This window comes from Acinetobacter sp. P1(2023) (assembly GCF_028367635.1).
Taxonomy (GTDB): Bacteria; Pseudomonadota; Gammaproteobacteria; order Pseudomonadales; family Moraxellaceae; genus Acinetobacter; species Acinetobacter pittii_E.
The window spans coordinates 230685-287596 of record NZ_JAQNDD010000001.1; the positions used below are offsets into that span (position 1 = coordinate 230685).

63 protein-coding genes, 2 tRNA genes and 1 pseudogene (2 of these 66 cut by a window edge) are annotated in these 56912 nt (G+C 37.6%); 25 read left to right on the top strand and 41 right to left on the bottom strand.

Features of this window, described 5'->3' with window-relative positions:
• Positions 1 to 340: the 5' portion of a hypothetical protein gene (locus tag POD11_RS01020; protein WP_239969085.1), read on the bottom strand. The gene continues 119 nt to the left of window position 1, outside the view; only the first 340 of its 459 coding nucleotides appear in the window; its start codon is at positions 338 to 340; its stop codon lies beyond the left edge, outside the window.
• A 724-nt stretch (positions 341 to 1064) separates the two neighbouring features.
• Between POD11_RS01020 and mutS the strand changes: the two genes are divergently transcribed.
• The 5 genes from mutS to POD11_RS01045 all read left to right on the top strand — a co-directional run bounded on the left by mutS (position 1065) and on the right by POD11_RS01045 (position 6624).
• Positions 1065 to 3704 carry a DNA mismatch repair protein MutS gene (gene mutS, locus POD11_RS01025; protein WP_262456018.1) on the top strand — a complete coding sequence of 880 codons (2640 nt, stop codon included), beginning with the start codon at positions 1065 to 1067 and terminating at the stop codon, positions 3702 to 3704.
• Between the two features lie 61 nt (positions 3705 to 3765).
• Positions 3766 to 4296: a GNAT family N-acetyltransferase gene (locus tag POD11_RS01030; RefSeq protein ID WP_262456019.1), complete on the top strand. Its 531-nt coding sequence runs from the start codon at positions 3766 to 3768 to the stop codon at positions 4294 to 4296.
• A gap of 344 nt (positions 4297 to 4640) precedes the next feature.
• Positions 4641 to 4964 carry a ferredoxin FdxA gene (gene fdxA / locus POD11_RS01035; RefSeq protein WP_003650851.1) on the top strand — a complete coding sequence of 108 codons (324 nt, stop codon included), beginning with the start codon at positions 4641 to 4643 and terminating at the stop codon, positions 4962 to 4964.
• Positions 4965 to 5094: 130 nt separating this feature from the next.
• Complete coding sequence (locus tag POD11_RS01040) at positions 5095 to 5817, top strand: D-Ala-D-Ala carboxypeptidase family metallohydrolase (RefSeq protein WP_239969079.1); 723 nt, start codon at positions 5095 to 5097, stop codon at positions 5815 to 5817.
• A 138-nt stretch (positions 5818 to 5955) separates the two neighbouring features.
• Positions 5956 to 6624, top strand: coding sequence for an O-methyltransferase (locus POD11_RS01045; protein ID WP_239969077.1), 669 nt, complete (start codon positions 5956 to 5958; stop codon positions 6622 to 6624).
• A 116-nt stretch (positions 6625 to 6740) separates the two neighbouring features.
• On the opposite strand, the gene POD11_RS01050 is transcribed toward POD11_RS01045, so the two are convergent.
• The 11 genes from POD11_RS01050 to POD11_RS01105 all read right to left on the bottom strand — a co-directional run bounded on the left by POD11_RS01050 (position 6741) and on the right by POD11_RS01105 (position 17484).
• The gene (locus POD11_RS01050; RefSeq protein WP_002115820.1) at positions 6741 to 7583 is read right to left on the bottom strand and encodes a universal stress protein; all 843 of its coding nucleotides are present in this window, start codon (positions 7581 to 7583) and stop codon (positions 6741 to 6743) included.
• A gap of 155 nt (positions 7584 to 7738) precedes the next feature.
• Positions 7739 to 8350 carry a DapH/DapD/GlmU-related protein gene (locus tag POD11_RS01055; protein ID WP_262456020.1) on the bottom strand — a complete coding sequence of 204 codons (612 nt, stop codon included), beginning with the start codon at positions 8348 to 8350 and terminating at the stop codon, positions 7739 to 7741.
• Positions 8343 to 8942, bottom strand: a complete 600-nt coding sequence (locus POD11_RS01060; RefSeq protein ID WP_224992517.1) for an IMPACT family protein — start codon at positions 8940 to 8942, stop codon at positions 8343 to 8345. The genes POD11_RS01055 and POD11_RS01060 overlap by 8 nt, the downstream gene beginning before the upstream one ends.
• A gap of 92 nt (positions 8943 to 9034) precedes the next feature.
• A complete protein-coding gene (locus tag POD11_RS01065; protein WP_016141535.1) occupies positions 9035 to 10225 on the bottom strand; it encodes an HlyD family efflux transporter periplasmic adaptor subunit in 1191 nt (396 codons plus the stop codon).
• Positions 10222 to 12363: a type I secretion system permease/ATPase gene (locus tag POD11_RS01070; protein WP_016141536.1), complete on the bottom strand. Its 2142-nt coding sequence runs from the start codon at positions 12361 to 12363 to the stop codon at positions 10222 to 10224. Before POD11_RS01070 ends, POD11_RS01065 begins: the two co-directional genes overlap by 4 nt.
• Complete coding sequence (locus POD11_RS17620) at positions 12360 to 13826, bottom strand: TolC family protein (RefSeq protein ID WP_016141537.1); 1467 nt, start codon at positions 13824 to 13826, stop codon at positions 12360 to 12362. Before POD11_RS17620 ends, POD11_RS01070 begins: the two co-directional genes overlap by 4 nt.
• A 273-nt stretch (positions 13827 to 14099) precedes the next feature.
• Entirely contained in the window at positions 14100 to 14846 is a 747-nt protein-coding gene (gene lptB, locus POD11_RS01085; protein ID WP_009389082.1) for an LPS export ABC transporter ATP-binding protein, read from the bottom strand.
• The gene (gene lptA, locus POD11_RS01090; RefSeq protein ID WP_262456021.1) at positions 14846 to 15394 is read right to left on the bottom strand and encodes a lipopolysaccharide transport periplasmic protein LptA; all 549 of its coding nucleotides are present in this window, start codon (positions 15392 to 15394) and stop codon (positions 14846 to 14848) included. Before lptA ends, lptB begins: the two co-directional genes overlap by 1 nt.
• The gene (gene lptC, locus POD11_RS01095; RefSeq protein WP_016141539.1) at positions 15378 to 15926 is read right to left on the bottom strand and encodes an LPS export ABC transporter periplasmic protein LptC; all 549 of its coding nucleotides are present in this window, start codon (positions 15924 to 15926) and stop codon (positions 15378 to 15380) included. Before lptC ends, lptA begins: the two co-directional genes overlap by 17 nt.
• A 37-nt stretch (positions 15927 to 15963) precedes the next feature.
• A complete protein-coding gene (locus POD11_RS01100; RefSeq protein WP_016141540.1) occupies positions 15964 to 16503 on the bottom strand; it encodes a KdsC family phosphatase in 540 nt (179 codons plus the stop codon).
• 3 nt (positions 16504 to 16506) lie between these two features.
• Positions 16507 to 17484, bottom strand: a complete 978-nt coding sequence (locus POD11_RS01105; protein ID WP_224992514.1) for a KpsF/GutQ family sugar-phosphate isomerase — start codon at positions 17482 to 17484, stop codon at positions 16507 to 16509.
• A gap of 213 nt (positions 17485 to 17697) precedes the next feature.
• Between POD11_RS01105 and cysS the strand changes: the two genes are divergently transcribed.
• Positions 17698 to 19119, top strand: a complete 1422-nt coding sequence (gene cysS, locus POD11_RS01110; protein ID WP_262456022.1) for a cysteine--tRNA ligase — start codon at positions 17698 to 17700, stop codon at positions 19117 to 19119.
• Positions 19120 to 19182: 63 nt separating this feature from the next.
• Positions 19183 to 19258 (top strand) — tRNA-Gly (locus POD11_RS01115).
• Between the two features lie 91 nt (positions 19259 to 19349).
• Here POD11_RS01115 and POD11_RS01120 read toward each other — a convergent pair.
• The 6 genes from POD11_RS01120 to POD11_RS01145 all read right to left on the bottom strand — a co-directional run bounded on the left by POD11_RS01120 (position 19350) and on the right by POD11_RS01145 (position 23625).
• Complete coding sequence (locus POD11_RS01120) at positions 19350 to 20102, bottom strand: hypothetical protein (protein ID WP_262456024.1); 753 nt, start codon at positions 20100 to 20102, stop codon at positions 19350 to 19352.
• An 87-nt stretch (positions 20103 to 20189) separates the two neighbouring features.
• A complete protein-coding gene (locus tag POD11_RS01125) occupies positions 20190 to 20525 on the bottom strand; it encodes a hypothetical protein (RefSeq protein WP_163119961.1) in 336 nt (111 codons plus the stop codon).
• A 77-nt stretch (positions 20526 to 20602) separates the two neighbouring features.
• On the bottom strand, positions 20603 to 21172 hold the full coding sequence (locus POD11_RS01130; RefSeq protein WP_262456025.1) for a hypothetical protein: 570 nt from the start codon (positions 21170 to 21172) through the stop codon (positions 20603 to 20605).
• A gap of 86 nt (positions 21173 to 21258) precedes the next feature.
• Positions 21259 to 21777, bottom strand: a complete 519-nt coding sequence (locus POD11_RS01135; RefSeq protein WP_163119963.1) for an antA/AntB antirepressor family protein — start codon at positions 21775 to 21777, stop codon at positions 21259 to 21261.
• A gap of 985 nt (positions 21778 to 22762) precedes the next feature.
• Positions 22763 to 23092, bottom strand: a complete 330-nt coding sequence (locus POD11_RS01140; RefSeq protein WP_262456026.1) for an envelope fusion protein — start codon at positions 23090 to 23092, stop codon at positions 22763 to 22765.
• Positions 23093 to 23178: 86 nt separating this feature from the next.
• A complete protein-coding gene (locus POD11_RS01145; RefSeq protein ID WP_262456027.1) occupies positions 23179 to 23625 on the bottom strand; it encodes a winged helix-turn-helix transcriptional regulator in 447 nt (148 codons plus the stop codon).
• 110 nt (positions 23626 to 23735) lie between these two features.
• On the opposite strand from POD11_RS01145, the gene POD11_RS01150 reads away from it, so the two are divergent.
• Positions 23736 to 24986 (top strand): MFS transporter, encoded by a 1251-nt coding sequence (locus tag POD11_RS01150; RefSeq protein ID WP_262456029.1) that lies wholly within the window; start codon positions 23736 to 23738, stop codon positions 24984 to 24986.
• A 149-nt stretch (positions 24987 to 25135) separates the two neighbouring features.
• Positions 25136 to 25540 (top strand): hypothetical protein, encoded by a 405-nt coding sequence (locus POD11_RS01155; RefSeq protein WP_262456030.1) that lies wholly within the window; start codon positions 25136 to 25138, stop codon positions 25538 to 25540.
• Positions 25541 to 25704: 164 nt separating this feature from the next.
• Here the strand turns inward: POD11_RS01155 and POD11_RS01160 are convergent, their stop codons facing one another.
• Positions 25705 to 26952, bottom strand: coding sequence for a mechanosensitive ion channel family protein (locus POD11_RS01160; RefSeq protein ID WP_262456031.1), 1248 nt, complete (start codon positions 26950 to 26952; stop codon positions 25705 to 25707).
• Positions 26953 to 27145: 193 nt separating this feature from the next.
• Here POD11_RS01160 and POD11_RS01165 point away from each other — a divergent pair.
• Positions 27146 to 27232: pseudogene (locus tag POD11_RS01165) on the top strand (DUF3592 domain-containing protein); the annotation flags it as partial.
• 4 nt (positions 27233 to 27236) lie between these two features.
• Here POD11_RS01165 and POD11_RS01170 read toward each other — a convergent pair.
• Genes POD11_RS01170 through POD11_RS01185 form a run of 4 tightly spaced genes read right to left on the bottom strand, consistent with a single transcriptional unit; the run spans position 27237 to position 30247 of the window.
• Entirely contained in the window at positions 27237 to 27881 is a 645-nt protein-coding gene (locus tag POD11_RS01170) for a glycosyltransferase (protein ID WP_262456032.1), read from the bottom strand.
• The gene (locus POD11_RS01175) at positions 27878 to 28477 is read right to left on the bottom strand and encodes a class I SAM-dependent methyltransferase (protein ID WP_262456033.1); all 600 of its coding nucleotides are present in this window, start codon (positions 28475 to 28477) and stop codon (positions 27878 to 27880) included. The genes POD11_RS01170 and POD11_RS01175 overlap by 4 nt, the downstream gene beginning before the upstream one ends.
• Positions 28452 to 29246, bottom strand: coding sequence for a PIG-L deacetylase family protein (locus POD11_RS01180; RefSeq protein ID WP_262456034.1), 795 nt, complete (start codon positions 29244 to 29246; stop codon positions 28452 to 28454). Before POD11_RS01180 ends, POD11_RS01175 begins: the two co-directional genes overlap by 26 nt.
• On the bottom strand, positions 29234 to 30247 hold the full coding sequence (locus tag POD11_RS01185; protein WP_262456035.1) for an acyl-CoA dehydrogenase: 1014 nt from the start codon (positions 30245 to 30247) through the stop codon (positions 29234 to 29236). The genes POD11_RS01180 and POD11_RS01185 overlap by 13 nt, the downstream gene beginning before the upstream one ends.
• 249 nt (positions 30248 to 30496) lie before the next feature.
• On the opposite strand from POD11_RS01185, the gene POD11_RS01190 reads away from it, so the two are divergent.
• Positions 30497 to 30730, top strand: coding sequence for a DUF2171 domain-containing protein (locus POD11_RS01190; RefSeq protein ID WP_016141633.1), 234 nt, complete (start codon positions 30497 to 30499; stop codon positions 30728 to 30730).
• A gap of 296 nt (positions 30731 to 31026) precedes the next feature.
• The gene (locus tag POD11_RS01200; RefSeq protein WP_262456036.1) at positions 31027 to 31968 is read left to right on the top strand and encodes a metal-dependent hydrolase; all 942 of its coding nucleotides are present in this window, start codon (positions 31027 to 31029) and stop codon (positions 31966 to 31968) included.
• Positions 31969 to 32021: 53 nt separating this feature from the next.
• Here POD11_RS01200 and POD11_RS01205 read toward each other — a convergent pair whose 3' ends face one another.
• From POD11_RS01205 to POD11_RS01215, 3 genes are all read right to left on the bottom strand, one after another.
• Entirely contained in the window at positions 32022 to 32576 is a 555-nt protein-coding gene (locus POD11_RS01205; RefSeq protein ID WP_262456037.1) for a TetR/AcrR family transcriptional regulator, read from the bottom strand.
• An 865-nt stretch (positions 32577 to 33441) separates the two neighbouring features.
• Positions 33442 to 33780: a hypothetical protein gene (locus tag POD11_RS01210; RefSeq protein WP_016141636.1), complete on the bottom strand. Its 339-nt coding sequence runs from the start codon at positions 33778 to 33780 to the stop codon at positions 33442 to 33444.
• 284 nt (positions 33781 to 34064) lie between these two features.
• Positions 34065 to 34832, bottom strand: coding sequence for a class I SAM-dependent methyltransferase (locus POD11_RS01215; RefSeq protein WP_262456038.1), 768 nt, complete (start codon positions 34830 to 34832; stop codon positions 34065 to 34067).
• A 363-nt stretch (positions 34833 to 35195) separates the two neighbouring features.
• Here POD11_RS01215 and POD11_RS01220 point away from each other — a divergent pair, with 363 nt between their 5' ends.
• Complete coding sequence (locus POD11_RS01220; protein ID WP_224992494.1) at positions 35196 to 35681, top strand: Lrp/AsnC family transcriptional regulator; 486 nt, start codon at positions 35196 to 35198, stop codon at positions 35679 to 35681.
• Between the two features lie 178 nt (positions 35682 to 35859).
• Positions 35860 to 35976: a hypothetical protein gene (locus POD11_RS01225; RefSeq protein WP_004793556.1), complete on the top strand. Its 117-nt coding sequence runs from the start codon at positions 35860 to 35862 to the stop codon at positions 35974 to 35976.
• A gap of 15 nt (positions 35977 to 35991) precedes the next feature.
• On the opposite strand, the gene POD11_RS01230 is transcribed toward POD11_RS01225, so the two are convergent.
• The 4 genes from POD11_RS01230 to POD11_RS01245 form a co-directional block, all read right to left on the bottom strand.
• A complete protein-coding gene (locus POD11_RS01230) occupies positions 35992 to 36801 on the bottom strand; it encodes a pyrroline-5-carboxylate reductase family protein (RefSeq protein WP_262446443.1) in 810 nt (269 codons plus the stop codon).
• A 345-nt stretch (positions 36802 to 37146) separates the two neighbouring features.
• Positions 37147 to 37371, bottom strand: coding sequence for a hypothetical protein (locus POD11_RS01235; RefSeq protein WP_262456039.1), 225 nt, complete (start codon positions 37369 to 37371; stop codon positions 37147 to 37149).
• 212 nt (positions 37372 to 37583) lie between these two features.
• A complete protein-coding gene (locus tag POD11_RS01240; RefSeq protein WP_016141641.1) occupies positions 37584 to 37799 on the bottom strand; it encodes a cold-shock protein in 216 nt (71 codons plus the stop codon).
• Between the two features lie 240 nt (positions 37800 to 38039).
• Complete coding sequence (locus POD11_RS01245; RefSeq protein WP_262456040.1) at positions 38040 to 38972, bottom strand: LpxL/LpxP family acyltransferase; 933 nt, start codon at positions 38970 to 38972, stop codon at positions 38040 to 38042.
• Positions 38973 to 39187: 215 nt separating this feature from the next.
• On the opposite strand from POD11_RS01245, the gene POD11_RS01250 reads away from it, so the two are divergent.
• A complete protein-coding gene (locus POD11_RS01250; RefSeq protein ID WP_262456041.1) occupies positions 39188 to 39805 on the top strand; it encodes a LysE family translocator in 618 nt (205 codons plus the stop codon).
• Between the two features lie 98 nt (positions 39806 to 39903).
• Here POD11_RS01250 and POD11_RS01255 read toward each other — a convergent pair whose 3' ends face one another.
• The 3 genes from POD11_RS01255 to POD11_RS01265 all read right to left on the bottom strand — a co-directional run bounded on the left by POD11_RS01255 (position 39904) and on the right by POD11_RS01265 (position 41332).
• Positions 39904 to 40449, bottom strand: a complete 546-nt coding sequence (locus tag POD11_RS01255; RefSeq protein WP_262456043.1) for a glycoside hydrolase family 108 protein — start codon at positions 40447 to 40449, stop codon at positions 39904 to 39906.
• 29 nt (positions 40450 to 40478) lie between these two features.
• The gene (locus POD11_RS01260; RefSeq protein WP_016141645.1) at positions 40479 to 40868 is read right to left on the bottom strand and encodes a hypothetical protein; all 390 of its coding nucleotides are present in this window, start codon (positions 40866 to 40868) and stop codon (positions 40479 to 40481) included.
• Positions 40869 to 41077: 209 nt separating this feature from the next.
• Positions 41078 to 41332, bottom strand: coding sequence for a hypothetical protein (locus POD11_RS01265; RefSeq protein WP_016141646.1), 255 nt, complete (start codon positions 41330 to 41332; stop codon positions 41078 to 41080).
• A 672-nt stretch (positions 41333 to 42004) separates the two neighbouring features.
• Between POD11_RS01265 and POD11_RS01270 the strand changes: the two genes are divergently transcribed.
• On the top strand, positions 42005 to 42676 hold the full coding sequence (locus POD11_RS01270) for an XRE family transcriptional regulator (RefSeq protein ID WP_002119885.1): 672 nt from the start codon (positions 42005 to 42007) through the stop codon (positions 42674 to 42676).
• Positions 42677 to 42825: 149 nt separating this feature from the next.
• On the opposite strand, the gene POD11_RS01275 is transcribed toward POD11_RS01270, so the two are convergent.
• Together POD11_RS01275 and POD11_RS01280 are read right to left on the bottom strand one after the other, a co-directional pair.
• A complete protein-coding gene (locus tag POD11_RS01275; protein ID WP_016141647.1) occupies positions 42826 to 43062 on the bottom strand; it encodes a hypothetical protein in 237 nt (78 codons plus the stop codon).
• 174 nt (positions 43063 to 43236) lie between these two features.
• Positions 43237 to 43313: transfer RNA gene (locus POD11_RS01280), tRNA-Met, on the bottom strand.
• 256 nt (positions 43314 to 43569) lie between these two features.
• On the opposite strand from POD11_RS01280, the gene xseA reads away from it, so the two are divergent.
• Positions 43570 to 44835 carry an exodeoxyribonuclease VII large subunit gene (gene xseA / locus POD11_RS01285; protein WP_262456044.1) on the top strand — a complete coding sequence of 422 codons (1266 nt, stop codon included), beginning with the start codon at positions 43570 to 43572 and terminating at the stop codon, positions 44833 to 44835.
• Entirely contained in the window at positions 44825 to 45019 is a 195-nt protein-coding gene (xseB, locus tag POD11_RS01290) for an exodeoxyribonuclease VII small subunit (protein WP_002119890.1), read from the top strand. Before xseA ends, xseB begins: the two co-directional genes overlap by 11 nt.
• Before the next feature lie 263 nt (positions 45020 to 45282).
• Here xseB and POD11_RS01295 read toward each other — a convergent pair whose 3' ends face one another.
• Positions 45283 to 45501 (bottom strand): hypothetical protein, encoded by a 219-nt coding sequence (locus POD11_RS01295; protein ID WP_016141649.1) that lies wholly within the window; start codon positions 45499 to 45501, stop codon positions 45283 to 45285.
• A 47-nt stretch (positions 45502 to 45548) separates the two neighbouring features.
• Positions 45549 to 46142, bottom strand: a complete 594-nt coding sequence (locus POD11_RS01300; protein WP_016141650.1) for a LysE family translocator — start codon at positions 46140 to 46142, stop codon at positions 45549 to 45551.
• A 440-nt stretch (positions 46143 to 46582) separates the two neighbouring features.
• On the opposite strand from POD11_RS01300, the gene POD11_RS01305 reads away from it, so the two are divergent.
• Both POD11_RS01305 and POD11_RS01310 read left to right on the top strand, forming a co-directional pair.
• The gene (locus POD11_RS01305) at positions 46583 to 46912 is read left to right on the top strand and encodes a hypothetical protein (protein WP_239968074.1); all 330 of its coding nucleotides are present in this window, start codon (positions 46583 to 46585) and stop codon (positions 46910 to 46912) included.
• Between the two features lie 475 nt (positions 46913 to 47387).
• Positions 47388 to 47744 (top strand): four-helix bundle copper-binding protein, encoded by a 357-nt coding sequence (locus POD11_RS01310; RefSeq protein WP_262456045.1) that lies wholly within the window; start codon positions 47388 to 47390, stop codon positions 47742 to 47744.
• Between the two features lie 595 nt (positions 47745 to 48339).
• Here the strand turns inward: POD11_RS01310 and POD11_RS01315 are convergent.
• The 3 genes from POD11_RS01315 to POD11_RS01325 all read right to left on the bottom strand — a co-directional run bounded on the left by POD11_RS01315 (position 48340) and on the right by POD11_RS01325 (position 51723).
• Positions 48340 to 48747 carry a GFA family protein gene (locus POD11_RS01315; protein WP_239968072.1) on the bottom strand — a complete coding sequence of 136 codons (408 nt, stop codon included), beginning with the start codon at positions 48745 to 48747 and terminating at the stop codon, positions 48340 to 48342.
• A 27-nt stretch (positions 48748 to 48774) separates the two neighbouring features.
• The gene (gene cueR / locus POD11_RS01320; protein ID WP_005070253.1) at positions 48775 to 49176 is read right to left on the bottom strand and encodes a Cu(I)-responsive transcriptional regulator; all 402 of its coding nucleotides are present in this window, start codon (positions 49174 to 49176) and stop codon (positions 48775 to 48777) included.
• Between the two features lie 78 nt (positions 49177 to 49254).
• Positions 49255 to 51723 (bottom strand): heavy metal translocating P-type ATPase, encoded by a 2469-nt coding sequence (locus tag POD11_RS01325; RefSeq protein WP_262456046.1) that lies wholly within the window; start codon positions 51721 to 51723, stop codon positions 49255 to 49257.
• A gap of 166 nt (positions 51724 to 51889) precedes the next feature.
• Here POD11_RS01325 and POD11_RS01330 point away from each other — a divergent pair, with 166 nt between their 5' ends.
• Positions 51890 to 52090: a heavy-metal-associated domain-containing protein gene (locus POD11_RS01330; protein ID WP_079748319.1), complete on the top strand. Its 201-nt coding sequence runs from the start codon at positions 51890 to 51892 to the stop codon at positions 52088 to 52090.
• 57 nt (positions 52091 to 52147) lie between these two features.
• Here the strand turns inward: POD11_RS01330 and mobR are convergent, their stop codons facing one another.
• The gene (gene mobR / locus POD11_RS01335) at positions 52148 to 53818 is read right to left on the bottom strand and encodes a phenol degradation transcriptional regulator MobR (RefSeq protein WP_262456048.1); all 1671 of its coding nucleotides are present in this window, start codon (positions 53816 to 53818) and stop codon (positions 52148 to 52150) included.
• 369 nt (positions 53819 to 54187) lie between these two features.
• Between mobR and POD11_RS01345 the strand changes: the two genes are divergently transcribed.
• The 4 genes in view from POD11_RS01345 to POD11_RS01360 are tightly spaced (at most 45 nt apart) and all read left to right on the top strand, a layout consistent with a single transcriptional unit that may run on beyond the window.
• Positions 54188 to 54475: a phenol hydroxylase subunit gene (locus tag POD11_RS01345; RefSeq protein WP_000193471.1), complete on the top strand. Its 288-nt coding sequence runs from the start codon at positions 54188 to 54190 to the stop codon at positions 54473 to 54475.
• A 20-nt stretch (positions 54476 to 54495) separates the two neighbouring features.
• Positions 54496 to 55497 carry an aromatic/alkene monooxygenase hydroxylase subunit beta gene (locus POD11_RS01350; RefSeq protein ID WP_262456050.1) on the top strand — a complete coding sequence of 334 codons (1002 nt, stop codon included), beginning with the start codon at positions 54496 to 54498 and terminating at the stop codon, positions 55495 to 55497.
• A gap of 11 nt (positions 55498 to 55508) precedes the next feature.
• Positions 55509 to 55775 (top strand): MmoB/DmpM family protein, encoded by a 267-nt coding sequence (locus POD11_RS01355; RefSeq protein ID WP_000049448.1) that lies wholly within the window; start codon positions 55509 to 55511, stop codon positions 55773 to 55775.
• Positions 55776 to 55820: 45 nt separating this feature from the next.
• A protein-coding gene (locus POD11_RS01360; protein ID WP_239968068.1) for an aromatic/alkene/methane monooxygenase hydroxylase/oxygenase subunit alpha crosses the window boundary here: on the top strand, positions 55821 to 56912 show its 5' portion. The gene runs 435 nt beyond the window's last position; only the first 1092 of its 1527 coding nucleotides appear in the window; its start codon is at positions 55821 to 55823; its stop codon lies beyond the right edge, outside the window.

A 56912-nucleotide genomic window follows, 5' to 3' on the forward strand; every position in this document is an offset into this window, starting at 1 on the left:
TGAAACCTGGCGGCACAAACTGTGAAATAGGGGGTAATTTAGTTTTGCCTCCTTCTGTAATTCGTTCTATAAAACCAGCCAACCAAAGAAGATACTCACCTTCATTTTCAAATCTTGGCATAACGCTTAGATCAAGTTGAACTTTACACTCACTTAACGGCCGGGTTAAAAGCTCATCAAAATCAATATAGTTATATTTGAGCTTAAACTCTGTTCCTTTAATGGCTTTTCTAATTTGGCTGATAAGACAATTAAGGTTCTCGGCAATGTCATTAGTGTATAAGCCATCATTTTTAATCTTCTTATATACTTTCTCTGCTACAGCTAAATACTTTGGCATTACTTATCTCCGTACTATTGTTATAAGGTGCTAAATTATGAATAGTCGTTGTTCTATAAGTATGATTATGGCCCAAGAAATGTATCAAAAAGTAAGTATATAAGAGCAGAATGTAAGTAATTAAAGTTTTAAGTAAGTCTTCAAAAAAAACACATAAAAAAATTATGGTTTTGATAACTAATCCGCAAAATTTATGGATGAATAGAGATAAAATGAAATATTTTTTAACAAGTTAATTTTACTTTTTGGTAAAAATAAAAATTATTTACTTAAATGTTTACTCAAAATTTCCTATAACCCAATAGACCATAAAAAGCCCACCTTCCGATGAGCTTCTTTTTAACTACAAATGTGGTATGTAATATGCATAAAGTAATTTTGGTACTATAGATAATCGAATTATAAATCAAAATACTTGGTCATTACTTTTAAGGAATTATCTATTACATGGGCTGAAAGGTTGCCTTCTTTTTGTTGTTTATTTCCTCATTCAATTTAGGAATCCTTTTTGTCAATCAGTCTCAATTTGTTAAGATGGCAACCGTGAGAGTTTAAGTTAAGCTCTCACACACTGTTGACTCAATTTTGACATAAAAAGATACACGAAAAGGTGTACTTTTTTCTTACATTAGGTCAGTTTTGCACAGAAGTTGTTAGAATTGGTTGGACAGCCAAACTTTCAAAATTAACTTATTTATTATTTAAATTTAAGGATTTAACATACATGAATAGCGCTGAAATCATGGCTGACTTATCTTCTCATACACCTATGATGCAGCAATATCTCAAAGTTAAAACGGACTATCAACATGCGTTGCTGTTCTACCGTATGGGTGACTTTTATGAACTCTTCTTTGAAGACGCTCATTTAGCAGCCAAACTTTTGGGTATCACTTTAACCCATCGTGGTAAAGCCAGTGGTCGACCTATTCCAATGGCAGGTGTTCCCTATCACTCGGCAGAAGGTTATCTTGCTCGTCTTGTCAAAGCTGGGCGCACTGTCGCCATTTGCGAACAAGTTGGAGAAGTGACAGGTAAAGGCCCTGTTGAACGTAAAGTTGTCCGTATTCTGACCCCTGGTACATTAACTGATGACGCATTACTCAGCAGTTATCAATCATCTAATCTCGTTTCCTTATGCATTCATCAAAACCAGATTGGTTTTGCTTTACTCGACTTGAGCGCGGGTATTTTTAAAGTTCAACAACAAGATTACAAGCCAGAACAATTACCTATTGAACTTGCGCGTTTAATGCCAAGTGAAATCTTGATTGATGAAGACTTGGTCGACACCAATATTATCGAACAAATTAAAAAGCACTTAGATTGCCCTGTTACTAAACGCCCAAATGTAGATTTCAATCTAAATAATGCGCAAAAGACTTTATGTGATCAGTTTACGGTATCAACACTTTCAGGTTTTGGTTTAGACCCATTACCTTTAGCTAAAGCTGCTGCCGCTGCACTCATTCACTATGCAAAAGAAACGCAAAAAACTGCATTACCGCATATTCGTTCAATTCAACTTGAACAAAGTACCGATTTTATTGCGCTCGACCCAATCACGCGCCGTAACCTAGAAATTATCGAGCCATTATTTGAACACGGCACCTCATTATTCCAACTGGTAAATGACTGCCAAACTGCAATGGGTGGCCGTCTACTCAGCCGTACACTGATGCAACCTGTACGTGATACTGCATTACTAGATGCGCGTTTAGATGCGATTGAGCAACTCATTCAGGGATATCACGAAAACCCGGTTCGTTTAGTGCTTAAAGAAATTGGTGATATTGAACGTGTACTTAGCCGTGTTGCATTAGGTAGTGCGCGACCACGTGATTTAGTGCAACTTCGTCACGCATGTGCACAAATTCCAGCTTTAAGAACGGCGTTAACTCCAGTCATTCAAGCAAAAAAATCTAAGTTATTAGTTCAACTTGATCAAGATCTTGGAGATTTTAAAGCGCTTCATCAACACTTAATGGCAGCGATTGTTGAAAATCCTCCTGTATTACTTCGTGATGGTAATGTAATTGCAGAAGGATATGATGCTGAGCTCGACGAATTACGTCAAATTCGCGATCATGCAGGCCAATTCTTAATTGACTTAGAAATTAAAGAGCGTGAACGTACTGGCATTAATACCCTTAAAATCGGCTATAACCGTGTAAGTGGTTACTACATCGAATTGACTCGTGCTCAAGCAGAACAAGCCCCTGCTGACTATATTCGTCGCCAGACTTTAAAGAATGCTGAACGCTACATTACCCCTGAGCTAAAGAGTTTTGAAGATAAGGTTCTATCGAGCGAGTCACGTGCACTCTCTCGTGAAAAAGCATTATTCGAAGCTTTACTTGAAAATCTTCGTGAAAATATTGCACATCTACAAATGATGAGTTCAGCAATTGCTCAAATTGATGTAATTGCAAACTTTGCCCATCAAGCACGTTTGAACAATTGGGCACGCCCTGAATTTACACCGGAAACAGGCATTAAAATTCAGGCAGGTCGTCATCCTGTTGTTGAAGCATTAAATAAAGCACCATTTACCCCAAATGATACTTTCCTTGATGCCCAGCACCGTATGGCGATTATTACCGGTCCAAACATGGGCGGTAAATCAACCTTCATGCGTCAAACAGCATTAATCAGTTTACTTGCTTATTGCGGTAGCTATGTTCCGGCTAAGGCAGTCAAACTTGGTCCAATTGACCGAATCTTTACCCGTATTGGTTCAGCCGACGACTTATCTACAGGCAAATCTACTTTTATGGTTGAGATGACCGAAACTTCGCAAATTCTGCACCATGCGACCAATCAATCGCTGGTTTTAATGGATGAGGTGGGCCGCGGAACTAGTACCTATGACGGTTTATCTTTAGCATGGGCATGCGTAGTTGATTTAACTAAACGTGTAAAATGTTTATGTTTATTTGCCACTCATTATTTCGAGTTAACCGAGCTAGGTAGTGAAGCAGGAATCGATAATTATCATGTGACAGCGCAAGAGCTTAACGGCAACCTGATTTTATTGCATAAGGTTCAGCAAGGCCCTGCGAGTCAAAGTCATGGTTTACAAGTCGCAAAATTAGCCGGTATTCCTGCCAATGTTATTAAAGAAGCGCAGAAGCGTTTGCGTATCTTAGAGAAACAGCAGCAGCAACATCTACAAACCAGTTTCCAAAATGATTTGTTTGCTCCACCAGATGCAAACTCTGGTTCACAAATCATAGAGAAAGTTGTCGAGATCGAAGTTTCATCCCCTGCTCTAGATTTACTTAAGCAAATTGAAGTCGATAATTTATCGCCTCGTCAGGCACTTGAACAACTCTATGAGCTGAAAGCTGCCCTCAAATCTTGATAAAGCACTTCCGAATAAGCAGGCTTAGGTCTGCTTATTCATATCGGAGAATAATATTTATATGATCTTAAGATCTCTACAACATTCAGAAATTGATCTTATTTGGCAGCAGATTAGCCGCCGTGAGTTAATTACTCAAATGTATATTCAAAATCAACAGCAGCTAGATTTAGTTGATTGTTTTTTTGATGTTCAATATTGGGATTCATATCATTTAGAAAATGACCCACCTAAGCTCAAACAACTCTTTGCACAAGGTTCAATATTTGTAGGTGCATTTGATGCCCATGAAAAACTCATTGGTGTGAGTGTGGTGTCAAACCAAGTTATAGCAGACTATCCTCATGCTAAATTACTCCACTATTTCTACGTCGATGCAGACCAGCAAGGTCAAGGTATTGGTGCAAAACTAATGCAAGCTGCAAAAGCATCCGCCAAACAACTCGGTGCAAACCAACTGTATATTTCAGCAACTCCAAGTCGGCGCACTGTAGACTTCTATATGAAGCATGGCGCGCAACCGTTAAGTGCTCCAGATCAACAACTTTGGCAGCTCGAACCCGAAGATATCCATTTACTATGTAACGTTTAGCGCTAAAAATTTAAGGGCTATTCAACAAAAAAAGCAGAAAATCAAAATTTATGAAAGAAAAATGAAAAGTTAAGGTATTTATTAAAATAGATGCCTTGACTTAAATGACATCTAAATAATTAAATAAAATATTTTTTAAGTTATTGTTTTATAAAATATATTATTATTTTAATTTTATAGTTTCGCAACTCCTAAGCCTCGAAGATCTGTTTGATTATCAACGTATTAACTTATCTTCATATGCATGAATAAAGAATATCAATAAAAGCAATTGTTTGTTTACCCCTTTTTTGCCTAAAATAAGCTATTCGAAATGAAACCATATTTTTTAGGTAGCTGTCGCCATGACCTTTGTTGTCACTGAAAATTGTATTAAATGTAAATACCAAGATTGCGTAGAAGTTTGTCCTGTTGACTGTTTCTACGAAGGTCCGAATTTCCTAGTGATTAATCCGGATGAATGTATTGACTGTGCATTATGTGAACCAGAGTGCCCAGCAAATGCAATTTTCTCTGAAGATGAGTTACCAGAAGGTCAAGAAGTGTTTATTGAATTAAATGCTGATCTTTCTCAAAAATGGCCTAACATTACTCAAATTGGTGACCAACCAGCTGACCGTGAAGAATGGAACGGCAAACCTGATAAATTACAATATCTTGAAAAGTAATTTCAAAAAAGATCAGCAACCGCTGATCTTTTTTATACCCTATTCAAACATTTCATTGCAAATTCCTCGTAATTTGTGCACTGTTTTGCATTAAAATAGCCGCAATATTTATAAGTGCTTAATTTTTCTTATGCGGAAGTTTTTGCAGAGTTTGGTACCCTTATGCATAATCCCAGCGGTTATGGTAGGTTGTGTCAGCTCTCCCCAACACACAACAACAGGCAAAACCTCTCCAAGTGGTAAACGAATTTTTATTCCACAAGAGCGCGTTATTATCGAGCGCCCAATTCGCCCTAAAGTTGAGCCTGCATCTTATCGAAACTGGTTAAGTTCTGGTGAAAATTACCAGCGTGTTCGTGAGTACGAAAATTTCTTAACCCGAAACAATGTCGCAGGTATTGTGCCAAGCTTTGAGCTATTACGCTCAGCACGTGATTGGCAAAAATGTGGACGTTCAGAATATGCTGTGCCTAACCGCGAACTATGGGGAAATTCTTTATCAACCCTACGCGTATTTAAATATTTAGTGGCAGCAAAAGTTCTCACTGACTTTGAAGTAACTTCGGTTTATCGAGATTTACCTTTAAATGAATGTGCGGGTGGCGCAAGCTCATCTAAACATTTATTTAACTCGGCAATCGATTTCCGTATTGGTCCTGAGTTTCCACAAGCTCAAGATTATGCATTTATCGAAAATACCAAGTTTAAACTTTGTCAATTCTGGGCTCAGCATGGTCAAAGCTTAAATATGGGTATTGGCTTATATAGCTCAGGACAGATTCATATCGATACACAAGGCTATCGTACTTGGGGCCCTGACCTCACCCGAAACAGTTCAATGTGTAATTTCTAATAAAAAAACTCCTTTCAACCGAAAGGAGTTTTTTTATTGTTCATTTCCCAATCAACCAAAATTTCTTGAAACGAAGATTTTTGCACTCTATGCATAAACGTTTAAAATAGCCCGATCAACATATAGGTAAATTTGATTATGCAGCAGATGTGGACAGACATTGACCAATATATCGATTCACATTTAATTCCCGAAGACCCGCGACTCGAATATGCATTAAAGAATACCGACGAACACGGCTTTTCAAATCATCTTGCAGTGGCTCCCAACCAAGGAATGTTCTTGCAGATGCTTATTCAAATGAATAAATGCAAACGAGTCTTAGAAATCGGAACCTTTGCTGCATACAGTACCATCTGGTTAGGCCGTGCATTACCTGAAGATGGTTATTTACTCACAATAGAAGGCCGTGCGACTCATGCAGAAATGGCTCAAAAAAATATCGATCACGCCAATCTTCCGGTAAAAGTCGACCTTCGAGCTGGCCGTGCCGCCGATATCCTCTCTGCAATTGAGCCTGAATCTATCGAACCTTTTGATTTTATTTTCATTGATGCAGATAAACAGGGTTATCCTGAATATTTAGAATTGAGTTTGAAATTCTCGAGATCTGGCACCATTATCGTGCTCGACAATGTAATTCGTGCAGGTGATATTTTAAATCCTGAGAATAAAAAACCGAGTATTGAAGGCATCCGTGAAATGTTTAAAGCCTTAGAAAATCATCCAAAAATTCTGTCTTGTACAGCTCTGCAAACGGTTGGCTCAAAAGGTCATGATGGCTTCGCAATTGCAATTGTGAAATAATGGTTAAAAAATCATCTTTTTTATTTTATTATTTATAATCAATTAATTACTTTTATTACTGTTGCTTTTCCATATAGTTATCCACAAGATTTGCGGATAACTATATGCAAATCTCATCATTTAGCTACAAGTAATGGTACAGTCGCGTTTCGGAATATGGTTGTCGCAATACTTCCCAAGAAGAACTGGTGAATTTTGCTATGGCTAAATGCCCCTAGCACAATGATCTGAATACCGTGCTCTTGTTGATACTCTAGAATATTCTGCGCGACATCACCATAACGATAAACGGTAACTACATCGAGGCCCGCTTGTTTAAGATAATGCTCAGGTTCATTTAATATTTCTGGATGATCACCTACATACACTAAATGACATTGCAGTGTTCGCAATAAATCACTTTGAGCAATACGGCGCATCATTTTTTGGCATGTTGGCGAGTATTCATAAGCAAAGATAAATCGGGTTGGGACTTTAAAGTTTTCACCAATCGTCAAAACTGTACAGTTCGCACCGCGGATGAAGTTCTCGACATTACTACCAATTGGTTTATGTTTTTCGGCGGCTCTTTCCCCGACTCGACCTAAAATGACGATATCATTTTCATGTAAGAGATTAAAACTTTGTTCTAAAAAATCACCTTTTTCTTGGATTTTTGAACTGGTAATTCCGTGTTTTTCTTGAATAAGATCAGAAATGTGACGAAGTAAATTATTGCTATAGTCTAATGCGAGTTCACTCTGTTTTTGCTCTAGCTCAGCTAACTCTTTTAGCAGCATTGCATTGCTTTCAAAGCCGATTACCCCACTAATTTCACCAAGATGATAACTGGCTGGGTAATAGTCCAGAATTTGTAATAATACAAGTTCCCGTCCAGTTGCTTTAGCAACCCATGCTGCTGCATCTGCAATAGCATTAATACACGGTGATGAGTCAATACACGCAATAACACGGTTCATGTTAGCCTCTCTTCTTCAGGTCTATTGCCTTGGAGATTATTATTAAAACTTAGCTTTAACTTAACATAGATAAAAATTGGTATGTTAAGGTTTATGTATAAAAACCAACTTTTTTGTTTAAAGATCAAACATTTTATTACATTCTTAAAACTGCATTATTCTCTTAAGCGAATAAATCTTGCTGGATTCCCACCGATAATATGGTAGGGCTCAACATCTTTGGTCACCATACTATTCATCCCGACCACAGCATGTTTACCGATTTTTATACCGTCTTTGATCCCCACATGTGCACCCAACCAAACGTCCTGCTCAATTTCAATTCCTTTAGAAGTGACAGGCTGTTGGTAAAGCGGGCGGTCTAATTGCATCCCATGATCAAACGCATATAAATGACAATATGCTGCAATTCGAACTTGATCATGCAATTTTATGCCAGCTCGTCCACCATCTAAAATACAATGATGATTAATCGCGACTTCGTTACCGATTTCAAGCGGTCCATGTAATGTGCAATCAGCCGCAATAAAACTATTATCACCAATGATAATTTTGCGCCCCGGCTCAGCAAAAATGTGTGCTAGGGGTGAAATAAAACAATTTTCACCAATCTCAACGGTTTCCATATCCATTAAATAGGCTTGATATTCTTTTTGCCACTCTTCAGCCCAAGCACGATTTTTAGGTTTTAAACTCCAATATAACCAGGGCATATAGTTTAAGCGATGCTTATGTTGCTCACGATATTTCAATAAGGAATCAGTCATCTGTTAATTCCTCTTCTATTTTTAATTCTTCACGACCACGGGTTACATCTCTAAGTTTTAACGCCAGCGGTTCAATTTGATGTATTTGTAACCGTGCCTCAATATCTACACCCGTTGCTGTGTAAGTTTCCTGATATTCAATTTGTTGTTGAGTCAGCTCATATTGGAAGATCGCCCATTCATTAAAATGGCAAGAAAAGTAAATTGTCTTTTTCGCAATGAGTTCAATGCGTTCAGCCAACAGTAAACATTGTCCAGCACAACCCCCATATGCTCTAACAAGGCCGCCTGTTCCTAGTTTTATTCCACCATACCAACGGTTAACCATCACTATAATATTGGTTAAATCATTCCCTTCAATGGTTGCCAAGATTGGACGCCCTGCTGTTCCTGACGGTTCACCGTCATCGTTAAAGCGTACGTTATGCCCAATTTTCCATGCCCAACATTGGTGAGTGGTCGAGATATCTTTGTTGTATTCTAAAAATTCTTTAACTTGCTGTTCATTTTCGACTGGCGCAGCGATGGCCTGAAATCTGCTTTTTTTAATTTCTTCTTCAAATGTAATCTGTGATGCAATCGTAAAAGCCATAAATTAAATAAAGCATAATAAAAATCAAATTATAACGTGAATTTAAAAGAATCAAACCCATAAAAAAGCCCCGAATCTCGGGGCTTTTTTTATTATCTTTCTCGTAATGCTTCTTTGGCTTTATTAAATGGTTTAAGTAAGTAATCCAGTACTGTTTTTTCACCAGTACGAATATCTACTGTTGCCACCATACCCGGTGTAATTCCAAATGCTTTACCTTCTTTATTATAAAGCTTGTCAGAATCAGTGCGGATATAAACACGGTAATAGAATTGGTCTTGTTTAACCTCATCACGAATCGTGTCTGGTGAAATAACCGTAACTTTACCTTTTAAACCACCATAAATTGAGTAATCGTAGGCAGTAATCTTAACCAGAGCTTCTTGTCCCGGACGAATAAAGGCAATGTCACGCGGCAAAATACGCGCTTCAATCAGCAGTTGCTCATCGATTGGTACAATCGTCATCAGTTTACCGTTTTGTGGAATAACACCACCATGCGTAGTCACCGCAATTTCTTTTACAACCCCACGTACCGGCGCTCTAAACACTGCACGATCTAAACTGTCACTACGGCCCAGTACGATTTGTTGCTGTGTTTTACTATCAGTCGTAGCCTTAGATAGCTCTTCACGTGCTTTCACATAATACTGGTTCTGCGCATCATTCATTTTGTTTTGCAGATCATTTGCTTCACGACGTAGACGTAAAACCTCGACCTCACTTGCTGCACCTTTTGCAACTAACGGCTCTGTCATTGCCAGTTCTTGTTGCACCAGTTGTAAAGCCTGTCTTAAACCTGCAAGCGTTTGCTCAAGATCAGCGCGACGAGAGCGGTATAGCGCTGTTTCTTCTTGTACAAGCTTTGGTTCTTTCATCACAATTTCAGGGAAAACCAAGGGTGTACCATTTACTTCCGCACGCAAACGCGCTGCTGTCGCTTGAGCAGAGATCAGTAAAGATCTTGATTCACCGACATTTGACGCAAAACGGGTTGGATCAAGCTGTGCAAGAATTTGTCCTTTTTGAACAATGTCGCCTTCTTGTACATTCAGCTTGGTTAAAATACCACCTTCTAAAGACTGGATGACCTGTTCTTTAGATGATGGAATCACTTTACCCGTACCGGTAGAAACTTCTTCAAGTTTAAATACCCATGCCCAGATAAAGAAAATAACTAAACCGATTCCCACAATCCAGATCACTAAACTGGCACGTGGTAATGGTGGCTCACTATAAGAGACATTCATTGAACGGGTGAGTTCTTGTTGTTGTTCGCTCATGAATTACCCCCTTGGCTCACTTGTTTTTGTTGGGCTGTTGATTGATTAAGGACCTGATCTCTTGGACCATCCATCACGATTTTGCCTTCGTTAACGACAATAATACGGTCCACCAGATCTAAAACAGCTCGGCGGTGGGTCGCAACGACCAAAGTACGATGTGCTAGCCAAACTTTTAAATGATCAATCAGTTGTTTCTCTGCCACATCATCAATCGCTGCTGTCGGTTCATCCAACAGTAAAATATTAGGTTGACGAATCAATAGACGTGCCAGTAACAATGCTTGTTTCTGACCACCAGAGAAACCAACACCACCTTCTAAAATCAGGTGATCTAGCCCTTCTTTTTTCTCTTGAACAAAAGGTAATGCACCCGTCACCACCAAAGCACGAAGAATATCTTCATCTGTTGCAAGTGGCGCACCTAAAGTGAGGTTTTCACGAATCGTACCGTAGAAAAGATGTGCATTTTGGTTGAGTAGGCCCATATCACGGCGTACATCAGATGGGTCAATTAAAGAAAGATCAAGACCATCTAAGTGCACTGCACCTTGAGTTGGAACTTGCATACCAGATAGAAGCTGAAGCAGTGTCGATTTACCTGCACCATTACGGCCTAAGATTGCAATTTTTTCACCCGCACGAATTTTTAAATGGCGAATGGCCAAACTTGGTTTCGGGTCTTCTTCTCCATATTGGAACAAGACATTTTTTAATTCATAATCGCCATTTAAAACAGCTTTATGTACCAGATGCGAACGGTCCGCCTGATCGATCGGGCGTTGCATGAGTTCATCAAGACTTTGTTTTGCAACTTTTGCTTGCTGTAAACGGCCTAACACACCTGTAATTTGTGCAACCGGGCCTAACATACGTGAAGATAAAATTGAACACGCAACTAAAGCACCCGTAGTCATTTCACCGTCCATCACGGCAAAACATCCCACTAACACCACAATTGCATAGGTCAAGCCTTGTAGCATTTGAGTCCATGCCATTAAGGTCCCAACAATTTTACGCTGTCTCATCCCGATATCGGCTGAAACTTCGTTCATGTGGTTCCACTGGTTTTGGAAACGAGACTCAGCACGTAATAGTTTGATATCTTCAATACCTTGCACCGCTTCAACAAGAATCGCGTTACGGATTGAGGATTCTCTCATACCTTCTTGTGCGAGTTGCGCTAGTTTTTTCTGTGCCAGAATACCCGGCAAAAGCATAAGAGGTACAACTAGCAACATCACCCAAAACAGTTTTCCACCAATAATGGCAAAGATGATCAGGAACAGGAAAAAGAATGGGAAATCGGCAATGGCACTAATGGTGGTTGATGTCACCAATTCACGAACCCCTTCGAGTTCACGAATCTGGGAAATAAAACTACCGGTAGATTTTGAGCGGTCTTTATTTTTGATGCGTAAGGCATGACCAAATACACGATCAGAAACACGTAAGTCAGCACGTTTACCAATAATATCGGACAAATACACTCGCGATATACGTAAGGTAAACTCGAAAAGTGCCGCAATGAGTACACCACCTGCCAGTACCCATAAAGTCGGAATAGACTGAGAAGGTACAACGCGGTCATACACTTGCATTGAGAAAATAATGGTTGCCAGTGCCAATACATTGGCGATGAGTGAAGCAAACATAATATCAACGTAGCGTTTCCAGTCTCTTAGAACGATTGACCAGAACCAGCTCGCTTCATATGGCTTGATATATTCATCAATACGCGCATCGGGAATAGAGGTTTCAGGGCGCAGAATATAGACATTCTTAATTGTAGTTTTTAAGACATCTAAGCTTAAATTTTGAGAAAGGCCATGATCTCCACTAAACTGAATACTGACGTTTCCTTGAGTATCAGCTTTATCAATTACACCGACTTGACCGTCATTGAACTCGACCATGACAGGTAAACGCCATGGGTTGAGCAACTCTAAAGAAAATGGCACTTTACGTAAATTGAGTCCAACTTGACGTGTAATGAGCTGTAAAACATCATCAAGATTTTGATTTTGGTTCCAGTCAAGTTGTAAACGAATTCTTTCTTCTGAAGGCTCAATTCTATAATGTTTAGCAATCGTCAAGACTGCCTGTAACCAGGGCTGGTAGTTTATTTTTGTCATCATGGTTGTACTTCGAACCCCTGAATTGAAATATTATTTAAGTCATAAGCTTGGCGAGAACGTCCTGTTGCTGCAATGTACTGAACAATACTGCTGTAAATATCATAACGTGCAGTTTCGAGTTCTGAATTAGCACTATGAATCGCTTGTTCGGCATTTAATAAATCGACCAATGAACGTGTACCGAGTTTGTACTGTTCTTGATAAAGCTCACGTGTACGAACTGTCGTTGCTTGGCGATTTGCTAAAACCTGCATTTGTCGTTGTTTATTTTCAATTTGCTCACGGCTAGTTCTGATCTGGTCGAGAACATCCAGATAAACAGAATTCACTTTAGATTTAGCGGCTTCTTCTGCATAACTCGCCATTTTTACCTGAGAAGAAACTGCTCCACCTTGATAAAACTGGCTGGTTGCTTCAAGCATGACTGAACTATACAGACCATCGTCTTCATCATTATTTGGATTTTTGCCATTAATGGCCTGACTCAAAGAACCTTTGACTGCCAAAGTTGGATAACGTGTTAAACGGGTCTGCTCTTTTTGCGCTTTAGCGACTTCAATACCCGCTTGAGCTGCGATCATTTTTGGAATGGTATTAAACTGAGGCTCACCATATAAATCAGATACTTTCACCAAATCATCTGAAATAATCCATCCCGTTCGAGAAACATCGCCACCCAATAATGTTCTTAAATGCTGCTGATATTGACGTAACAATGATTGCTGAGCAATCAGACCAGACTGAGCAGCTTGCAAATAAGATTGGGCTTGAATTGGATCGGCTTGGCTACTAATACCAGCATTTGCACGTAAATTAGCGATTTCCTGAATTCGCTGAATACCTGCAATTTGCTGTTCGGCAATTTTATTTAACTGAAGATAGCGCTGAATATTGATAATCGACTGTGCGACATCAAGTGCAATATCATCAATGCTGACCAGAACATTGGCCTGCTCGACTTGCAGCTTAGCCTTCTCAACCGATACACCTGATTTCACTTTGCCAAAATCATAGAGCATTTGAGTTGCATTTAAAGTCAATAACTGCCGACCACGCTCACCACTGCTCAAGTCACCTGTGGTAATACCACCTGAAATTTGAGGGTAATAACCCGCCTTTGCAACATCAATACCGGCGTTTTGGCCAGCTAAAGTTGAAATGGCTTGGGAAATATCAGGGTTACGCTGGATTGCGATTCTCACCGCTTCCTGCAGAGTCATTTTCCTTGATGGCAGAGTTGAATAAGATGAAGCTGCTCGATCATTGAGTTGAACAGTCGGAAACTCCTGAACTCTAGAACGATCTAGCTTAAAATTACTCAACTCTTGCATTTTAGCAACTTTAAATTCATCGCTACTTTTAGGGGTAAAAAGCTGCGATAAGTTGTTTTTCAATGTGTGATATTGCTCACTTGGTTTAGCAGCATATATCACCATAGGTACATGCAATGTAGTTAAAAGCATCAACCCTTTCAGGAAAGCCGGCTTTTTACATGTCCTTTTTACTCTTCTCTGGTTATATCCAATCATGCTTGTCTTGTTGATCTTGTTTGTTATCGTTTAAAAGCTTCTACATTCTACATATTTTTTTGCATAAAGAAGCATAAATGAAGGAATAATTCACACATTATTTTTTCATCAATTGTTTAGACTAATTTATTGTTTTTAAAATATAAATATAAAAAAACTAAAAAGAGGCACTGACCTCTTTTTAGCCAAACAGATTAACTTTTTTATTTAAACTGTAAAATCGTCACCTAAGTAGACTTTACGTACCTGTTCGTTATCCAGAATTTCTTGTGGCGTGCCTTCGGCAATTACAGCCCCTTCACTCACAATATATGCACGTTCACAAATTGCTAGAGTTTCACGTACGTTATGGTCAGTAATGAGTACACCAATACCACGATCTTTTAAGGTCTGGATAATATCTTTAATATCTCCAACCGAAATTGGATCGACGCCGGCAAACGGTTCATCAAGTAACATAAATTTAGGATCAGCAGCCAATGCACGTGCAATTTCAGCACGGCGGCGCTCACCACCAGACACACTCATGCCCAATGAATCTTTAATATGACTGATTTTAAAGTCATTCAATAATTCAGTAAGACGTTGCTGGCGCTGTTGCTTATTTAAGTCTTTGCGTGTTTCTAAAATAGACATAATATTTTCAGCAATTGTTAGCTTTCTAAAAATAGAAGCTTCTTGCGGAAGATATCCAATCCCTTTACGTGCCCGTTCATGCATTGCCAAATCAGACATATCAAGATCATCAAGGTGAATTTCACCTTTATCCATACGCACGAGTCCAACAACCATATAGAAACTTGTTGTTTTTCCTGCACCGTTAGGGCCAAGCAAACCAACAATCTGTCCACTTTGCATACTAAAAGATACGTCTTTGACGACCCAACGTTTACTATAGTTTTTTGCTAAGTGCTTAATACACAAAGTTTGGGGTTGTTGAAGAGCTTGTTGCATTAGTCACGCGCTCCTGGGAAACTTTTTGAAGTTGATGGCGGAATAATAATCTGAACACGGTTAGATGATGAGCCTTGTGCTTCAACATCGCCTTTATTCATACTATATTTCAGTGAGTTACCACGAATACTTGAACCATCTTGATATAGATATGCACCACCAGTCAAAGTAATAATGCCTGTATCTGCATTATAAACAATGGTTTGACCCTCGCCTCGTGCAACGCCTTTGTCTGCACTAATTTGCTGTTGGAATTTAGACGGTCTACCTTTGGCAGTAATCGTTTGAATTTCACGCTTAGCGTTTAGAGTAGCCACAATTGAGTCGGCTTGAAGCCTCATCGTACCTTGCTCAATCACGACATTACCCGTATAAGTCGTTAAACCCGTTTTCTCATTATAAGTTGCACGGTCTGCCACTAACGAAATTTGTTGATTACGGTCAGACGGTAAAGCAAAAGTCGAAGCAGATGATAAAGCAACGAATGTAATTACCGCAGCTTGTTTTAGGAAAGCTGAAGAACGTTTTAAATTAAGACTTTGGTGCATACTTTCCTCGAATATTAAAAAATTCGTACTGACCATTATTCAAATTGGCTTTTAGTCCTTTGCTGACAAAATCGCCTTGCGGAGATTGAACAACGACCTGATGATTCGTTTCAATTTCTCTGGTTTTTGGATAGCCAGTTAACTCATCAGTATGGAATTCAATCTTTCCTTGTGGCGCAAGTTTAGTAGCGACCACATCGCCCGATAATATAACTTTACGGTTATCATCGTAGCCATTTGCCTGTTTTGCAAAGAACGTTGCATCAACTTTGCCATCTTTATACATCGAGGCATTGAGTTGATCCAACTTTGATGTTTTTTGTTGCATATCCTGTTCAAGCTGACGAACTTCAGCACGAATATACAAATTGCCTTGATCATCAGTTTGAGTCAAATGGACGCCCTGCGCTGAATATGTCATATTCTTCGCAGAACCAATGTCTAGTTTTTTTGCCTTGCCACTATAGTAGTAATAACCACCACTTATAGCAGCAACTACTACAGCAACAATTGATAAAACTCTGGTATCCATGAGCAGGAATAGCCTACCTTTTTAAGTAATCTTATTATTAATGCGGTACTGCAAGATATTTTTCAAGAAGTTCTTGGTAAATGCCTTTTGCGATCAGCAACATATCACAGACTTCACGTACAGCACCACGCCCGCCCATCGATTGCGTAACCAAATGCGCACGGCGACGTACTTCTTCGTGACCATTTGGCACAGTAACACTCATACCTGCAATTGCAAAAGCCGACAAATCAGGCCAATCATCGCCCATATATAAGCAGTCAGACGGCAAAATATTAAACTGTGCACATGCTTCACGAAGTGCTGAGCCTTTGTCTTCACGGCCTTGAAAGACTAGATCTACACCTAAGTCAGACATGCGTTTTTCAACAATATTACTTTTTCGGCCTGTGATAATAATGACTTTCATGTTCGCTTGCTGCACAAGCTTCATGCCTAAACCATCACGAATATCGAATGATTTAATTTCATCGCCACTATTGGTTAACGTTACAAAGCCATCACTCAAAATACCATCAACATCCAGAACCAATGCCTGTAAATGACGTGCTTGTTCTAACAATGCATAAGATGCCATTGATTAATTTACCCCTGCCTGAATAAGGTCATGCATACTAATTACACCAATCACTTTGTTTTGGTCATCGACCACCACAAACTGACTAATTTTTTTCAGGTTAAGCTGTTGTAGAGCTTCTACCGCACGTGCTTCTTGAGAAATAGTTGACGGTTTCTTTGTCATCACTTCAGAAACAGGCAAAGTCACATCGAAACCTTGCTGTTTATCAATTAAACGGCGCAAGTCACCATCGGTGAAAATACCAAGCAAATGGTCTTGGTCATCTACAATTGTGGTCAAGCCTAAACGTTTATTAGAGATTTCATAAAGCACTTGATTCATTGGCGTGTCTGGTGAAACTTTTGGCAGCTCATCGCCTGTATGCATGAGGTGTTTTACATGTAAAAGTAAGCGTTTACCCAACGCACCTGCTGGGTGCGAACGAGCAAAATCATCTGCAGTAAAACCACGTGCTTCTAGTAAAGCGACAGCCAGTGCATCACCCAAAACTAAAGTTGCTGTCGTACTCGACGTAGGTGCCAAACCTAATGGGCAAGCCTCGTCAGACTCACCTAAAGTTAAAGCGATGTCGGCATTTTGCGGCATTGGACCTTTATCATCACGGCTAATGGTAATAAGAGGAACGCCAAGATGTTTGATTAACGGCATCAACATCATGATTTCATCACTTTTTCCAGAATTGGAAATCGCAATTAAAACATCTCCACGAACCAGCATTCCCAAATCGCCATGCCCAGCTTCGCCCGGATGCATAAAGAAAGATGGTGTACCAGTTGAGGCGAAAGTTGCAGCCATTTTACGGCCAATATGCCCTGACTTACCCATGCCAGTGATCACAACACGACCTTTACACTGTAACAATATTTCACAAGCTCGGTTAAAACTGTCACCAATTTGTGTTGCTAACACGTCTAAGGCTTGTTGCTCAATACGCAATGTTGCTAATGCGCTGCTTTGGAAATCTGTAGGATTGGGCATACGAGTTTGACTCAAAATAATTGATCTGATCTCTTGTGAAGATCGGTGATTTTAATCAAAAGATTTGGGGGCATTCTAACATAACTCAATCATCTACACGTTTTTAAATGTATAAGATTTCACAAGCTTATAAAATTCTTGCATAAACCTTTGTGAAAAATGATGCATCAGTTATGATGTAACACTGTTTTTGTTGAGTGTTTGAAAACCCTTATGCAACCGTTTGTTTTATATAACTCTGAGCAACGAAAAAAAGTTGAATTTGTACCTCGCAAAGAAGGTCACATCGATATGTACGTCTGCGGTATGACCGTTTACGACTACTGTCATATCGGGCATGCTCGAGTTATGGTTGCATTTGACTACATTATTCGTTTCTTACGTAGTCAAGGCTGGAAGGTTCGCTATATTCGCAACATTACCGACATTGACGACAAAATCATTAAACGTGCGAATGAGAATGGTGAAACAATCCAACAACTCACCACTCGTTTCATCGACGCAATGAATGAAGATGCTGCGAACTTAGGCTGTTTAGCGCCAGATGAAGCGCCTAAAGCCACTGAATATATTGATCAGATGCAAAACATGATTGGCAATCTGGTCAACAAAGGCGCTGCGTACCCTGCTCCAAACGGCGATGTTTATTTTGAAGTGACCAAATTTGAAAAATATGGTCGCCTCTCTGGCCGTAAGCTGGATGATATGCAAGCTGGCGCAAGTGAGCGTGTTGATGTAGAAGTTGAAAAGAAACATCCTTTTGACTTTGTACTATGGAAACATGCAAAAGAAAATGAACCATCTTGGGCATCTCCTTGGGGTAATGGCCGTCCGGGTTGGCACATTGAATGTTCTGCAATGTCGACTTGCTGCCTAGGCAATCACTTTGACATTCATGGTGGTGGTTCAGATTTAATGTTCCCGCACCATGAAAATGAAATTGCGCAAAGTGAAGCTTCGACTGGTGAGCAATATGTAAACTACTGGATGCATGTTGGTTTCATTAACGTTGATGGTGAAAAGATGTCTAAGTCTTTAGGCAACTTCTTTACGATTCGTGACGTGATGGAGAAATTCCACCCTGAAGTGATCCGCTACTTTATTGTGTCTTCACACTATCGTAGTCCAGTGAACTTCTCTGATGTGGCACTTAAAGAAGCAAAAACTTCTTTAACTCGCTTCTACCATTCATTTAAAGCTTATCAACAAGTTTACGGTCAAACGACAACTGAAGCGCTTGATCAAAGCTTTATTGAACGCTTTAACAATGCAATGTGTGACGATTTCAATACTGCTGAAGCAATGGCGGTATTGTTTGAACTGAACAAAGAGTTAAACCGTGCTGTAAAAGAAGAACAAGCTGACCAAGCGACTATTCTTTATTCGACATTACGTTACCTCACCAACATTTTAGGTTTGGTACAACACAATGTAGATGATTTCTTAAAATCAGATATTGGACAAGAAGCGCTTGCTTTGTCTGATGCTGAAATTGAAGACTTTATTCAACAACGTGTGGATGCTAAAAAAGCAAAAGACTTTGCTAAAGCAGATGGTATTCGCCAGTCTTTACTTGACCAAGGTGTTGTACTTGAAGATACTCGTCAAGGTACAGTTTGGCGTCGTGCTGATTAAATGTTCAATTAAATCACAAGAGTGTTGACACTTTAGTGAAACACTCTATAATGTGCTCACATTGCGGGAATAGCTCAGTTGGTAGAGCATAACCTTGCCAAGGTTGGGGTCGCGAGTTCGAGTCTCGTTTCCCGCTCCAAAATTCAAAAACCACTTAATTCGAAAGAATTAGGTGGTTTTTTTATTGGCTGTTGGTTAGCTTTGATTAATTAAAAAATATTTGCGACATTTCACTTAACTTGTGGATACATCAAATTCATAAAATTATAAGCATTTGTAAAACCATCAAGATAAATAGTCTCCTCATATGTATCACCAAATTCATGGAATCTAGTCCTCATTATCTCTCCTCTCTTCATCTGTTCTATGATATTGGCAGCTTGTGAACCGATAAAAATAGATGTAGTTTTTAAAGGAGTATTTTTATCAATTCTTACATAGTGATCGATTAAAGGATTAAGCTTATCTGGCTCATTACTTACTGAAAAAACTAAGCCATGTTTGGCAGATTTTAAGATCATAATTGCATATTTTGTTATCGAACAATTTCTGATAGCCGTTATTTGATCTATATAGCAAACAACTTTCCAGCCGTCGCCAAAAGGATCATCTTCACCAGCAACTGGAAATACAGCCACTATTTCTTTCTGACTTAAAGTTCTATACATGTAATTTCCATCAGGAAATTCTTTTATCTCAAAATACTCATTTTTCTCAGTATCTTTCTTAATAATTGAATCCCCATATGCTGGCAACATCCCCAGTTTTTTCAGTTCACCTCTTGACACATCTTCAAATTCAATTTTTCTCTGCTTATCTTCTAGCTTCTCTCTTAAAGTTGTCGACTCTGAATTGGCTGGATGAGTATATGAACCTTCCGAAAGTGTTTTACTTAAATTACTCAGCCTATCCCAATCCTCAGCATAAGAGTTTGAAAAATTAAAAATGCATAATAGACCCAATATTAAATTTATTCTTTTCATGAAATTACCTATATTTCTTAATAATAGTAATTTAACAAGTGGTTAATAAAGGCACAATAAAAACTACCCAAGGGTAGTTTTTATTTTTTACTTTTGAACATATTCTGGAAATTCTTTTAGAATAGATTTACAGGTAAGTTCTTTTCCTTCTTCTCGAACATGGCGATCATATTCCATCAAACCAAATTTAAGTACTTCCATTCCATATTCTTCTCCAAGCTCATGCTTAAAACATTTTTTAGTCTCTGAAATCATTTCTTTATTATACTTACTATATCCACATTCAACTTGTGCTCTCGTAAGCAATCCATGAACAGCAACTATCTGCTCGCAATAGGTAGGTTGTTCACCATTTTTAGGTGCTAAAGCATATACAGATGACGTATTTAAAATTACCAAACCCAATAAAATAATCTTATTCATAATAATTACCCCCTTTAATAATGAGTAGAATTTAACAGTTCAGATAATAAAAAAATATCCATAGACGATTTCCCATTTTATTTTCTTTGCTCAAGTAACGCCTGATGAGTAATTTTCCATGGCTCAAAATTTTCCTGCTCCAAGGTATACTTAAATTTATTAGCGGGAAAATTATTGCCCCCATCAACCCCACCGTATTTACTATCTGCGTAGTCCCAGCTGATTACTTCAAATTTATTTGCAGTAATTTTTTTAATAGACTCAATATATTTATAGTTGATATCTATATTATCGCCAAAAGCATAATCGCTTTGAATAGTATAAGGTTTCCAATCTCCCCCATATCTAGCCACCTCAGTGACAAAACTAGACATGGTTCCCGAACCTCCTAAGCATCCCATATCTCCGCCCCATAATATATAAAATACATATTCATTATTTTCTTTATCATATTTAACTGTTGTAACATCCTTAATAGTTGTTGGCCTGCCATTTTCAGGATCTTTTTCAAAAGAACTCATACATGAAACAAGTTCAGAATATTGTTTTACCATATTTAAAATTTTTTGTTTATCTTCGACTTCAGTTGAAGCATTAATGAAAGGTGATAAGACTAATACACCACCTAATAAAATTATTTTTTTCATGAAATTACCCTTTATTACTAATGGTCAAAATCTAACATTTAAGATATTAAAAAACCACCTCGAAAGGTGGTTTCTTCTTTAACCACTTAGATTAAAAGTGGCTGCATCTTTTGTTTTAACTCTTCAACTTTATGTTTTGCTTTCGGTTTAAGTTGCTTACCAACCAAACATAAAGTCCTTCCAGCTTTAGAAGCAATGTCTGTTAAAGTCTCAAGATCCAATGTAGCTCGATTAAATTGATCTATTAAATGGAAAGCTGATTGCCTTAATACTTTCTCACAGTTAATAAAGTAACGGCGTGCAATTCGCCCCTGCTCATTGTTTTCTACCATTGATAGCTCTTTGGCAACGTCCAGTGTTAATAAATACTCCTGATAAGCCTTTCTACTATAGAGTCTTTCGCCTTTTACCGAAAAAACAATATAGTCTTCATTTTCAACAAATCGATAAGTTTTGATTCGCCTTTTTATCCAGTCAGCAAAACGATCTTCACTTTTCAACCATTGATGTAAAGTGCGGGCATCAACACAAGGTTGAATCTCTCCACCAATTATAGCATCCACAACTGGAATTAAAGAATTGTGTAATGTGTGGGGTTTATGCATATGCAAGTCCTCTTATAAAGAGTTCCGCTACGCTACAAAATCAAGGAAATAAAACGAAAAAATAAATTTTATTAGTTAGTTATAAATTAGGAAAAGAGAAACCTACCAAACGAAATGTTTAGTGGATTAAACCAAAGGTTTACTAAAGTAAACAAAATGTTTACTTACATAAACCTCTAGACTAATATTTACTAACTAAAGTTAGTAAAGCATGCTTTACTAAAGTTAATTTTTAACCGTTTTACATGTTAAGTATCCTTAATTTGTGCTGGTCAGCAGCGGTTAGAAATTAGGTCTCTCGTGATTGCAGTTATGAGAAACCACCTGAACCACAAAAAAGATCAAGTATTGCAGTACTTGGTCTTTTTTTTATCCACAAAGTCAACAAGCTGGTAAAACAGTTTTCTATATGGAAGAGTTCTGGCTTTTACTTTATAAGAGTTGTGCTTAAATAACTAGATGTTTACCAAACAACTGCTGTATTTTGTTACATCATAATTATTCATATATGAATAACTTTGTTATTAAATAAATTATAAAATTCATTCTCCAACTTATAACTTACCTAGCATTACCTTTTATTACCTAATATGAAGCTAGATTCATAATCTACGTTATAAATTAATAATGCAGTTATTATTCATTTATGCATAATTTCATTCTTTAAAGAAATATTTAATTACAATTTTACCTCTCTTTCAGGCGATAAAACTTAAACTTAATAATGAGCTATTCCTTAGCTACAACGCTCATTTAAATTTTTAAATCTTGTTATTTCACCTTTATTCTAGTCATAAGTTTTAATAAGCATGTAGGATTATCAGCCTCATAACTATTTTTTATCTCAACAGCACTAAATTAAAGTCTAGCCAAAATTAAGATCATTCGTTAAAGCTCGTTTTTCCTTCTCTAAAATTAAAAAACCACCTAACTAAAAAAATTAGATGGTTTCTAGTATCGGTTAGTTAGCTACTTTCACTAACCCTCAAATATTTTTAGCCAAGTCTTTTGCCAAACATTGTTCATGCCAAGTGGTTTGAAAATTCTCGACAGCTTTTGATTTGATAAGAGGGTCTTCAAATAGCTTTGAAGAATATGCAGATTTGATAAGCTCTTGATAAAGTTGTTTGGCTTGTTGCTCTTCAAGATGATTGGCGATGTCATGTAACTCTTTAGCTGGCACTTCATGTTGTCTCGCATCCATCACGCCACTTGCTGCTTTCTTCACAGTTTCACAGTAATGGAGTTCCATTGCTTCGGATGCTGCATAACATTGAATTGAAATTGCGCTTATAAAGAGGAATATAAATCTCATAATCTCACCTTAATTTGACGCGCAAGGTTATCAACTAATCTGCCCAAATTTAAGTTAAAAAAGGTTATTTTTTCTATTCACTTATTTTATTTCACCTTTTGCACTTGAGTATCAGAGGCTTTTAGCACTTCTCCATCTGCTGAGACGGGTGCCATAAATGGAATTTGCTGACCTGTATTTTTATCAACTAATAGAGAATGGCGCTCTCCACTTTCAAATAAGTTTTGCTCTCCCCATTGGCGTAAAGCTACAACTACTGGGAACAAACCCTCCCCTTTATCGGTCAATACATATTCTTGATAAGCCGTGCCATCCGAAGCATCTTGCATTTCAAGAACACCAGCATCTACTAATTTTTTTAGTCGGTCAGAAAGAATATTTCGCGCAACGCCCAAGCTTCGCTGAAAATCTCCAAAACGGCGCATTCCATCAAAAGCATCACGCACAATGAGCAGTGACCAGCGGTCGCCTATCAGGTTGACGCAACGCGCAACAGGACAAGGCTCGTCTTTTAACAATGTTGAGTTTGCCATCAGATTTCCCTACAAATTATCCAAAACAAGTTACCTAGTTGCATTTTAAAACTAGTAGGTCTAACATTCAACTAGTTGCATTTTAAAACTAGATTAAATGGATTTAGGCCATGAAAGCTTCTCTTGCATCTTCTACTTCATACGCCAAAAGTGATAAACCGCTTTCAAGCATGCCTCGTGGCGTAATAATGCTGTTTGCTATAGCAAGTGGTGCAAGCGTAGCAAATGTTTACTATGCACAGCCTTTGCTCGACATATTGGCTAGAGACTTTAATGTTAGTCATGCCGCCATTGGCGGTGTGGTTACAGCCACTCAAATAGGGTGTGCCCTAGCCCTCGTGTTTTTAGTGCCATTGGGTGATCTTGTAAATCGGCGGCGATTAATGGCTATGCAGTTGTTGGCTTTAATATTTGCATTGTTAATAGTTGCCTTTGCTCACTCTACAATTATTCTTTTAATGGGAATGCTTGCGGTGGGTTTACTCGGCACAGCCATGACACAAGGGCTTATTGCCTATGCCGCGAGTGCTGCTCTCCCACATGAACAAGGACATGTAGTCGGTACTGCACAAAGTGGTGTGTTCATTGGCTTACTGCTTGCTCGTGTATTTTCAGGTGGAATTAGTGATGTGGCGGGTTGGCGCGGCGTGTACTTTTGCTCAGCCATTATCATGCTCATGATTGCATTACCCCTTTGGAAACGTTTGCCTCATTTAAATGTTCAGCCTGTTAGCATGCGCTACCTGCAACTTTTAGCATCCATGTTCAAACTGCTGCGCCAAGAAAAAGTATTACAAGTACGCGGTGTATTAGCCTTACTCATGTTCGCGGCATTCAATATTTTTTGGAGTGCATTGGTACTACCATTGAGTGAACCGCCTTACAGTTTTTCGCATACTATTATTGGGTCTTTTGGTCTCGTTGGTATTATTGGTGCTCTGGCTGCCGCACGTGCGGGTTATTGGGCCGACCGCGGATATGCCCAGCGCACAAGCGTGGCAGCACTCGCAATATTACTGCTTGCTTGGGGTCCAATCTCACTCATGGGTTACTCGCTTTGGGCACTAGTAATAGGTATCGTATTGCTAGACTTAGGCGGACAGGCTCTACACGTGACTAACCAGAGTATGATTTTTCGTACTCGTCCAGAAGCGCATAGTCGGCTTGTTGGTCTATACATGCTGTTTTATGCAATTGGTAGTGGTTTGGGTGCAATCAGTACCACAGTGACTTATGCCTATGCTGGATGGTTTGGCGTATGTGCCTTAGGTGCAAGTGTTAGTTTGTTAGCGCTAGTCTTTTGGTGGATGACACGACGTATTGTGCCTCAAATCACCAATGAAAAAGATAACAATATATAAATAAATAAAATATAATATTAAAAAAGTTTTATAAACCAATGAATAAGAAAGCTTAGTCTTTAAATCTTAAGTTCGAACGGTAATAGAATGAAATCTTCTTTAACAATCTAAAGATTGATATGCAACTTTAGTCAATTACTATCAAATATATGCAACCCCCTATAGGAACAAAATTGGGTATTAATAATAAATTGATTTATACGGTTGTATTTGCCCTTGTTGCAGGATGCCATCAACAAGAAGCAAACGACAGTACTAATGCTGTGAAACTTCCTGTTTATCAGTACAATGGTATTTCTGCATCAGCACGCTTAACAGGAATTTTGCAGTTAAAACAAGAATGTCTCTATGTGAACGATATCCTCATTGTCTTTCCAGAACATAGCGCTCAGTGGGATGCTGAAAAAAATACTTTAAGTTATAAAGGTCAGCACATCGGCTTAGGGGGTACATTAGATATTGCTGGAGGGAGTGGTAATTTTGAGCAAGACAACCTGCGTATTAAACATTTAAGCCCAATGTGTGATCATCAGAATATTTGGTTTGCGGGCTAATCTAATTTTCGCTCCGCTCAACGTCTAGATTTTAAATGGAACGATTTAATTCACTATCAGATTTACAGATTTTTCTCACAGGTCACTAGAGATGAAACATTAAAAAAAGCCCCATCTGGGAGCTTTTTTTAATAGTTGAGGAGCTACTATTAACAACTCAAAACTTAACTTGGATTAATCTCGGTAGTTAATCTTTGCAAATCATGACCCGAAGGCGCTTGGTAAACGCGTAAACCAAATTCAGGAAGAATCGCAATTAAATGATCGAAAATATCTGACTGAATTGCCTCATAAGAAACCCATGCAATGGTATTGGTAAATGCATAGACTTCTAAAGGTAAACCTTGGCTGGTCGGTTGTAACTGGCGAACCATAATCGTTTGGTTTTGAGCAATGCCCTTGTGCTGGCGCAAGTAAAATTCAACATAGGCTCTAAATGTACCAATGTTAGTTAAACGGCGCTTGTTATAACGAGATTGATTGCTTAATTGCTTATTAAACTCTTCAATTTCAGATTGTTTCGCATCAAGATATTGATCTAATAATAAAAACTCTTTTAATTTTTGCTGCTCGTCATCAGTCATGAAATGCACACTGCTTTGATCAAGAAAGAGTGAACGCTTCATACGGCGACAACCCGAATTGCTCATGCCTCGCCAGTTTTTAAAAGTATCGGTAACCAGTTTATTGGTTGGAATAGTGGTATAGGTTTTATCAAAATTTTGAACAGTCACTGTATGCAATGAAATATCAATCACATCACCATCAGCATTTAGAGATGGCATTTCAATCCAGTCGCCAATGCGCACCATGTCATAAGAAGCGATTTGGACACTCGCGACTAGTGACAAAATAGTGTTTTGGAAAACCAGCATTAATACTGCTGCCATCGCACCGAAGCCTGCAAGTAAAGTGAACACATCCTTTTTAAGGAATGTTCCCAAAATCATGAGACCACAAACCACAAATAAAATGAGTTTAACCAGCTGTAAATAACCTTTAATCGGTTTATTTCTAGATTTTGGGTTACGCTGATAAATAAGGTTAAATATATTTAATATTTCACTGACCGTAAGCGCCAAAGTTAAGAAAATAAAGGCTTGTGCGCCCATTTCTACAAAAGTAATAAATTTTGGAGATAGATGAGGCACTGTTGCAATACCGTTCATAATCACAACGGCAGGAATAATATTTGCAAATCTCTTTATGACGCTATGCTGAGCAAAAATAGACTGATTTGGTGATTTGAGCTTTGTAACTAAATGACGAACGCCCCGAACAATAATGCGTTTGGCAATAAAATTTGCGATTGCAGCAAATAAAATCAAAATAGTGAGTGAAACAAACATCTCTAGCCAAGGATATTGGCTTAACTCACCCCGAATATCACGAAAAAAATTTAAAAAATCCAAACCTATACACCTTAACACTTTATTTTCACTAATTTTAAGGGCTAAGGCATTTGATCATAAGGTTTGTTTACATATGTAGTCATAAATACAACAACTAAGTTATATACCCTGCTCAAATTTAATTATGATCTGTTCATTTTAAAACTTCTTATATTTATGGTTTAGTCGGATTATATAAAGTAGATTGAACCTAAAATATACAGTCGGTAGCATCATCAATATTAAATATGACCCTAAAAATTTAAAGAACATTTCAATATTGGGCGAGGTCATGCTTTAAGTCATTAGAGATTATTTAGAAAGTAAGATAATCCCTGCGGCGCACGCCCATTTAAGCGACTACTCGTTGTGACTCGCACCAAATTACTCCAAGTAATATTGCAACAATGCTTGAGCAATTTTTTGATTAAAGACACATCTTCATGACATGAAATAGGCTCAAAGCCACCGACCAAAAGGTAGACCTCTGCACTAAAACTTAAATTTGCTCCATGAATATGCGCATGCTCCATCTCATCTTTATAGTGTGCTAAATATTTTTGCCGTTTAGTGATAGAGAGATGACTAAAATCATCGAGCGTTACAGTGCCGCAAATTGCATCTGTAGGTTGATGCTGGATTTGATAGCGCAGCCAATCAGGACTGACGACGGTGTCTGCATCGGTACAAGCAATCCATGTGACTCCTCTTTCAATTAAATGGCGAATACCTAAGTCTCTCGCTTGCCCAACACATGCATAGTCGCATTCAATCCAATTGATTTGATGCCCTTGTACGATCAAACGCGACCGATCTGTACAGCTATCGAGTACCACAAGCACTTCTACGTCATAACCACTGATGTTATCGATCGCCACCTGAATAGATTGCAGACAGGCAGATAAATAGTACTCTTCGTTATGCGCGGGAATGACGATACCTATTTTCATCTTAGTTTTTCCTGCTGTGCTAAAGAGGAAGTGTTCGCCGTCCATAGATCAATCATAAAATCTGGATCGTTTAAGCTGAGATAGTGATGAAATGGAAAATGTTGCTGAAAAGCTTGATGGACTTGCTCAGCGTTTAACTCAAAATCTTGAATTTCATGACGCCAGTGGCAACACAAAATTTCACCTTCATCATTTAAACTATGTTTTAACTTTTCAATAAACTCATGTAACTCATCCTTGGATAAGTAATAGGCCATCTCACTAATTAGAATCAGATCAAATTTTTGAATTGAGTAGTCTTCGGGTATTTTTCTATTTTCAACAACAACATGCTCAAATTCTTTTAAACGCTCTGAAGCCAAACGAACAGCATTCTCAGAAACATCTATACATACCAATTGCTCAGCTCTTTGCGCTAAATGAAAACTTAAATGTCCGTTTGAACAGCCGACTTCTAGCACTTTTGGATAGCGGGGTTTTGTCAGCAGCGCGAGACAAATTTGTCTTTTACGCGCTTCATACCAGTAAGCGTCATAGCCCCATGGATCACTGTTATGACGATATAAATCTTCAAAGTACATGCGAGAATGAATCACTTAAATAAACCTCATAAGGCATTAAAAGACGCTTAATCGCACTTGGAGATAGCACTGCGGCATTCCCCGTGCTTTCATCTGCTTCTAGTTGGGTTTTAAACTGCAAAATTGCTTGATGTTTTTTAGTTAGCTGTTCTTGTGTTAAGGAATACGCTTTTGCTCGTTGCCAATCAATTCGGGGGTCTAAAGGCTTTGCCCAATGCCAAGCCCAGATTAATACGTGTAAACATAGGAGTTGCTTAGCAGTTGCATAGGCTTGTACGGTTTTACCGACTGCTTCATGGTCTGGATGTCCATCAAGTTCATAACTACAAATTAGAATATCGTTGGCTTGAACCATCTGATCTAGACACTGCCAGAGTTGCTCGGTTTGCAAATGAATCTGACCATCTAACAAATTAAGTTCTACATGCTCGGTTGACTCTGCTACGTCTAGACAATTTAAGGCCGCCAAGCTTTCTTGCGGACGAAGAATATTGAGCTGGTCTGGAGGATATTTTGTAGAGTTAGGATGGCTTTGTGTGCCGTTACTCACAGCTAAAACCACTATTTTACAATTCAGCGTGATCAGTTGCTGCATTAACCCGCCACAGCCAAGCACTTCATCATCAGGATGTGGAGCGACAATCACCACCCTTTTAGAACGAAATAACTCAAGATCTAAAGGCGCTAACGGATGATCTTTAAATGCATTTAACCATTGCTCTTTGGCCGTGCCCTCACCAAAAATAATGCGGTCTTCAACCAAAGGATGTTTTAAAGTTCCCATAGGCTTTGCTCCGACACACAGAGTTCTGCAATTTGCTCATAGTCAAAAGCAGCATGACTTTGTCGTATAAACACAGGCAAATCTGCCATGAGCTGAGCAAAGGTTGCATCTTCACAAAAAGGACGCGCGCCTAAAGCTTTCCCTACTCGTTCAATAACGCTCAGACAACATTGTTCTGTTTGAGCACGTAATATGCGTATTTCACGCTCATGACTTAGCGTTGGTTTATTGTCAATTAACTCGGCAACATATTGAAAATAGTGTTTGGTAATTTCTAATTGTTGAGCGGCCTCGCCTAAATACAATTTTTTATATGGATTAGGATTGGCCTGACAACTTTCTTGCAAATAACCCGCTAAGCGCACGGCAGCACCATACCAACAGGCCGCAACACCTGCTGCACCATGCCAAAAACCTGGACGTTTTAAATAACTATTTGGCTGACCTATTGCCGTAACAGGCGTATTTTTAAAAGTTACTTGCGCGGTCTGTGTTGCATGCATGCCTACAGCCTGCCAATGGCTTAAATCGGTAGTGATGGATGGATGACTTAAGTCGGCAATACAAAGCTGCGCCTGCCCCTGCTGATCTTTATAACTCATTAAAGCTTTTTGGATAAACTCCGCGCCAGAGCACCACGGTTTAATGCCATTACAAAGGTCATTAGTGACTTGCAAAGGCGCTGGTCCGCCATCGGCTGCCCAAACCGCCCAAGTCTTGTTATCTATTTCTTGTTGATAACCCAATTCATTTAAAATGCTTAAGGCATCGCAATGAGATTCAAAAAGCTTAGCTAGACTTAAATCAACCCCAGCAATCTGCCCAAAAAGTTGCCAACGTTGATAAGTCTGCCCCGAAGCTGGATGAGGTAAATTTTTCGCTACATTGATTAATTGATAGAGCAAACTAATACGCAGCTTACTTTTAACCTCAGCTGAGGCAGTTTCAAATTCATTTAAGATACTCAAAATCGTCATGTTTATAGGTATTTTGATATTCATTGCAAATAATTATTTATAAGACTTAACTCAACCATAACTAAACATTTCTGTTTAAATAAACACGTAAATTGTAATAAAAAGAAAAATAATATTAGTTTTATATCCAATTATTTCATTGTTATCCAAATATTCTTATTAAGTGAACTTATAATCCGATCATGTAAGGTTTATTAAAAACCCAACATTTAAGCGATTATTTAAAGTAATTTAGTTCTTACCGTTTTTCTATTTCCAAAGAAGAGGTCCAAAATGAATACTTTAAATATTAATGATATTAAAAAACATGCTGATGTCATTGCTTCATGTGGCACAAAAGTAGGAACTGTCGACCATCTTGATGGTGAGAACCAACTCAAACTCACCCGAGATGAAAGTGGCCAACATCACCTTATCCCTACTGGATGGATTGGGGAAGTGAAAGAAAACCAAGTCATTCTGAATAAAAATTCAGAAGAAGTTAAAGAGCAATGGCAAGCAATCTAGGCTTGAAGCACGGCGAAGTTATTCACCGTGGTCATTTATAATTAAAATATTTCACTATAAAAATAAATGAGCAGGCTTAAATTATTTTAGGCCTAAAGGATAAAAATGAAGGCTCCTTTTTACTAAGGAGCCTTTTTTATTGCATAAGCTTCAAAAACACGAAGTGACAATGCTTTTTATCTGAACAAACCATTGAAGGGATATTTTTGTCCCTTAAGCACATGGTGATTAAGTTGACTGAATGCTAAAAATGACCCATTCGCATTAAATAAACAATTATGAATAGGGTGACGGATATGCTCACAGGGAATCATCAGCTTAAAGCAAGAAAAGTACATTTTGATTTTGCGGAGTCGTCCGTTTGCTGGATGCCAAATGATCCTCTATGCTCTCATGTCGCCAATGGCATTAACATGCTCTTACCGGCTGGTGAGTTTTGGTTTTGCCGCGTGTTTAATAAAACCCTGCCCTTGATTACCGATGAAACATTAAAACAAGAAGTGATTGGATTTGTCCGCCAAGAAGCGGCCCATGCACGTGCTCATGAAAAAGCTCAAGATTTCTTACGTGAAAATGGCTACGACATACAAGAGACACTCAACCGTGCCCATTTTGTTTTTAACATTTTATTGGGTGACAAACCTTTAGGCATGCCTTTTTTAAAAGGTGAAAAGCTAGATGAATATTGGCTACTTTTCCGAGTAGGTGTGATTGCCGCAATCGAGCACTTTACTGGCACCATTGGCCAGTGGACACTCGACAGTAAGACGTGGGACAAAGCCGACCCTGCTATGGCAGATTTGTTCCGTTGGCATTTGGCTGAAGAAGTTGAACATCGCTGTGTTGCTTACGATTTATTTGAGCATCTCTTAACAAATAAATTTGGTTTTTATGTGTCGCGCCAAGTGATTATGGCGGCGGTTTTCCCACTGTTTATTTACTTCCTTACTGACTTTGCCCGTAGTCTAGGTAAGCAGGATTTAGAGCATGAGGATATTCAAAAACTAATGCGCCGTGGCTACTTCAAAATTATTCGTGAATTTGAAAAAACTGCGACTCGCTCAGACAACTTACCGACCATAAAATATTTATGGAAAGCGACATTAAGATGGGCTTCTCCAAAATTTAATCCGCTTCATGAGGGAGACACCGCGCAAGCTTTAGCTTATATGGCTCGCTCGCCTGCGGTCCAATATTTTGAAGGAATGCATTCTGCAAAATCTGTGTCATTAAGTTAAACATTCTGAAATAAAAGCCCCTGAATTGGGGCTTTTTTTAAGTTTTTATCTGATTAAGCCAAGTTTAAAAAGAAATAATCTAATAACCGTGCTCTGTCATCTACACCATTTTTGCCTAAAAGCTGCACCATCGCCCCATCAATCATAAATAAAAACATATAGGCATCTTGGACCGAAGCGGTCGATTTGAGCGTTAAAAGTAGCTTATATATTTCATCAATAAACCAGTTTCTGTAGTCGACCACAATTTTATAGGCAACTGGATAAAGCTTTTCAATTTCAAAAATTGCCTTAAATGGCAAACGGTAAAAACCATCTAAATTGGCATGTAGAAAGTAAATCTCCTTCAGTTTATCGAGCACCATTTGTTCATTGTAGGAGTTGAAAATTGAAAGTACTTTTACTTTGAGTGCATCTGTCTGAAAAGTAAGACTCATCTCGATGAGCCGTTCTTTTGAATGGAAGATTTTATAAAACGTAGTTTTAGACACTTGTGCTTCGGCAATAATTCGATCAACACCGATTTTTTGAAACCCATCTTGATTAAATAAGTCTTTTGCTGTGTGAAGCACTCTTAATGCTGTAAAGGAAGATTGTAAATTTGGCATAGATATACCGCTTAAAATAATTTTTTGTTGTATCTAAAAGAGATAGAAATACCGTCACTCTTAAAATGAGTGCTAAAAACAGACATGAATAAGCAGTACCAAAACGGCGTGCTCACCTATCTCGGGTTTTATTGTTGCTATGATTTTTAGTCGTAACGATTCTTAAGGCGTAAAAAACCTAGAGTCGATTAAACCCATTGATAGAGTATTTAAACGGTATGAATAGAGAGACTTTGGCAAAGGCCAATAAAGAAGAAATAGTACGCATGAGCGGACTCCTTTGGCTATAAAGAATTCACTACATTACTGTCAAATAATGGTGGTGAAACGAGAGAAGGTTGACAGACTGATAGCCAAAAGATCAGCACACCCGAAGGTGTCCCCCTCCCGTTCCACCGCAGAGGGGGCACGCAGGGATGCCCACAAAAAAGAGAGACTTTTTCGTGTGCGTTGGCTATCCGACCTGTCAAAGTCGACTGGCAATGTGGCCAGCAGGCAAAGCATAATCGGAGGGATTTAGAGTGTCAATGTGATATTGGATAGAAAATAATTGAATAAATATTATTTTTCATTGGATTAGAATATCTTATTACTACATAGAAATTCATTATTTAGTAAAAATAATAATAGAATAAAAGAGGGTTAGCAGACTGGGCATATAGAACCAGCACGCACGAAGCGTCCCTCTCTCATCCTGAAATGAAGAATAATAAGAGAAATTTTAAGTATCAATATGATATTAGGTCGATTCTTAAAGTTTATTATCTAGTTTAATTGGCAGATTATATTTAGTGATACACCGATAAAATGGATAATTAAATCCATCTTATCGGCTTGCTAGAAGAGGTTTTTAAAACCTTATTTTTTATTGTTTAATATATTTTGGAAACTCTTTTAAAACCTTATGACAAAAGTGGCCCTGAGTGTCCTCTTTCTTGCGCTCTTCAAACTCCTTCATACCAAATTTCATGACTTCTCTACCGTATTTCTCGCCGAGATCATGTTTAGTACATTTTGCAGCAGCATCCTTTAACTCTTCTGAATAATAGTGATAGTTGCAATCAAGTTGAGCACGGCTTAGAAAACCATGTAGCTCTACTGCTTTCTCACACTGTGTTTGTTCTAAAAGATTTCTAGACTCTTGAGCAGCATAAATTGATGTTGCTACGAATAAAGTGAAAATCGTTACTAAAAAATTACGCATTATTTCCCCGAAAAAGTTATTAAAAGTATTAGTGATAATATTGCGGGCGTATTAAATAATAATTATTTATAAGTGTCTATTAATAATAAAGAAAATAGGATAAAACCCCTTCTCTTTTGAATACTTAATCACCTTAATAAAATTGGGTGATTAATTTTTAGCAAAAAATAATATTAAATTTGTTTTATAACGATCTTTAATATAATCCAAGTTATTCAAGAAAAGAGTTTTAGCAATATTTAATTGATTTCCACACTACTAAAACTCTTACTCATTTCAGCACTTTAAAACCCTAATTTCTTAAAGACAAAATAACCCACATGGCTTTCGAAGCTACCGTCATTTTGAATTTTGAAATATTTCTTCACAAGGTCAGATGAACCTTCCTGCAAATAACGTAAAGTTTTGATTTGATCTTCAGGCGTTTTCATACGCTTTACCCAACTATCAAAGTCTAATGCAAGCGTTTGTTTATCTAAACCCACCAAGTCAAAGCCTGCATCTTCGATGAAATAGACCCACTCTTTGACACTATAGTTTCGTACATGACTTGGGTCTCGAATCGTTTCGATGGTCTGTAAAAACGTATCTAATATTGGCGAGCTAGAACTGATAATGTCTACAAAAATAACAATGCCATCTGGCTTAAGCACACGGTTCACTTCTTTCATAGCCGCCGGAACATGCTGCCAGTGATGAGCTGAATATCGGCTAATGACCACATCAAACTGATGATCGCTAAAAGGCATATCTTCAGCAATGCCCTGCTGCACAAAGATGTTTTTTAACTTGCGTTGACTGGCAGCCTTAGACACAGTGTCTAACATTTCATGAGATAAATCGTATGCAAAAACGAGGTCAGCATGTGGAGCAACATTATACGAGACATGACCACCACCACAGCCTAAATCAAGAATTACAGCCTTTTCAATTTTCTGAACTTCATTAATAAATTTATTAAATTCAATTCCTTGAGAATGAGCTTGGCTGTTTAAATAATCGATAGATTTATTTTGGTATTGTTTTTGGTTTATATCGTGCTGGGTGATCATAACCTTGCTCCTATATGCAATGAAATTAACATAAAGGAAAAGTTAGATAAAAAATAATGATTAGTTTTTCTTCAATTAATAAATAAAAGTTATTATTTAATTTGTTTTAATACGTTATGCCCATTCATCAAAATCGATTTAACAATTTATAAGAAATCCGCAAAGAGCACTGTTTAGTCACCCTTACTGAAACAGTGCTCTTTGCTCCATCTCAACCTCTATCCAGGAAGGTTTGATGCATAGAAATAGTGTATGTACCTTTTGCTCAAAATGTTTCCTGTATTTTTTAATATTTTTAAATGTTCGCAGCATAAAAATGAAGTATATTTATATTTATCAGAAGATCCTTCTTTGGTTTATATTTTGAACAGAACAGAATACGTACTAGATCGTATAGATCGGAAAATTTTATCTGCGTTACGTGGAAATGGCCGTTTAACCGTTGCTCAATTGGCCGAAGAAGTCGGTCTTTCATCTTCTCCATGCTGGACACGACTAAAACGTCTGGAAACTTTAAAAATTATTGAAGGATATACGGTAAACGTAAACCCCAAAGCGATTGGGATTCATGAAGTTTTTTTTATTGAAATTACTTTAGAGCGCCACGACGATGAAATGCTAGAGAATTTCAGCGAAGCATTAGCTGACATACCGGAAGTCGTTGAAGCTCATCTCGTTACAGGTGACTATGATTATCTGGTTAAAGTGGCAGTCAAAGATGCTGACCATTACGAACGGTTTTTAAGGAAGAAACTTTACTCGATTAAAGGAATTCGACACACCCGTTCGACCTTTGCTCTACGACCTCTCAAATCTGCCAATACAGCAGATTTAATGTTAATTGAATAAATGCATTAAACAGTTAAAGACAATTATTTAATTCATTGATTTTAAAATTTTTATCAGTAGAGAAGCTAAAAAATATAACAGATTTAGACTCTGTTATATTTTTTTTAAAAAATTCTGTATCTATGATTACAGCCTGTATTTCTTCAAAATGTAATTAATCTGAATTGGAGGCATCGCCATGAACATTTTGAAGAAAAAAAATAAGGCCAGTTTTGTATTCTTTATTATTACTCTCTACTCTTTTATTGGGTTTGGCTTAGGTTTCATTATTTGGGAATACTTTTTAAAGGCCTAAGTTGCGCAAAAAGAGTTAATTAACCTCTGTAATAATTTCAGAAGTGATTTCTTTACTACGATGATATGCGGCCTTCATAGCTAAACGTATATCATCGGATAGATTTCCTAGCTCAAACATTCTTAGAGCCGATTCTGTAATTCCGTTAGCCAAAGTCACTTTCCCACACAGATCCGCAGGTGAAACATTACTTTTACGTACCATTTCAACTGCACCACTGGCCGCTTGGAGTGCTAAATCTAGAGCAAATTGCTTATCAAGCCCTAAAGAAACTCCTGTCTTTATCATGCTATCTAAAATATAGAAAAAGTAAGCTGGCCCTGAACCAGATAGTGCAATAATTGCATCGGTTTGCGTTTCCGAGGGCGCCCAAAAAGTCTGTCCCGTTGCAGAATACAGTGTTTCAATTACGTCTTTATCGAGTTGGTCCATTTGCTCTGAAGCAATAAGTACATGCGTACCCGTATGGGTAAGCACAGGCGGATTTGAAATCACACGTACAATTTTTTTTGAACCCGTGAAACGGGCCAAGTTCGCAATATCAATTCCTGCCATCATAGAAACAATAATTTTATTTGCTAACACCTTTTTAAGGGGTACAAGTATTTCTTTTAACTGTTTAGGCTCTAATAGCAACACAACAATTTCAGCTTTCTTTAATCCATTTTCATTTTGCTTTAAAGCATTTGTAGGATTAATATTTTTCTCTTCAATCAGATGTATTTTTTCTTTTTTAAATCCTTTTAAAACTAACCCTCCTATTAAAGCCAAAGCTAAATTACTACTACCGACAAAGCAAATATTAGGGTGTACTGCATTTAACATTTAAAATGTTTTCCTTTCTTAAGAGAGGCTTATAACAATGAATATTTCTATTAATTATGAATATTGAATTTAAGATGACCGTCTGAATAAAGAACCCATTTTAATAAAATATATTATTAAAATGGGTTTTGTTTTATTTGCGCAATAAATAAAACAACTTTAGCTTAAGCCTAATGTAGTAGCTTTATAAGCAAAGACCACTCAATAATTGTTTAAAATATGTAACAAATACTATAGTATTGTAAATAAGTTATATCACTTTAAGAAAATAGAATTTTTCAATTGAGCTTATAGTTAGAACATCTTTTATTTACACTAATATAGTTGGGCTATTTTGTTTTAACTTTAATTACAGTATTTCTTTTTTTCTAAAATTTGCTCTGCTCTTCTTATTGCTTGTGCTAAATCTATATCCTCACATACCCAGAAAGAAAGAATTTTTCCAAATAAATGAAAGTGTTGTTTAACATAGTGAGAACTATGATCTGAATAATGATCTTCCACTTTGAAAGTATCTTTATTATTTTCTATTTTTTGACCGTCAAAAATACCGCCAATACAAATATCCATTTTAATACCAAAAATTTAATAAATCATATTATAACATAAAATTAATGAAGCTCTTCTAAACAAGTATTTTGATACTTCTCTTTTATTTTAAATACAATTTGAGATTAAAATTATAAAAACCCACAAATTTAAGTGGGTTTTCGTAAATACTATATGTTTAAATATAATTTATTTAAAAATGTATTTAAATTCAATAAAGTATTTTTATTTAATTATGAGTTTTGAAGAATAACAATATTTGAAGCCTGTGGCCCTTTTTTACCTTGTACTACAGTGAACTCAACACGTTGGCCTTCGAGAAGAACTTTAAAACCTTGTGTTTGAATATCGGTAAAATGAGCAAAAATATCTTTACCTTCGTCAGCCGCAATAAAACCAAAACCTTTAGTTTCATTGAACCACTTTACTGTACCAGTAGAATTAGACATGTTTTAATCCTGAATCTTTAAAATATTATAACTTATTATTGGGGAAACTAATTTAACTAAAAAATAGACGTGAAAACTTAAATGACTGAAAACCGAAGGATTATAAATAAAACTACGAAAAGAGAAATTTATGATGACAAGAATATTTTGTTAGTTATGCTCGATAATACACGCTTCAAAATCATTTGCAATCGATATTCAACATAATTAAAGCAACAAAAATTCTATGCCTCTTTATCCTTAATAAAACTTCTTTTCACCAGCAGGACGTGTCTTAAACCGTCGGTGAAACCACATGTATTGTGTAGGGGCAATACGAATTTGATTCTCAATAATCTTGTTTACCCTTTCAGCGTCACTGACTTCACAACCACTCGGGAAGTTTTCTAATTTTGGTTCTACCAACACATGGTATTGAGGGTTACGAATATCACCACTTCGATAAAAATACAAAGGTACTGCTGCTGCTTTTGAGATATCCATCAGTCTGCGATGTGCTGTAACTGTAGCAGCTTGAATACCGAAAAATGATGCCATGACACCTTGTTTTAAGCCAAAGTCCTGATCTGGGCTATACCATATTGCATGACCATGTTTAAGATTTTGAATGAGTCCACGCATGTTGTCTCGAGCAATCTGGTTTTTATACACTCTCGCACGACTACGATGAATCAGAAAATCTAAAAATGGATTATTCTGAGGTCGGTAAACTACGTCCATATTAAAAAATAAAGTACACGCGGCTCCCCCTGCATCTAAAAGTGTACTATGAGTACCCAATAGCAGTACGCCATTTTCCTGATTATTAGTTAAATTCTCTAAACCATCTATATGAACACGGCTTTTAAACCAGTTCGGGCAATACCAAGCATTTAATGCTTCAAATACTCCCGTTAAGGTATCAACAAAAACCTGTTTAGCTTTTGCCTCAATTTGAAGAGATGTTTTTTCAGGAAAGCAAGCTTCCAGATTTCGTAGCGTAGTTTTGCGTCTTGAACCTAGAGATTTCCAAGCGATTTTTGAAAGAAGATCTGCGAGACGCCATTGAATACACCAAGGTAACATCGCAAATAACATCAGAATAAAAGCTAAAAACCATATACCCCAATATTTAAACGATAAAAAGGAAAATTGAAATTCGCCAGATTTAAACTGCCGTTCATTTTTCGTCATACTATATATTTCTTGAGGTATAGGTCTAGCATACTAACATGCTTAATTTTAAGGGTTGTATGTTTATGTTGCTTTTAACTTTTATATAAATGCATATTTTAAATATTTAATCTATTTAACCTTTAAATATACATAACCTTCTGTATACACCGTTTATTTTCTCATTTAAAGTAACCCCACAATTTTGCCTCAATTGATAAATAGGATATTTCAGCGTGAGCGGTCTTTTAGTATTTATAACAATTGCATTTCTTACCCTATTAAGCCCAGGACCGGGAGTTTTATTTACTGTCACAAATTCAATTAACTATGGTGTTAAAACTGCTTTGTTTGGAATTAGCGGCTTAATTATTGGTATGTTTGTGATTGCGGTAATTTCTGCCAGTGGTGTAGGACTTATTATTACCAGTAACCCTACTATTTTTACGGTTTTAAAATTTATTGGTGCATTTTATTTAATGTATTTAGGATATAAAAACTTTACGAAAAAGCTTCCTTCACAAGAGTTAATCACTGATCAACAAAACAATAAAGTTATAAGTAAATCTAAACTATTTTATGAGGGCCTGCTCGCTTCTTTACTTAATCCGAAAACAATCGTATTTTTTATTGCACTCTTCCCTCAATTTATTGATATCAAGAAAGAAATTTTAAATCAGTTTTTAATTCTCTCTTTAACCTTTTGTTTCATTGGTTTTTTAATTCATTTGGTCTACGCGAATTTCTCTTCTATTTTCAAAGAGAAAATGTTGGCGGGAAATAATTTCTCGATTCTCAATAAAATTAGTGGTGCTATTTTCTTTCTTCTTGCAGTTTTACTTATCGCCCAATAAATCATTACTCGATATATTATGTTTTGAAAAGCCTAAACTCATGGTTAGGCTTTTCAAATCTTTTGATCTATGAACATATTTTTATCTAATTACAATTTTTAGACCGCTACTCTGTTTAATATCCAACCATAAAAAAAATCTTCATATTTTGGGTTATTCTCTGTAATTTCGATATAACGTTGCCCTTGCATAATATTTAAAACACGGACTAATACCTTTTCACCTTCTTTATGGCGTTTGTTTAAATACGTTTTAAGAGCTTGAAAAGTAAGAGGACCATATTGACCATCTATAACAAGATTTGGCCAACCTTCTTTTCCCTCTTTATTCAGCAGATTTAAAGCACGTTGTAATAAAGGTTTTGCAAAATTGATACCACAGTTGATAGCTGTATCGAGTAACTCTTCGGCAACTGCGGGGCTAATCGTATCAATTTGGTCAAACTGAGGTTCAAGCCAATATTGTTGTTTATAAATAGATTTAGCCACGGCTAATGGTAAGTCTTGCATATTACCTTGATATCCATTTGATCGAGCAACGGCTTCGGTAATACCAAATTTAGTGGCATGACCGTGATCAGATGGATGGTTAACATAGCCGCCTTCTCGTCTGATGAGCGATTCTAAGTATTGATCGAAATTCATTTTATTTTACCTATGTGTATAAGTCATCTTTAGCTATTTTGAAGATCATCTTTCGCCTTTTTTAGGTCTTTCATGACCTCCACAATCGTTTTACCTTCTTGTTTATTGATAAAGTTAAATATCCATCTCACAATCGCCCAGCCCGGTAATCCGCAAATGAAGAAGAATCCACATAGCGTGATCATTCCCCAAATATCGGATACCCATTCATGTAGATTCCATTTCATAATAATAAAGGAACCACCTGTCAGACTTGAAACGACGGTGCAGATGAGACCAACAATCCATTCTTGTGGTGAACGTGGAAAACGCATCATTAATACCACTGCGACAACTAAGCTGACTGCAAAAGCCACCATAATGGCAATACTATAAATATTTAAAAATGTGGCTAACCCACTGGTTGAAACTGTTTCCATGACATTGTCCTGCTTTAAAGAGTAAAACTTAAAAAATCAACATAATCATTAGCTTGTTGTTTTTTATGTTTTGTAGTTACCCTTAGTTTTCTTTATTACAGTCAATAAAAAACACTAACGCTTTTAAACCGCGCCAAATCGCAAGACGAACTGATCCTTGACCCCATATTTCAGGGGTCCAAGAAAGAATGTTTGTATGCTAAAGCCTGTTAGTGTGCACTGCTTAAGGCCTGTTCAATCAACTCAATTACCGTGATTGCACCTAGCGCTTTTTGCATAGAGACTTGATCATCAAATATGAATGCTTCATCTTCAAGTTCATTGACAATCTGCTTTGCCTCCTCGAGTGCTCTTTTTATTTTTTGTACCTTATATTTGTTTACGTCTTTTGCAATTGTTGGGACATACCCTCCACGTTTTGCATTTTTAAGTTGTTTAGCTCTGTTCTGCATTGCTGTAGTCATTCACTATCTCCAACTCAACTCACTCGTTTAGTAAGGCGTCTTTATCGTTTGTTATTCTTGAAGTTTTCATACATTCTCTCAGCAATATAGCCAAGCTATTACTACAAATATGTGTCCGAAACGTTTCTTCTGGTACAACAATCATAAAGACCTAAACGTTATATATTTAAAGCCTTAATTTACAAATAAATATTTCCTTTTCGAAAAATGTAAAAAAGTATTAATTTTTCCAAAATTAAATAATTTCCATACTTTAATTTTTTGACCAAAAAGTTCATATAAGGCTTTGCCGTATATCGGAAACTTTTGTTAGCGCTCACAATCTTTGTTAAATTCTTCATGTTCTTGATACCCTTTATCGACGAACATTAAGCCTGATCCACGGAATCGGGCTTTTTTTATTCCAATTTTTGTTTTGATAGCCTCTTAGCAATAATCATTGAGCTATCTCCCTTTTATTCTGCTACCTATAGAAACAAAATAAATTTAGCTTTGATCTCAATACTTTGATAAAGCTATAAATAGTGACTTAAACACAATTTAAACTTTATCTATGCATCTGAAGATATAACTGATATTATAACTATAGTTATTACTAGTCAATAACTATAGTTGTTTTACTCGATATAACTTTAGTTATATATTTGTTATAAGTTTGCTGGTGTGACCATTATGGCTCTTAAAGACCGTTTGAAAGATTCTAGAATTAAAGCCAAAAAAACTCAGGCTGAAGTGGCAGAAGCAGTAAAGATGTCTCAGCCAGCCTATCAGGCTTTAGAATCCGGGAAAAATTTGAAATCTGCGTTTCTTCCTTTAATTGCTCAGTTTTTAGGTGTGGATGGTTATTGGTTAACAACTGGGAATACAGAAGATTCATTTAGAGAAAGCGACGTATTTAGCCCTACTGTGGTGAGTGCTGAGTCTACCGATCAATATGTTTGGATTGAGGTGGTAGAAGCTAACTTTTCTTGTGGTACGGGTGAATCTATCGAGTTTCACTTTGACGCCATTAATGGAAAGATTCCTTTCCCTGCTTCATTCTTTAAAGAAAAACGCGTTGCTCAAGAATGCATGCGTATTATTAAAGCAAAGGGCGATAGCATGACAGACTACATTAAAGATGGAGATCTGGTGGGGATTGATATCTCTCAGACTGAAGTCATTGATGGTGAGATTTATGCAGTTTACTTTGCTGGCGAAGGAATGATTAAACAAATTTTTAAAGAAGCAGATGGTTCTTTAATTTTGCATAGTTTAAATGAAAAATTTAGAGATCGGCGTGTCACTGAAGAGAACGGAAAGAACTTTAAAGTGATGGGCCGTCAGTTTTGGCGAGCAGGCTAATTAAGTTATTAAATATAGCTAAAATAATAATTTGATTGCTTTAATAGGGTTTAGCTTTATATAACTTTAATTATTTATATAACGTGTAGATATAAAAAAACCTATCTCCATTAAAAGAGATAGGTTTTTTGCTTTAACGCCTAACATGATCAACAATACGTATTACTTAAACGATAAAGTTGATTAAATCCAGCGTAGAAGCTTTTACCATCTTGGTTTAACTCAATTTCTTCACCAGACTGAAGTTGAATTTTTTTACCAACTTCGACCCAACGATATCCATCGAGAGAGTTTTGCTTACGCACGTGAGGAACAATCCTCACATTAATTTCATTGCCATTTACGGCTGTGGCAATTAGCCACTCATTTACTATATTCACAATCATTCACTCATCACTGAGCTCATGTGATTTAACGGTATTTAATTAGAACGCTAGATTTAAGGTATGGACAGTCAGTCTAGAATTTAATATTTAGCTTTATATAGGGTTATTTATAAGCTAATTGCTTTTCATAATTTTTGTATTATGAAAAGTGGTACATCACAGAGCATAATATTTTGGTTGCGGGGGCCGGATTTGAACCAACGACCTTCGGGTTATGAGCCCGACGAGCTACCAGACTGCTCCACCCCGCAATTGGAAGTAAGCTTTATACGCCCATATATTTTATAAAGCAAACCTTATTTTTTAATCGGTTGTAATTATTAAGAATTATCTTTTTATTAATTTTTCTTTTTAACCATTCGGTCTAAATAGCCATATCGATTTCCAGCATTTAGTTGTTTAAATTGTTGTATTTATTTTAAACAGAACCTGATATTCATAAACAGCAATTGCCTTGGATGGGTGGCTTTTATACTATCTAGTTTGGCCCTTTAATCTTTAGTTCCTATGTCTGAACCTCAGTTTTCCCTTAGTGAATATCTCGGCACAGTTCAGGAAGTTATTCGTCTGGCCTTTGATGAACCAGTTTGGGTAAAAGCAGAAATTCGAAATTTAAATATTAAAGGTGGCCATTATTATCTAGAACTCGCAGAAAAAGATGCCGAGACAGATAAAGTCATTGCCAGTTGTAAAGCCACAATCTGGAAATTTTCAGCAAGTAAAATTGTTTTAAAGTTTGAACGTGAAACTGGTATCGAAATCTCAAGTGACTTAAATGTGCTTATCAAAATTAGAGCACGTTTTGATCCTCAATACGGATTTTCGGTCAATATTGAAGAGATTGACTCAAGCTTTACTCTGGGTGAAATTGCTAAACGTTATCAGCAAATTATTGAACGACTCACTCAAGAAGGCTTAATTCATAAAAATAAACTCCTCCCTACTCCTTTTGATATTCAAAATGTTTTAGTGATTGCTCCTCAAAATGCAGCAGGCCTAGGCGACTTTAAAAAAGATGCAGATGTTCTAGAGAGAAATGGGGTTTGCCATTTTGTATATCACAGTGCGACATTTCAAGGAAATACGGCTGCAACCAGCTTGATTGAGTCCTTAGGTTCAGGTTTAAGACAATGGGCTAGCACATTTACATTTCCACCAGATCTGATTGTGATTATTCGTGGTGGTGGTGCTGTAAATGACTTGGCTTATTTAAATGATTATGAGCTTGCTGCCCTGCTCTGCAAGCGCAGTGTACCAATTTGGGTCGGAATTGGTCATGAAAAAGACCGCACCATCTTAGATGAAATTGCCCATCGTTCATTCGACACCCCGAGTAAAGTGATTGCTGGTATTCGCAACCATATTGTTGAGCGTGTACAAGAAGCAGTAGATAGTCTGCAAACCATTAAGCTGCTTTCTCAGCATCAAATCACAACCTATCAAAGCAAGAATGATCAACTGCTTCATCAGATTAAATCTTCAGCCCAAGGTCAACTTAACTCGGCACATCACCTGCTTGACCAGATGAAAGAACGGATTCAGTTCAGCTCACAGCAACAAGTTAAATTTTCATTAGCTCAAATCGAATCTTTAATGAAAGAAATTCTTTTGCAAAACCCAAAACAGGTCCAAGCCAAAGGCTATGCAATTGTCAGATCCGAAGGAAAAGCGATTCGCTCTATCCATCAAATTTCAGGCCCTGCCATTGCTATTGAAATGCAAGATGGTGTGGTTGAAGCCAACATTACACAGGTAATCCCAAATGAAGAATGAAGAGTTAACGTTTAAGGACGGCCATGACATTTTGAAGAAAAATGCCGAATTATTAGAATCTCAAGAAAGCCCAGATATTGATAATTTAATGAAAATTGTTGAAGAATCGATTACTGCTTATAAAGCGTGTAAGTCACGTATAGAAGCTGTTCAGCAAGCTTTAGATGAAACATTTAAAGAATAAATTGAATAGAAAAAGCCCATTCCTACTTCTCATTGAAGGAATGGGCTTAGTGAAATCCACTTAATCCTGAAATACAAAAAATGTGGATTAGGTCACACTTTTGCACAGGCATAATCCCATAATCATTTTAGATGTTCAATATTTTAATTGTGTCTGTACGTTAATTTGACTTAATTTTCACCAAAACTTCACTAAAATTTCTATTGTTAAGATCAAACCAGACACAAGCTCTACTCATGATTATCGTAAACTTAATTTAAGACCTATTCCTCGCTGAAAGGTCCAATTAATTGATAAATTTTGCCATCTTTTGGATTTTCATAGAGCAAATCCATATTAGGCAAAATAATATCATCATTAATTTCAATATGTTCAACGCTCTTATGAAGTTCAAGTGCGTGATCATTCATTGGTCTAACTTTTGCCAAAGCAATTGATTCTTTATCAAACTGATCCTTGATAATTACTTTTAATCTTGTCATGAAAATCTCCTGAAAATTAAATTTTTAATATAAATAATGGGTTAAGTTTAAAATGAGCTAATCGCAGAATAGCCGATTGGCATAGCAAAAAAAGTTAAGATAAATGCAGCCGTACGTTGTAAATTACGTTGGTTTAACCAAGTTACTTTGTTTGAAATTAATACGGTTCCAAAAGCAATCCATAAAAATGCAATGGGTGTAATTAAAGATAAAAAAACAGCAATATGAACAAAATATACGTGAAGCACTTCCCATGCTGCATGTGGAAAAATAGCAGAAGCAAAGAGTAAAGCTTTAGGATTTAAAAGTGTTGCGACAAATAAGGCCTTAGGCGTAATCAGTGGGGTGTCTAATTTGATGTCATTTGTTGATGTTATCCAAAGTTTAAATGCAAGGTACAGAATAAAAGTTGCACTTATTAACTTTAATAAGGCAGGAAGCCAAGGGATAAAATGTGAAACTGACTCCAGCAAAATACCCCACGAAGTAATTGCAATGAGATAACCCATCACTTCAGCAGGAATAAGTTTAAGAGACTGCTTCACCCCTGCTTGTATTCCAGCTGAGGCTAACAATGTATTTGTTGGGCCTGGAGTCAACAAAATGGTGACCACAAGTCCAATAAACATAAATGACACCATAGGCAACGAACTCTTTAGTTATGCTAGGCGAAATATGTCAAAAAGGAATATCTATTGTCGACAAAATGGTTGTAACAAGAAATATTAATATTTAATTATTTATTTTTAAAACAATTGCTTAAGTTAAACTGACCTTAAATTCACTTACAGTTTCAATAATTTTAAATATGCAAAATTGATCACAAAAATAGAGAATAACGAGCTATTTTTACAAGCTTATAAAAAACCTAACTCGAGATTTTCACTCAAAAAAATAACCTGTAATTTTTAATTTATTGCACTCATTTAGTTTACTTAATAATCTTTTTTCTTACTTGAAATTTTCAAATTGATCAATATATAAACAACTAGAAATCGTGATTTTACTGAATATGATGTCTTGCTCCCCATCAATTCATTGATCGCCGCTTTCATCACATAAATCAGATGATGGAGGATGCATGATGAATGCTTATGTTCGCCCTCATCCAGATGGTTTTAAATCTTATTTAGGAAAGAATCAGAAAACCGGACTCTACATTGTACGAGTGGGTTGGACGGTTTATGAAATGAATGGCAATGGCTCTGTTTTGTACATTGTCAAAAATGAAGATACGATTCCATTGGATGTAGAAAAGTTTAAAACTGACCGTCCCAAAATTTATGCTGCTCTTCTAAGCGAAGTTCAGTTTCAACGCAAGAAACAACTTGCGATTGATCTCCAACAATCAAACATCCCTTCTTATGATCGTAAAGCCTACAAAAAACGCCGTGGCTTTATCAACTCTTAAACATATTTTCCTCTGTAAATTCATATAGAAAAAGCACCCTCAGGTGCTTTTTCCTTTAACGACCTGTTGCAATTAATACAAACATACTCAGTATTAGTGTGCTTAATGATCGTTTGCAATGTATGTGGACTTCATGCTCAGCTCCGTGAGCGTATTGATTAACGTTTTCCATTTCGTGTGCCCTTAAAGTTCACACTGATAATTTGCACAAATTTCAAACAATAAGAAATTAGCCAAAAGTATTATATCGAATCAAATTTTAAACCTAATTTTTTAATCGGTATTATGCGTTATATAAATCAACTCGAACCGATCTACACACAGGAGATGTAACATTCTTATACGAGGTTAACTCTCTATTGAGTGTTTGTAGACCTTTCATTTCAAACTCACCTGCCAAAGAAATGATTTTATAAAATGAAAAAAGATAACAATATTCTATTTTTTAATAATAGTCTTCGACAGGAGAACTCTTATGGAAATGCAACAAGAAACCGATCCTTCTTTATTTTGTGATACCTCTACCTCAATCCAAGCCTGCATTGAATGTATGATTGCCTGCAAAACCTGTGCAGCAGCCTGTTTGCAAGAAGAACATGTAAGTATGATGCGTGAATGTATTAAGCATTGCATGACATGTGTAGACATCTGCCAACTTTGTACGTCTTTAGAGTTAAGAAACTCTGAATTAGCAGAGCCAGCAATGCAACTTTGCGCAAACGCATGTCAACTCTGTGCAGCAGAATGCAGCAAACATGAGCATGAACACTGCCAGATCTGTGCAAAAGCATGTTTAGCGTGTGCTAAAGCTTGTCTTGCCTATCGTGCCTAAATAATTTTTCAGATATAAAGCCTACGCGTCTTTAGATCGTAGGCTAATTAAAATATTTTAAAGAACAATAAATTATTTATTTTTTATTTAAGGATTACTTTTTTATAGGCATAAAAAAAACCCGCATCTTGGGGAAAATGCAGGCTCTTAGATCTCCCACAACGACCATGAGTTCATTATTAAACTTGAACTTTAAACCGTTAACTAAATGTACAGCGAATAAAATTAAAAAGCAATACAGAATAGTCTGTATATTTGAAATATTTTATTATTTTTACATTACTTTTTCATAAATAAATTAAAAATATAAGCTAACTCTACATAAGAACTAGTTTTTACAGGCATTAAAAAAGCCCGTTTCACGGGCTTTTCTGCAACGGTGAGCAATCTAAGATTTGTGTCTATCCATCTCTTGGTTTGCTCTTTGCTAGCTATATGTAAGGTCTTATCGTATCTTTTGCCCTGTCCCAAGTTTCCCTGTAGATCGAGGAGATATTACGATTACCTTAAGTACAGTTATAGCATATTATTTATTCATGGCTAGTGCTGTTCACGTTTTTTTACAAATGAATAAAATATCATCTAACCTTAATATTTAAGGGTTTTCTACCCCATTTTGATATTGGCGAGCATTATCGCAAATTGGATACCACTTCACTTTTGAAGACACAAAAGCATGAGAAATTACCGATGTCGATATTTCTTCATTAATCAGCCCTACCCTTAAACGCACCACATCAGGTTTATCTAGACGTTCACTCCAGATCGGTGAACCACAGGTTTTACAGAACACTCTCTTTTTATTTGGCGATGCAAAATAAGCCTGTAAAAGATTTTCACCTTGCACAATATTTAAGTCACTTTTTTGTACTTGGGTAATGGCAGCAAAAGCAGCCCCTTGTGCTTTTTGGCATTGTGTACAATGACAAACCATGATGGGTTCTAATTCGCTATTAATTTGCAGTTGAATCCCATTACAAAGACAAGAAGCTGTATAAGTCATCATTTTTCCTTTTTATTTTAATAAGTTTTAGCTTACACCCACACCTTTTTCAATATGATCTAAGATGGCACAAGAAGCTTGTTGGTTACCACAGCAATCATCGGCTGAAGCCTGCAAAATATTAACCATCTCTTGTAGATGAGCGATTTTTTGTTTTAACTCGGCAATGTGTTTTACGGTTAAGGCTTTCACTTCTGCACTATGCCGATCTGTGTTTTTCCAAAGCGAAATAAGTTCTTTCATCTGTTCTGATGAAAAACCTAACTCTCTCGCATGTTTTAAAAAGTTTAAAGTTTTAAGGTCTGTTTCTGAATAAATGCGATAGCCAGAAGCAGAACGCTGAGCTGCTTCAAGTAAACCGATTTCTTCATAGTAGCGAATCATTTTCGCTGAAATGCCTGAATGTTTGGATGCCTGACCGATATTCATCTCACACCTCAAATATTAAATTTGGTTTAAGACCTGCTGTCATGATCTTAAACCAAAAGTTGATTTTCAGCACCCTTACTATACCGGCGCATGAAAATGTTTTAAGCGTAACGCATTGCCTAAAACAAAAACCGAAGAGAGTGCCATCGCGCCTGCTGCAAACATAGGTGAAAGTAATACACCAAATGCTGGATATAGCGCTCCTGCTGCTATTGGAATCAGAGCAACGTTATATACAAATGCCCAGAACAGGTTTTGACGTATGTTTCGCATAGTGGCTTTACTTAGCGCAATTGCGTTTGGTACACCTTTTAAACTGCCTGACATCAATACAACATCGGCTGCTTCAATGGCAACATCTGTTCCTGTACCAATCGCCAAGCCAACATCTGCTTGAGCCAAGGCTGGAGCATCGTTAATACCGTCACCTACAAAGGCCAAACGACCATATTGTTTTTGCAGTTGGCGGACTGTATCGACTTTGCCTTCAGGTAAAACCTCTGCCACAACTTCATCAATTTTTAGCTTTTTGGCAATCGCTTGTGCCGTATGACGGTTGTCTCCAGTAATCATGGCAACCTTTAACCCAAGCTGATGCAAGGCATCAATCGCAGCATAGGTTGTTTCTTTAATTGGGTCTGCCACGGCAATAATTGCTGCAAGTTGCTGGTCAATGGCAACATAAAGCGGTGTTTTGCCCTCTTCACCTAACTGAGCCGCAATCGCTTGGAATGAACTGGTGTTTAAACCAAGTTGATGCATATAACGGTCTGCGCCAATTTGTACTTTTTGACCTGAAACTTCCGCCTCAATACCTGAACCTGTAATCGAGTTAAATGCTGTTACGGGTAATAAGTTTAGGCCTTCGCTTTCTGCTGCTTGAACAATTGCGAGGGCGATTGGATGTTCAGACTTGGCTTCGACAGAGGCAACTAAAGTCAGCACTTGTTTACGTTCAAAACCTGATTGCACATTAAAGTCTGTCAGTGTCGGTTTACCCTCGGTAAGTGTCCCCGTTTTATCAACCGCAACCACCTGCGCTTCTTGTAAAAGCTGCAAAGCTTCACCTTTACGGAACAAGACACCTAACTCAGCACCACGTCCCGTACCGACCATAATAGAAGTTGGTGTTGCAAGTCCCATCGCACAAGGACACGCAATAATCAGTACCGCAACGGCATTCACTAAACCAAAAGTGAGCGCAGGCTCTGGCCCCCAAATAAACCAAACCAAGAAAGTGATTGCAGCAATGAGCATGACAGCCGGTACAAACCACATGGTGACTTTATCGACCAAGCCCTGAATCGGAAGTTTAGAACCTTGGGCTTGTTCAACCATGCGAATAATTTGTGAAAGTACAGATGAAGAACCAACGGCGGTTGCCCGAATGTTTAGAGTACCGTTTTGATTGACTGTACCGCCCACCACCTGCTGTCCTATTATTTTTTCAACAGGAACGGGCTCACCCGTAATAATAGATTCATCAATGTAGCTGTGTCCTTCTACTACTTGACCATCGACTGGTACACGCTCACCCGGACGGATTTCTACAATAGTTCCACTGACCACTTCAGCAACAGCAACTTCCACTACTTGACCATCACGCTGGATGCGGGCAGTTTTAGGCTGCATTCCAACTAAATGTTGAATAGCTTGCGAGGTTCGTCCTTTAGCTTTCGCTTCAAAATATCGTCCAAGCAAAATTAAACTGACAATAACGGCAGCCGCTTCAAAGTAAACATTGACCGTACCTTGTGGTAACACATGCGGCATAAAGGTTGCTACGACTGAAAAACTGTAGGCGGCCAAGGTTCCAACAGCAACCAGCGAGTTCATATCGGGTGCTAAACGCCATAAGGCTGGAATCCCTTTTTGATAAAAACGGCGACCAGGAAAAACGAGAACTAAGGTGGTTAAAACAAACTGTAAAAGCCAGCTATTGTATTGACCAATGGTGTGCATGACCCACATGTGAAAAGCTGGAATGAGATGTGAACCCATTTCCAGAATAAACACAGGTAAAGCCAATACAACCGAAATGATCAAATCTTTTTTAAGCTGATCTAACTCTGACACTTTTTTATCGAGTTGCTCATCTTGTTTTTTTTCAGATGCTTTCGCGTCGTAACCTGCTTTTTTAACGGCGCGAATAAGATCTTCAACATTGACTGATGCATCTGCTTGTACCCAAGCCTGTTCTGTTGCTAAGTTGACGGTTGCCTCTTGAACGCCGTCTACTTTTTTAAGCGCTTTTTCAACACGTGCAACACAAGATGCACAGGTCATGCCCTCAATAGACAACTCCACTGGCGCAGCTTTTGGAACATCATAACCTGCTCGTTCAACTGCTTTAACCAGTGCTACGCGTTGAATTGGTTGATTTGAATAAACAACGGCTTTTTCTGTTGCCAAATTAACATTGGCAATCTCTACATTTTCAACTTTCTTAAGTGCTTTTTCGACACGACCTACACACGAGGCACACGTCATGCCTTCAATTGGAAATGTTTCACTATATGCTGGCAATTTTGTGTTTTTTGAGTCCATCAAACACCTCTGCAAATCTGCAAAATTTAATATTCTGTATCGAGCATACAGATTCCCATCATGGGAAGGTCAAGCATATTTTTTTAAAAAATTGGTCTTGACCTTACAATCATGACAAGGTTTAGACTCAGTGTTATCCAAACAAATATCTCGTTCTTGATGGAGTATGAATATGAAATTACTTATTGAAAATATGACTTGTGGCGGCTGCGCTCGTGGTGTGACTGCGACGATTCAAGATGTCGATCCAAATGCAAAAGTAGATGTAGACTTAGCAACAAAAATCGTGACTGTTGAAAGCAGTGAAAGCGTCGATAAAATTACTGAAGCACTTGAAGAAGATGGTTTCCCAGCTCAAGTGCAATAATGAATAAGGCCTAACGTTTAAAGTTAGGCCTTTATTTTTGATCTTGTTGATATTGACTCAAATCTGAAATTTTTTAATTCGATAATCCAGTGCTGCTCGAGTTAGCCCCAATAAACGTGCTGCTTCAGACACATTATGATTGGCTTTTTTTAGGGCTGTTAAAATTAACCGCCTCTCGTGTTCTTCTAAATTAAACTCTGCCTGTAACAATTGCTCAAAATCAGTTTCAACCGCTACAGCCTGCTCTGGATCATGCTTGATCTGTGGAAAAATGGCATTTAACTTAATCAGTTGCTGATCATCCGTTAATAAAACCGCCCTTTCTAATAAGTTTTCCAACTCACGAATATTTCCCGGCCATTCATATTGCTGCATAAAAACTTTGGTCTTTTCACTTACACCCTGAATGGTTTTACCGTACATTTTTTCAAAACGATGAAGAAAGTGTTCAACCAGTAAAGGAATGTCTTCACGCCGCTCCCGCAAAGGCGGAATCTGCACTGGAAAAATATTTAAACGATAATACAAATCTGCCCGAAAGCGGCCTGTTTTCACAGCCTGCTCAAGATCTTCATTGGTTGCTGTAATTACACGAACATCTAAAATACGAGTTTGTGAGTCTCCTACTCGCTCAAATTCACCTTCTTGCAAAATGCGTAATAGTGCTGCTTGTGCACGAGGTGAAAGCTCAATCACTTCATCTAAAAAAATAGTACCGCCATTGGCTCGTTCAAACTTACCCAAGCGGGATTGATGAGCTCCTGTATAGGCACCTTTTTCTACACCAAATAACTCAGACTCAATTAACTCTGGTGGAATAGCCGCACAGTTTACCGCAATAAAAGGTTGCTCTTTTCTTTGACTATTTTCATGAACCCCTCGTGCAAAAGCTTCTTTACCAACACCTGTTTCGCCTTGTAGCAAAATGGAAACTTTCGAACCTGCTGCTTTTGTAAGTAATGCACAGACCTGTTTATAAGACGCTGACTTACCCACAGAACTAAATAATTGGTAATCGGCTTCACTGTCGCTATAAATTGATTTTTTAAGCTCAAAAAGTTCAGCTTGCAACGCAATCAGTTCTTTTTCCATGGGTTCGGGAGACATGAACTGAATCAGCTCATCTGCATTTTCCCATTCTTCCAAAGGTTTACCGATAATACGGCAATGTTCATCGCCACAAGCCTTACACTCTATTTCTTGATAAATAATGGTCATGCCCGTCGCAAAACTACTATATCCACATGCATACCCCAAAAGCATCCAACACGCAGGTTCATCACTTGGGCCAAAATGCTCTAAATGCACATCGGCTTCAAAAGAGTTAAGCCAATTTAAATCGGCATAAAACTGTTTTTTATCGTGGCTTAAATTGAGTTGGTTGGCCTGTACTTGAACCATTCCGCGAATCGCATGCATTTGTGGACCCGCCATAAAAGCATCGTGTTCATTTAAATCGGGACGCATTTTTGTTGTAACTTCTGCATCCTTTAACCCAGCTTGATACCCTAAACGAATAAAGAAACGCTTAGTCCGCTCAAGCCCGATCATATTGGCTAAATCTTTACGCAAATATCCCATAATGCTGGTGTGTAAAAGCAGCATCCGATATTCATCAAACCAGATTTGGCCGTGGGCAGTATCAAAGTGCAGTTTAGACAGCAAATCGTGAATTTCTTGCGGATGATCTGCGTATCGTCCCGTTTTATCGTATTTTACTCGAGCCATGAGTGATCTGTTTTAATCCATTAAACACATTTGGGTTTTATCTCATCTTATCGAAGAACCAGATAAATGTCCTAGTACCTTAAAGACATAACTTCATACTAAAAAAGTATCTCTACATCTCTCCATTTAAAGCCTTAAACATTCTAAAAAGAAATTTTTACGACCCTCTTCATCAAATCATGAATATCTCTATTTCACCATTCAAAAAAATTCATGAAATGGTGAATTTTAAAAATGCCTCACTTTTTACAAAAATCATAACAAACTGTTTTTTATAATAAAAATAAAGTTGGCATAGCTTTTGTAAAGCTTATAGCGAGAGCAAGGAGCATTCATCAATTTCAAGACCATGTCTTGATGGAGTAAAGCATGACGCAACCTCAAGTCGAAGCATTAACCAAATATATTCGGGTCACTGGCGACTTAAACGCAGAGTTTATCGAATTCGATTTTGCCATTCATGACCCAAGTCTATTTGTGGAACTGGTTTTGCCTAAACATGCATTTAATGATTTTTGTAAGACCAATCAAGTGGTTGAAATGACCCAAGAGCAACAAGCTTTTAATGATGCTCAGGAAGAAAAATGGCGCTATGGCACTGAAGCAACCTTAGTCGGCACGCAACGTAATAGCAATGATCACGATGATCAGATGTAAAAATATAAGGAGATAAAGCCATGACTTTAGAAATCAAAACGTCAAATGTCGAACCTATTCGCCAGAACTACGCCTATATCGAAAGACGATTTGGTAGTAAGCCAGCAACTCGATATCAAGAAGTAAGTTTCGATGTACAGGCAGAAACTAACTTCCACTATCGTCCTTTGTGGAAACCTGAAAAGACTTTAAATGACAAAACCCATACCGCCCTGCAAATGCAAGATTGGTATGCATTTAAAGATCCGCGTCAATTCTATTATGGAACTTATGTTCAACACCGTGCACGTTTGCAGGACACAGCCGAAAGTAATTTTGCTTTTTTTGAAAAACGTCAGCTTGCAGAACATTTGTCTGATGAAGTTAAAGCTAAGGTTATTGAGTGTCTATTGCCATTTCGCCATGTTGAACAAACTGCAAACTTACACATGATGTCTGGCAGTGCCTATGGTTATGGCACGGTGCTTACCCAAGCTTGTATTTATGCCGCGATGGATCATTTAGGCATAGCGCAATACATCTCACGTATTGGCTTAGCTTTAGATGGTAATAGCGGCGACTCACTACAGCAGGCAAAACAGGCTTGGATGCAAAATCCTGCATGGCAAGGCTTGCGCCGTTTATGTGAAGAAAGCCTCACCGAGCAAGACTACTTCAAGCTTTTCTTATTACAAAATCTTGTGATTGACGGCTTTGTGACAGAGCTTGTTTATCAACAGTTTGATCAGTGGTTAGTCACTCAAAATGCTCGCGACTTAGCCATGCTGACTGAGTTTATGAAAGACACTTTAGGTGATTTACGTAAGTGGTCAGACACCGTCATTAAAACTGCCGCAGCAGAGTCCGATCACAACAAACAGCTATTAAATGAATGGTTCATCCAATCTTTAGCTCAAGTAAAAGCGGCCTTTGCATCTTGGGCAGCAACTGCCTTAACAACAGATGCTGTCGATCAAGCAGAACAAGTTGTGATTGATCGCGCAAAAAAACTCGGCCTACAACCAGAACTTGCAAATGCTTAAGGAGAAGCAACATGTCTAAAGTCTATCTCGCGTTACAAGACAACGATACTTCACGCTACATCATTGAGGCGATTGAAGAAGATAACCCTGAAGCTTCAATTCAATATTTACCCGCTATGATTCGCATTGAAAGTGAAACTGATTTGGTCATTAAAGCCGAAACCGTATCTGAAAAACTAGGCCAAGATTGGGACATCCAATCATTACAACTCAACATGATTACGCTAGGCGGCAATGTCGAAGAAGATGACGACACCTTCCGCCTTCATTGGAATTAATCACAACATAGACGTTGTTTAACAAAGATTTAAGGATGATCAATCATGACAACTCAAACCAAAGAAACAAGCAAAAAATTAAATGCGAAAGATCGTTACCGTGCATTAACTCGTGATCTGGACTGGGACTTTTCTTATGCGGACCGTAAAGAGGCCTTCCCTTATGAAGAGTTTGAAGGCATCAAAATTACGGACTGGTCTAAATGGGAAGATCCATTCCGTTTAACTATGGATGCTTACTGGAAATATCAGGCAGAAAAAGAGAAAAAACTTTATGCGATTTTTGATGCCTTTGCTCAAAACAATGGCCAGATGAATGTCAGCAATGAACGCTACTTAAATGCCATCAAACTCTTTTTAACGGCGGTGACCCCCCTTGAATATCAGGCTTATCAAGGTTATGCCCATGTAGGCCGCCAGTTTAGTGGAATTGGAGCACGTATTGCTTCTCAGATGCAGTCGATTGATGAGCTGCGTCATGTACAGACCCAAATTCATGCCATGAGCCATTACAACAAATTCTTTGATGGTTTTCAGGACTGGGCGCATATGCATGACCGTGTTTGGTATTTGTCTGTGCCTAAATCATTTTTTGAAGATGCCCGTTCGGCTGGCCCTTTCGAGTTTTTATTAGCGATTAGTTTTGCTTTTGAATATGTACTTACCAACTTGCTGTTTGTTCCGTTTATGTCGGGTGCAGCTTATAACGGCGATATGGCAACCGTAACCTTTGGTTTTAGTGCACAGTCAGATGAAGCACGCCACATGACGCTTGGTCTGGAAATCGTAAAATTCTTGCTCGAACAACATGAAGACAATGTACCTATTGTGCAGGAATGGATTGATAAATGGTTCTGGCGTGGGACGCGTTTGCTTTCAATTGTAGGCATGATGATGGACTACATGCTGCCAAACAAAGTGATGTCTTGGAAAGAAGCTTGGGAAGTTTATTTTGAACAAGCAGGCGGTGCGCTATTTAAAGATTTAAGCCGTTATGGCATTCGTATGCCGAAATATAGTGATGTCATTGTGAAAGAAAAAGAGCATGTCTCACATCAGGCATGGTGGATTTTCTACAACTTTGGTCATGCGGCCGGTTTCCATACATGGATTCCAACCGATGAAGAAATGGATTGG

Coding starts and splice junctions, on each gene's coding strand:
- mutS (WP_262456018.1), top strand. CDS start 1,065: ATGAATAGCGCTGAAATCATGGCTGACTTATCTTCTCATACACCTATG.
- POD11_RS01030 (WP_262456019.1), top strand. CDS start 3,766: ATGATCTTAAGATCTCTACAACATTCAGAAATTGATCTTATTTGGCAG.
- fdxA (WP_003650851.1), top strand. CDS start 4,641: ATGACCTTTGTTGTCACTGAAAATTGTATTAAATGTAAATACCAAGAT.
- POD11_RS01040 (WP_239969079.1), top strand. CDS start 5,095: ATGCGGAAGTTTTTGCAGAGTTTGGTACCCTTATGCATAATCCCAGCG.
- POD11_RS01045 (WP_239969077.1), top strand. CDS start 5,956: ATGCAGCAGATGTGGACAGACATTGACCAATATATCGATTCACATTTA.
- POD11_RS01050 (WP_002115820.1), bottom strand. CDS start 7,583: ATGAACCGTGTTATTGCGTGTATTGACTCATCACCGTGTATTAATGCT.
- POD11_RS01055 (WP_262456020.1), bottom strand. CDS start 8,350: ATGACTGATTCCTTATTGAAATATCGTGAGCAACATAAGCATCGCTTA.
- POD11_RS01060 (WP_224992517.1), bottom strand. CDS start 8,942: ATGGCTTTTACGATTGCATCACAGATTACATTTGAAGAAGAAATTAAA.
- POD11_RS01065 (WP_016141535.1), bottom strand. CDS start 10,225: ATGAGCGAACAACAACAAGAACTCACCCGTTCAATGAATGTCTCTTAT.
- POD11_RS01070 (WP_016141536.1), bottom strand. CDS start 12,363: ATGATGACAAAAATAAACTACCAGCCCTGGTTACAGGCAGTCTTGACG.
- POD11_RS17620 (WP_016141537.1), bottom strand. CDS start 13,826: ATGCTTTTAACTACATTGCATGTACCTATGGTGATATATGCTGCTAAA.
- lptB (WP_009389082.1), bottom strand. CDS start 14,846: ATGCAACAAGCTCTTCAACAACCCCAAACTTTGTGTATTAAGCACTTA.
- lptA (WP_262456021.1), bottom strand. CDS start 15,394: ATGCACCAAAGTCTTAATTTAAAACGTTCTTCAGCTTTCCTAAAACAA.
- lptC (WP_016141539.1), bottom strand. CDS start 15,926: ATGGATACCAGAGTTTTATCAATTGTTGCTGTAGTAGTTGCTGCTATA.
- POD11_RS01100 (WP_016141540.1), bottom strand. CDS start 16,503: ATGGCATCTTATGCATTGTTAGAACAAGCACGTCATTTACAGGCATTG.
- POD11_RS01105 (WP_224992514.1), bottom strand. CDS start 17,484: ATGCCCAATCCTACAGATTTCCAAAGCAGCGCATTAGCAACATTGCGT.
- cysS (WP_262456022.1), top strand. CDS start 17,698: ATGCAACCGTTTGTTTTATATAACTCTGAGCAACGAAAAAAAGTTGAA.
- POD11_RS01120 (WP_262456024.1), bottom strand. CDS start 20,102: ATGAAAAGAATAAATTTAATATTGGGTCTATTATGCATTTTTAATTTT.
- POD11_RS01125 (WP_163119961.1), bottom strand. CDS start 20,525: ATGAATAAGATTATTTTATTGGGTTTGGTAATTTTAAATACGTCATCT.
- POD11_RS01130 (WP_262456025.1), bottom strand. CDS start 21,172: ATGAAAAAAATAATTTTATTAGGTGGTGTATTAGTCTTATCACCTTTC.
- POD11_RS01135 (WP_163119963.1), bottom strand. CDS start 21,777: ATGCATAAACCCCACACATTACACAATTCTTTAATTCCAGTTGTGGAT.
- POD11_RS01140 (WP_262456026.1), bottom strand. CDS start 23,092: ATGAGATTTATATTCCTCTTTATAAGCGCAATTTCAATTCAATGTTAT.
- POD11_RS01145 (WP_262456027.1), bottom strand. CDS start 23,625: ATGGCAAACTCAACATTGTTAAAAGACGAGCCTTGTCCTGTTGCGCGT.
- POD11_RS01150 (WP_262456029.1), top strand. CDS start 23,736: ATGAAAGCTTCTCTTGCATCTTCTACTTCATACGCCAAAAGTGATAAA.
- POD11_RS01155 (WP_262456030.1), top strand. CDS start 25,136: ATGCAACCCCCTATAGGAACAAAATTGGGTATTAATAATAAATTGATT.
- POD11_RS01170 (WP_262456032.1), bottom strand. CDS start 27,881: ATGAAAATAGGTATCGTCATTCCCGCGCATAACGAAGAGTACTATTTA.
- POD11_RS01180 (WP_262456034.1), bottom strand. CDS start 29,246: ATGGGAACTTTAAAACATCCTTTGGTTGAAGACCGCATTATTTTTGGT.
- POD11_RS01185 (WP_262456035.1), bottom strand. CDS start 30,247: ATGAATATCAAAATACCTATAAACATGACGATTTTGAGTATCTTAAAT.
- POD11_RS01190 (WP_016141633.1), top strand. CDS start 30,497: ATGAATACTTTAAATATTAATGATATTAAAAAACATGCTGATGTCATT.
- POD11_RS01200 (WP_262456036.1), top strand. CDS start 31,027: ATGCTCACAGGGAATCATCAGCTTAAAGCAAGAAAAGTACATTTTGAT.
- POD11_RS01205 (WP_262456037.1), bottom strand. CDS start 32,576: ATGCCAAATTTACAATCTTCCTTTACAGCATTAAGAGTGCTTCACACA.
- POD11_RS01210 (WP_016141636.1), bottom strand. CDS start 33,780: ATGCGTAATTTTTTAGTAACGATTTTCACTTTATTCGTAGCAACATCA.
- POD11_RS01215 (WP_262456038.1), bottom strand. CDS start 34,832: ATGATCACCCAGCACGATATAAACCAAAAACAATACCAAAATAAATCT.
- POD11_RS01225 (WP_004793556.1), top strand. CDS start 35,860: ATGAACATTTTGAAGAAAAAAAATAAGGCCAGTTTTGTATTCTTTATT.
- POD11_RS01230 (WP_262446443.1), bottom strand. CDS start 36,801: ATGTTAAATGCAGTACACCCTAATATTTGCTTTGTCGGTAGTAGTAAT.
- POD11_RS01235 (WP_262456039.1), bottom strand. CDS start 37,371: ATGGATATTTGTATTGGCGGTATTTTTGACGGTCAAAAAATAGAAAAT.
- POD11_RS01240 (WP_016141641.1), bottom strand. CDS start 37,799: ATGTCTAATTCTACTGGTACAGTAAAGTGGTTCAATGAAACTAAAGGT.
- POD11_RS01245 (WP_262456040.1), bottom strand. CDS start 38,972: ATGACGAAAAATGAACGGCAGTTTAAATCTGGCGAATTTCAATTTTCC.
- POD11_RS01255 (WP_262456043.1), bottom strand. CDS start 40,449: ATGAATTTCGATCAATACTTAGAATCGCTCATCAGACGAGAAGGCGGC.
- POD11_RS01260 (WP_016141645.1), bottom strand. CDS start 40,868: ATGGAAACAGTTTCAACCAGTGGGTTAGCCACATTTTTAAATATTTAT.
- POD11_RS01265 (WP_016141646.1), bottom strand. CDS start 41,332: ATGACTACAGCAATGCAGAACAGAGCTAAACAACTTAAAAATGCAAAA.
- POD11_RS01270 (WP_002119885.1), top strand. CDS start 42,005: ATGGCTCTTAAAGACCGTTTGAAAGATTCTAGAATTAAAGCCAAAAAA.
- POD11_RS01275 (WP_016141647.1), bottom strand. CDS start 43,062: ATGATTGTGAATATAGTAAATGAGTGGCTAATTGCCACAGCCGTAAAT.
- xseA (WP_262456044.1), top strand. CDS start 43,570: ATGTCTGAACCTCAGTTTTCCCTTAGTGAATATCTCGGCACAGTTCAG.
- xseB (WP_002119890.1), top strand. CDS start 44,825: ATGAAGAATGAAGAGTTAACGTTTAAGGACGGCCATGACATTTTGAAG.
- POD11_RS01295 (WP_016141649.1), bottom strand. CDS start 45,501: ATGACAAGATTAAAAGTAATTATCAAGGATCAGTTTGATAAAGAATCA.
- POD11_RS01300 (WP_016141650.1), bottom strand. CDS start 46,142: ATGGTGTCATTTATGTTTATTGGACTTGTGGTCACCATTTTGTTGACT.
- POD11_RS01305 (WP_239968074.1), top strand. CDS start 46,583: ATGATGAATGCTTATGTTCGCCCTCATCCAGATGGTTTTAAATCTTAT.
- POD11_RS01310 (WP_262456045.1), top strand. CDS start 47,388: ATGGAAATGCAACAAGAAACCGATCCTTCTTTATTTTGTGATACCTCT.
- POD11_RS01315 (WP_239968072.1), bottom strand. CDS start 48,747: ATGACTTATACAGCTTCTTGTCTTTGTAATGGGATTCAACTGCAAATT.
- cueR (WP_005070253.1), bottom strand. CDS start 49,176: ATGAATATCGGTCAGGCATCCAAACATTCAGGCATTTCAGCGAAAATG.
- POD11_RS01325 (WP_262456046.1), bottom strand. CDS start 51,723: ATGGACTCAAAAAACACAAAATTGCCAGCATATAGTGAAACATTTCCA.
- POD11_RS01330 (WP_079748319.1), top strand. CDS start 51,890: ATGAATATGAAATTACTTATTGAAAATATGACTTGTGGCGGCTGCGCT.
- mobR (WP_262456048.1), bottom strand. CDS start 53,818: ATGGCTCGAGTAAAATACGATAAAACGGGACGATACGCAGATCATCCG.
- POD11_RS01345 (WP_000193471.1), top strand. CDS start 54,188: ATGACGCAACCTCAAGTCGAAGCATTAACCAAATATATTCGGGTCACT.
- POD11_RS01350 (WP_262456050.1), top strand. CDS start 54,496: ATGACTTTAGAAATCAAAACGTCAAATGTCGAACCTATTCGCCAGAAC.
- POD11_RS01355 (WP_000049448.1), top strand. CDS start 55,509: ATGTCTAAAGTCTATCTCGCGTTACAAGACAACGATACTTCACGCTAC.